At 59.5% G+C, this 57,007-nt stretch carries 57 protein-coding genes and 1 tRNA gene (2 of these 58 only partly in view); 36 read left to right on the forward strand and 22 right to left on the reverse strand.

The window, feature by feature from the left end:
* A protein-coding gene (locus CFB10_RS21260) for a bile acid:sodium symporter family protein (RefSeq protein ID WP_020009196.1) crosses the window boundary here: on the forward strand, positions 1-182 show its end. It extends 838 nt beyond the left edge of the window; 182 of the gene's 1,020 nt are visible here — the last part of the coding sequence; its start codon lies beyond the left edge, outside the window; it ends in the stop codon at positions 180-182.
* Positions 183-245: 63 nt separating this feature from the next.
* On the opposite strand, the gene hspL is transcribed toward CFB10_RS21260, so the two are convergent.
* Positions 246-728, reverse strand: coding sequence for a heat shock protein HspL (gene hspL / locus CFB10_RS21265; RefSeq protein ID WP_020009195.1), 483 nt, complete (start codon positions 726-728; stop codon positions 246-248).
* Positions 729-961: 233 nt separating this feature from the next.
* On the opposite strand from hspL, the gene CFB10_RS21270 reads away from it, so the two are divergent.
* Positions 962-1,135, forward strand: coding sequence for a hypothetical protein (locus tag CFB10_RS21270; protein WP_003505907.1), 174 nt, complete (start codon positions 962-964; stop codon positions 1,133-1,135).
* A complete protein-coding gene (locus CFB10_RS21275; RefSeq protein ID WP_020009194.1) occupies positions 1,107-2,048 on the forward strand; it encodes an alpha/beta fold hydrolase in 942 nt (313 codons plus the stop codon). Before CFB10_RS21270 ends, CFB10_RS21275 begins: the two co-directional genes overlap by 29 nt.
* A 20-nt stretch (positions 2,049-2,068) precedes the next feature.
* Here the strand turns inward: CFB10_RS21275 and hisN are convergent, their stop codons facing one another.
* Positions 2,069-2,845: a histidinol-phosphatase gene (hisN, locus tag CFB10_RS21280; protein ID WP_020009193.1), complete on the reverse strand. Its 777-nt coding sequence runs from the start codon at positions 2,843-2,845 to the stop codon at positions 2,069-2,071.
* 320 nt (positions 2,846-3,165) lie between these two features.
* Positions 3,166-4,050: an N-formylglutamate amidohydrolase gene (locus CFB10_RS21285; protein WP_020009192.1), complete on the reverse strand. Its 885-nt coding sequence runs from the start codon at positions 4,048-4,050 to the stop codon at positions 3,166-3,168.
* 181 nt (positions 4,051-4,231) lie between these two features.
* Between CFB10_RS21285 and cpdR the strand changes: the two genes are divergently transcribed.
* The 12 genes from cpdR to CFB10_RS21345 all read left to right on the forward strand — a co-directional run bounded on the left by cpdR (position 4,232) and on the right by CFB10_RS21345 (position 18,381).
* Entirely contained in the window at positions 4,232-4,594 is a 363-nt protein-coding gene (gene cpdR, locus CFB10_RS21290; RefSeq protein WP_003497910.1) for a cell cycle two-component system response regulator CpdR, read from the forward strand.
* Between the two features lie 81 nt (positions 4,595-4,675).
* Positions 4,676-4,750, forward strand: a tRNA-Val gene (locus CFB10_RS21295).
* 316 nt (positions 4,751-5,066) lie between these two features.
* The gene (locus tag CFB10_RS21300; protein ID WP_020009191.1) at positions 5,067-6,080 is read left to right on the forward strand and encodes a substrate-binding domain-containing protein; all 1,014 of its coding nucleotides are present in this window, start codon (positions 5,067-5,069) and stop codon (positions 6,078-6,080) included.
* 70 nt (positions 6,081-6,150) lie between these two features.
* Entirely contained in the window at positions 6,151-7,671 is a 1,521-nt protein-coding gene (locus tag CFB10_RS21305; RefSeq protein WP_020009190.1) for a sugar ABC transporter ATP-binding protein, read from the forward strand.
* Between the two features lie 12 nt (positions 7,672-7,683).
* Positions 7,684-8,685: an ABC transporter permease gene (locus CFB10_RS21310; RefSeq protein ID WP_003505919.1), complete on the forward strand. Its 1,002-nt coding sequence runs from the start codon at positions 7,684-7,686 to the stop codon at positions 8,683-8,685.
* 41 nt (positions 8,686-8,726) lie between these two features.
* Positions 8,727-9,701, forward strand: a complete 975-nt coding sequence (locus tag CFB10_RS21315; protein WP_020009189.1) for a sugar-binding transcriptional regulator — start codon at positions 8,727-8,729, stop codon at positions 9,699-9,701.
* Positions 9,698-10,696, forward strand: coding sequence for an aldo/keto reductase (locus CFB10_RS21320; RefSeq protein WP_020009188.1), 999 nt, complete (start codon positions 9,698-9,700; stop codon positions 10,694-10,696). Before CFB10_RS21315 ends, CFB10_RS21320 begins: the two co-directional genes overlap by 4 nt.
* 119 nt (positions 10,697-10,815) lie before the next feature.
* Positions 10,816-12,540 carry a glycerol-3-phosphate dehydrogenase/oxidase gene (locus tag CFB10_RS21325; RefSeq protein ID WP_020009187.1) on the forward strand — a complete coding sequence of 575 codons (1,725 nt, stop codon included), beginning with the start codon at positions 10,816-10,818 and terminating at the stop codon, positions 12,538-12,540.
* Between the two features lie 2 nt (positions 12,541-12,542).
* Positions 12,543-13,385, forward strand: coding sequence for a class I fructose-bisphosphate aldolase (locus tag CFB10_RS21330; RefSeq protein ID WP_026363399.1), 843 nt, complete (start codon positions 12,543-12,545; stop codon positions 13,383-13,385).
* Positions 13,378-14,877, forward strand: coding sequence for an FGGY-family carbohydrate kinase (locus CFB10_RS21335; protein ID WP_026363398.1), 1,500 nt, complete (start codon positions 13,378-13,380; stop codon positions 14,875-14,877). Before CFB10_RS21330 ends, CFB10_RS21335 begins: the two co-directional genes overlap by 8 nt.
* Positions 14,878-15,156: 279 nt before the next feature.
* A complete protein-coding gene (locus CFB10_RS21340) occupies positions 15,157-17,361 on the forward strand; it encodes a methyl-accepting chemotaxis protein (RefSeq protein WP_020009184.1) in 2,205 nt (734 codons plus the stop codon).
* Between the two features lie 114 nt (positions 17,362-17,475).
* Positions 17,476-18,381: a LysR substrate-binding domain-containing protein gene (locus CFB10_RS21345; protein ID WP_003505935.1), complete on the forward strand. Its 906-nt coding sequence runs from the start codon at positions 17,476-17,478 to the stop codon at positions 18,379-18,381.
* Positions 18,382-18,444: 63 nt separating this feature from the next.
* Here the strand turns inward: CFB10_RS21345 and CFB10_RS21350 are convergent, their stop codons facing one another.
* Positions 18,445-19,137, reverse strand: coding sequence for an SDR family NAD(P)-dependent oxidoreductase (locus CFB10_RS21350; protein WP_026363397.1), 693 nt, complete (start codon positions 19,135-19,137; stop codon positions 18,445-18,447).
* Between the two features lie 10 nt (positions 19,138-19,147).
* Positions 19,148-20,350, reverse strand: a complete 1,203-nt coding sequence (locus tag CFB10_RS21355) for a pyridoxal phosphate-dependent aminotransferase (protein ID WP_020009182.1) — start codon at positions 20,348-20,350, stop codon at positions 19,148-19,150.
* A gap of 426 nt (positions 20,351-20,776) precedes the next feature.
* On the opposite strand from CFB10_RS21355, the gene CFB10_RS21360 reads away from it, so the two are divergent.
* Genes CFB10_RS21360 through CFB10_RS21375 form a run of 4 tightly spaced genes read left to right on the forward strand, consistent with a single transcriptional unit; the run spans position 20,777 to position 24,725 of the window.
* The gene (locus CFB10_RS21360) at positions 20,777-21,709 is read left to right on the forward strand and encodes an ABC transporter permease (RefSeq protein ID WP_020009181.1); all 933 of its coding nucleotides are present in this window, start codon (positions 20,777-20,779) and stop codon (positions 21,707-21,709) included.
* On the forward strand, positions 21,706-22,509 hold the full coding sequence (locus CFB10_RS21365) for an ABC transporter permease (protein ID WP_020009180.1): 804 nt from the start codon (positions 21,706-21,708) through the stop codon (positions 22,507-22,509). The genes CFB10_RS21360 and CFB10_RS21365 overlap by 4 nt, the downstream gene beginning before the upstream one ends.
* Before the next feature lie 25 nt (positions 22,510-22,534).
* Positions 22,535-23,611, forward strand: coding sequence for an ABC transporter substrate-binding protein (locus tag CFB10_RS21370; RefSeq protein WP_020009179.1), 1,077 nt, complete (start codon positions 22,535-22,537; stop codon positions 23,609-23,611).
* Between the two features lie 10 nt (positions 23,612-23,621).
* Positions 23,622-24,725 carry an ABC transporter ATP-binding protein gene (locus CFB10_RS21375; RefSeq protein WP_020009178.1) on the forward strand — a complete coding sequence of 368 codons (1,104 nt, stop codon included), beginning with the start codon at positions 23,622-23,624 and terminating at the stop codon, positions 24,723-24,725.
* A gap of 135 nt (positions 24,726-24,860) precedes the next feature.
* On the opposite strand, the gene CFB10_RS21380 is transcribed toward CFB10_RS21375, so the two are convergent.
* From CFB10_RS21380 to CFB10_RS21405, 6 genes are read right to left on the reverse strand one after another with little or no spacing between them, the layout of a single operon-like run.
* Complete coding sequence (locus CFB10_RS21380) at positions 24,861-25,628, reverse strand: 5-oxoprolinase subunit PxpA (RefSeq protein ID WP_020009177.1); 768 nt, start codon at positions 25,626-25,628, stop codon at positions 24,861-24,863.
* Positions 25,629-25,654: 26 nt separating this feature from the next.
* A complete protein-coding gene (locus tag CFB10_RS21385) occupies positions 25,655-26,653 on the reverse strand; it encodes a biotin-dependent carboxyltransferase family protein (protein ID WP_020009176.1) in 999 nt (332 codons plus the stop codon).
* On the reverse strand, positions 26,650-27,363 hold the full coding sequence (pxpB, locus tag CFB10_RS21390; RefSeq protein WP_020009175.1) for a 5-oxoprolinase subunit PxpB: 714 nt from the start codon (positions 27,361-27,363) through the stop codon (positions 26,650-26,652). The genes CFB10_RS21385 and pxpB overlap by 4 nt, the downstream gene beginning before the upstream one ends.
* Entirely contained in the window at positions 27,360-27,800 is a 441-nt protein-coding gene (locus tag CFB10_RS21395; RefSeq protein ID WP_020009174.1) for a biotin/lipoyl-containing protein, read from the reverse strand. The genes pxpB and CFB10_RS21395 overlap by 4 nt, the downstream gene beginning before the upstream one ends.
* On the reverse strand, positions 27,797-29,194 hold the full coding sequence (gene accC, locus CFB10_RS21400) for an acetyl-CoA carboxylase biotin carboxylase subunit (protein WP_020009173.1): 1,398 nt from the start codon (positions 29,192-29,194) through the stop codon (positions 27,797-27,799). Before accC ends, CFB10_RS21395 begins: the two co-directional genes overlap by 4 nt.
* Entirely contained in the window at positions 29,191-29,655 is a 465-nt protein-coding gene (locus CFB10_RS21405; RefSeq protein WP_026363396.1) for a biotin/lipoyl-containing protein, read from the reverse strand. The genes accC and CFB10_RS21405 overlap by 4 nt, the downstream gene beginning before the upstream one ends.
* Before the next feature lie 194 nt (positions 29,656-29,849).
* Here CFB10_RS21405 and CFB10_RS21410 point away from each other — a divergent pair, with 194 nt between their 5' ends.
* The gene (locus tag CFB10_RS21410) at positions 29,850-30,776 is read left to right on the forward strand and encodes a DMT family transporter (protein WP_026363395.1); all 927 of its coding nucleotides are present in this window, start codon (positions 29,850-29,852) and stop codon (positions 30,774-30,776) included.
* Here CFB10_RS21410 and CFB10_RS21415 read toward each other — a convergent pair.
* Positions 30,757-31,674, reverse strand: coding sequence for a DMT family transporter (locus CFB10_RS21415; RefSeq protein WP_020009170.1), 918 nt, complete (start codon positions 31,672-31,674; stop codon positions 30,757-30,759). The genes CFB10_RS21410 and CFB10_RS21415 overlap by 20 nt on opposite strands.
* Positions 31,675-31,883: 209 nt before the next feature.
* On the opposite strand from CFB10_RS21415, the gene CFB10_RS21420 reads away from it, so the two are divergent.
* The 15 genes from CFB10_RS21420 (at position 31,884) to CFB10_RS21490 (ending at position 45,267) form a co-directional block, all read left to right on the forward strand.
* Complete coding sequence (locus CFB10_RS21420) at positions 31,884-32,771, forward strand: LysR family transcriptional regulator (protein WP_020009169.1); 888 nt, start codon at positions 31,884-31,886, stop codon at positions 32,769-32,771.
* A gap of 94 nt (positions 32,772-32,865) precedes the next feature.
* Positions 32,866-33,819: a tripartite tricarboxylate transporter substrate binding protein gene (locus CFB10_RS21425; protein WP_020009168.1), complete on the forward strand. Its 954-nt coding sequence runs from the start codon at positions 32,866-32,868 to the stop codon at positions 33,817-33,819.
* Positions 33,820-33,916: 97 nt separating this feature from the next.
* Positions 33,917-34,585, forward strand: coding sequence for a 4-carboxy-4-hydroxy-2-oxoadipate aldolase/oxaloacetate decarboxylase (locus CFB10_RS21430; protein ID WP_020009167.1), 669 nt, complete (start codon positions 33,917-33,919; stop codon positions 34,583-34,585).
* Positions 34,586-34,658: 73 nt separating this feature from the next.
* Positions 34,659-35,117 carry a tripartite tricarboxylate transporter TctB family protein gene (locus tag CFB10_RS21435; protein WP_003497849.1) on the forward strand — a complete coding sequence of 153 codons (459 nt, stop codon included), beginning with the start codon at positions 34,659-34,661 and terminating at the stop codon, positions 35,115-35,117.
* The gene (locus tag CFB10_RS21440; protein ID WP_020009166.1) at positions 35,114-36,625 is read left to right on the forward strand and encodes a tripartite tricarboxylate transporter permease; all 1,512 of its coding nucleotides are present in this window, start codon (positions 35,114-35,116) and stop codon (positions 36,623-36,625) included. Before CFB10_RS21435 ends, CFB10_RS21440 begins: the two co-directional genes overlap by 4 nt.
* A gap of 43 nt (positions 36,626-36,668) precedes the next feature.
* Entirely contained in the window at positions 36,669-37,655 is a 987-nt protein-coding gene (gene denD / locus CFB10_RS21445; RefSeq protein WP_020009165.1) for a D-erythronate dehydrogenase, read from the forward strand.
* A complete protein-coding gene (locus tag CFB10_RS21450) occupies positions 37,652-38,407 on the forward strand; it encodes an SDR family oxidoreductase (protein ID WP_020009164.1) in 756 nt (251 codons plus the stop codon). Before denD ends, CFB10_RS21450 begins: the two co-directional genes overlap by 4 nt.
* Positions 38,408-38,416: 9 nt before the next feature.
* The gene (locus tag CFB10_RS21455) at positions 38,417-39,352 is read left to right on the forward strand and encodes a 2-hydroxyacid dehydrogenase (RefSeq protein ID WP_020009163.1); all 936 of its coding nucleotides are present in this window, start codon (positions 38,417-38,419) and stop codon (positions 39,350-39,352) included.
* 169 nt (positions 39,353-39,521) lie between these two features.
* Entirely contained in the window at positions 39,522-40,310 is a 789-nt protein-coding gene (locus CFB10_RS21460) for an SDR family oxidoreductase (RefSeq protein WP_020009162.1), read from the forward strand.
* Positions 40,307-41,014 (forward strand): amino acid ABC transporter permease, encoded by a 708-nt coding sequence (locus tag CFB10_RS21465; protein ID WP_026363394.1) that lies wholly within the window; start codon positions 40,307-40,309, stop codon positions 41,012-41,014. The genes CFB10_RS21460 and CFB10_RS21465 overlap by 4 nt, the downstream gene beginning before the upstream one ends.
* On the forward strand, positions 41,011-41,772 hold the full coding sequence (locus CFB10_RS21470; RefSeq protein ID WP_020009160.1) for an amino acid ABC transporter permease: 762 nt from the start codon (positions 41,011-41,013) through the stop codon (positions 41,770-41,772). The genes CFB10_RS21465 and CFB10_RS21470 overlap by 4 nt, the downstream gene beginning before the upstream one ends.
* A complete protein-coding gene (locus CFB10_RS21475; protein WP_020009159.1) occupies positions 41,769-42,533 on the forward strand; it encodes an amino acid ABC transporter ATP-binding protein in 765 nt (254 codons plus the stop codon). The genes CFB10_RS21470 and CFB10_RS21475 overlap by 4 nt, the downstream gene beginning before the upstream one ends.
* 33 nt (positions 42,534-42,566) lie before the next feature.
* Entirely contained in the window at positions 42,567-43,403 is an 837-nt protein-coding gene (locus CFB10_RS21480) for an ABC transporter substrate-binding protein (RefSeq protein WP_026363393.1), read from the forward strand.
* A 94-nt stretch (positions 43,404-43,497) separates the two neighbouring features.
* Positions 43,498-44,172, forward strand: a complete 675-nt coding sequence (locus tag CFB10_RS21485; protein WP_020009157.1) for a 4-carboxy-4-hydroxy-2-oxoadipate aldolase/oxaloacetate decarboxylase — start codon at positions 43,498-43,500, stop codon at positions 44,170-44,172.
* Between the two features lie 63 nt (positions 44,173-44,235).
* Positions 44,236-45,267 (forward strand): L-idonate 5-dehydrogenase, encoded by a 1,032-nt coding sequence (locus tag CFB10_RS21490; RefSeq protein ID WP_020009156.1) that lies wholly within the window; start codon positions 44,236-44,238, stop codon positions 45,265-45,267.
* Positions 45,268-45,340: 73 nt separating this feature from the next.
* Here the strand turns inward: CFB10_RS21490 and CFB10_RS21495 are convergent, their stop codons facing one another.
* Positions 45,341-46,282, reverse strand: coding sequence for a helix-turn-helix domain-containing GNAT family N-acetyltransferase (locus tag CFB10_RS21495; protein ID WP_026363392.1), 942 nt, complete (start codon positions 46,280-46,282; stop codon positions 45,341-45,343).
* 234 nt (positions 46,283-46,516) lie between these two features.
* Here CFB10_RS21495 and CFB10_RS21500 point away from each other — a divergent pair, with 234 nt between their 5' ends.
* Positions 46,517-46,861, forward strand: coding sequence for a hypothetical protein (locus CFB10_RS21500; protein WP_026363391.1), 345 nt, complete (start codon positions 46,517-46,519; stop codon positions 46,859-46,861).
* Positions 46,862-46,901: 40 nt separating this feature from the next.
* Here CFB10_RS21500 and CFB10_RS21505 read toward each other — a convergent pair whose 3' ends face one another.
* From CFB10_RS21505 to CFB10_RS21545, 9 genes are all read right to left on the reverse strand, one after another.
* Positions 46,902-48,047 carry an alpha-hydroxy acid oxidase gene (locus CFB10_RS21505; protein ID WP_003519654.1) on the reverse strand — a complete coding sequence of 382 codons (1,146 nt, stop codon included), beginning with the start codon at positions 48,045-48,047 and terminating at the stop codon, positions 46,902-46,904.
* A gap of 50 nt (positions 48,048-48,097) precedes the next feature.
* Complete coding sequence (locus tag CFB10_RS21510; protein WP_034500930.1) at positions 48,098-49,765, reverse strand: acyltransferase; 1,668 nt, start codon at positions 49,763-49,765, stop codon at positions 48,098-48,100.
* A gap of 5 nt (positions 49,766-49,770) precedes the next feature.
* Entirely contained in the window at positions 49,771-51,636 is a 1,866-nt protein-coding gene (locus CFB10_RS21515; protein WP_020009152.1) for a DUF2264 domain-containing protein, read from the reverse strand.
* Between the two features lie 70 nt (positions 51,637-51,706).
* A complete protein-coding gene (locus tag CFB10_RS21520; protein ID WP_020009151.1) occupies positions 51,707-52,987 on the reverse strand; it encodes a sugar ABC transporter substrate-binding protein in 1,281 nt (426 codons plus the stop codon).
* A gap of 48 nt (positions 52,988-53,035) precedes the next feature.
* Positions 53,036-53,740 carry a DUF624 domain-containing protein gene (locus CFB10_RS21525; protein ID WP_020009150.1) on the reverse strand — a complete coding sequence of 235 codons (705 nt, stop codon included), beginning with the start codon at positions 53,738-53,740 and terminating at the stop codon, positions 53,036-53,038.
* 19 nt (positions 53,741-53,759) lie between these two features.
* The gene (locus CFB10_RS21530; protein WP_020009149.1) at positions 53,760-54,869 is read right to left on the reverse strand and encodes an ABC transporter ATP-binding protein; all 1,110 of its coding nucleotides are present in this window, start codon (positions 54,867-54,869) and stop codon (positions 53,760-53,762) included.
* A gap of 13 nt (positions 54,870-54,882) precedes the next feature.
* Positions 54,883-56,055: a glycoside hydrolase family 88 protein gene (locus CFB10_RS21535; protein ID WP_020009148.1), complete on the reverse strand. Its 1,173-nt coding sequence runs from the start codon at positions 56,053-56,055 to the stop codon at positions 54,883-54,885.
* 4 nt (positions 56,056-56,059) lie between these two features.
* Positions 56,060-56,896 carry a carbohydrate ABC transporter permease gene (locus CFB10_RS21540; protein ID WP_020009147.1) on the reverse strand — a complete coding sequence of 279 codons (837 nt, stop codon included), beginning with the start codon at positions 56,894-56,896 and terminating at the stop codon, positions 56,060-56,062.
* Positions 56,897-56,899: 3 nt separating this feature from the next.
* On the reverse strand, positions 56,900-57,007 hold the 3' portion of the coding sequence (locus CFB10_RS21545; protein WP_020009146.1) for an ABC transporter permease subunit. It continues 822 nt past the right edge of the window; only the last 108 of its 930 coding nucleotides appear in the window; its start codon lies beyond the right edge, outside the window; the stop codon is at positions 56,900-56,902.

Raw genomic sequence — 57,007 nt, forward strand, 5'->3', positions numbered from 1 at the left:
TGGCAGGCGCGATTTTCGCCGGCCAGAGCATAGGCGCGATTGTTCTGCCGATCATGCTCTTCCACCAGATACAGCTGATGGTCTGTGCGGTTCTTGCCCAGCGTTATGCCCGCAAGGCGCATGAAAAGGCAGCGATCGCGGAAACCGCTGCCGCAGAGGGTGCGGCGGCCTCCGCTCGCTGACAGGATTTCCGCAAACAAAAACGGCCCCGTAAAGGGGCCGTTCTTTTTGCATGTCAGAAAAGCTCAGTTGACCTGAGCCGGGGAAATCTGGGCTTCGATCGTCTTCGGCGCATCGGCGCTGTCGGACGAGATCGCGATGCGGCGCGGCTTCATTGCTTCCGGAATATTGCGGACGAGGTCGATGTGAAGCAGGCCGTTCTTCAAGGAAGCGGTCTGGACTTCGACGTGGTCGGCAAGCTGGAAGCGGCGTTCGAAAGCGCGTGTGGCGATGCCGCGATACAGGAATTCTCCCTCGGCCGTTTTTTCGTCCGTGGCCTTCTCGGCCTTCACCGTCAGCGTATTGGCGCGGGATTCGATGCTGAGTTCGTTCTCATCGAAACCGGCAACGGCCATGGTGATGCGATAGGTGTTTTCACCGGTCCGCTCAATATTGTAGGGCGGATAGGACTGGGCCTGTTCGGGCTGGCCGAGGCCGTCAAGCATCGAAAAAAGACGGTCGAAGCCGACGGTGGAACGATAGAGGGGGGAAAAATCAACGTGACGCATGGTGTCCTCCTTAAGAAGCGACTGTTTGCGGTTAAGTCCGGCGTCCCGTTCTGGCTACGGCCGGACATCTGGCGCGGTCCCGTTCTGGCGACCGCATGAATGAGATGGGAATGGCTTGCCGCCGCGTCAAGGGGCGTAAAAAGGTGAAAGCAACATGAACCATGGCTGAACGTCAGGTTCCGGCATCGTTCAGTTTGAGAGCCATAGAACATCGGTCATCGGAGACATTCTCCGTGGACAGAAGCAATAACGTCCCTTCTTCTTCTGTCTTATTCGCCGGAACCGCGACTGCTTTAACCGACGGTTCCGGCAATTTTTTCTTTGACCTTCCCGCGCCGCCGACCTATCCCGAAAAGGCACAAAAGCCGGAAAAGACCGATGATCGAAGCCACATTGCGCGCCAGTGAAGACAACCCGGTTCCCGGCAGCCATACCGTCGGATATTTTGCCGGCCATGGCGGCAAACAGCTTCGATATGCGATCTTCCGCGCCAGCCGCCAGATTGCCCGCGGAACCGTGGTTCTGCTGCATGGCAGGAATGAATGTATCGAGAAATATTTCGAAACGGTTGGCGATCTTACTGCCATGGGTTTCTGGGTTGCGACCTTCGATACACGCGGGCAGGGCGGTTCCGAGAGGCTGCTGAAGAAGCCGGGCGCCGGGCATGTGCGGCGGTTCTCCGACTACCAGCATGACATCAGCCTTTTTCTCGAACAGGTGGTGCTGCCGGATACGCGGCTGCCATTCTTCATGATCGCGCATTCCACCGGCGCGCTTGCAGCACTTGCGGCTGCTCCCGGCCTGTCGAACCGCATCGACCGTCTGGCGCTTTGTTCGCCCTTCATCGAGCTGGATAGCCAGCAATCGGTTCCCTCACCCGTGATCCGCATTGTTGCGACGGCGTTGAGTCTTGTCGGTCTCGGCAGGGTTCAGCTCGGCAGGGACCAGCGCGAGCGGGATTTCGACGGCAACCCGCTGACCTCGGACGCCAGGCGTTTTGCCAGAAATCTGACCCTGCACCGGCAATTTCCGGAACTTTTCATCGGCGCGCCGACGGCGCGCTGGGTCTATGAGGCGCTGAAGACCATGGGCCGCGTGACCCGCCAGGATCACCTGACGAACATTACCGTACCGACGCTTATTCTGGCCCCGATGCTGGATACGATCACGCCCTATAAGGCGCAGGAAGAGCTCTCACGCAATTTCCGGGCGGCGCAGCTTCTTCCGATAACCGGCGCGCGCCATGAATTGCTGCATGAGCGCGACGTTTTCCGCAAACAGGCGCTGGCGGCCATCGACGCGTTTTTCGCGCCGGAGTGACGGTCGCTTAAGCGGGCTGCCTAGAGTTTGGAGAGAATGGCGAGCGCCTGTTCGTGCACCGCTTTTGAGCCGGCTGCGAGAATGCGGCCACCATTTTCAGGACGCCCGCCATCCCAGGTGGTCATGATGCCGCCGGCCTGTTCGATGACGGGGATCAATGCGCCGACATCATAGGGCTTCAGGCCGGATTCGATCACCAGATCGACGTGGCCGGCCGCAAGCAGGCAATAGGCGTAACAATCCACGCCGTAGCGGAAAAGACGGACCTGATCCTGCACTTCTTCGTAAAGGGGCTTTTCTTCCGCAGTGAAGATGTGGGGAGTCGTGGTGAACAGCACGGCGTCCGATAGCGAAGCGCAGTCGCGTGTGCGGATCTTCCGCTCGCCATCCGGCCCGAAATACCACGCCGCCTCGCCATCGGCGAAATAACGCTCTTTGGTGAAGGGCTGGTCCATGATGCCCATCGTGGCGCGGCCGGCCGACTGGAAGCCGATCAGTGTGCCCCACACGGGCACGCCCGAAATGAAGGCGCGGGTGCCGTCGATCGGGTCGATGACCCAGATATGGTCGCGGTCGAGGCCGACATTGCCGTGTTCTTCGCCGAGAATACCATGCTGCGGAAAATTTGCCTCAATCAGGGTGCGAATGGCGGTTTCCGCTGCCTGATCGCCTTCCGTCACCGGGTCGTAGCCACCATCCTGCTTATTGGTGACCGCAATGCCCGTGCGGAAGCGGGGAAGCGTCTCAGCGCTGGCGGCATCGGCAAGTTTGAAGAAGAAATCCCGGTCGGGCAGCATTGCGAAACCTCATCGCCTGAATATTGGGTCTGAATTCTGTGGCGCAATGCATAGACCGGAATCACATCCGCCGTCCACTCATACGGATGACGGGACGGGTGTTTCCATATTTTCAGCATAAGCCTAAAAAATATGCATAAAATAAAATGATTGACAATTGTGCATATACTGCGTAGCGTGACCCTGCAGTCTTTGACTGTAAATACCCTCCTTGGGTGTTTCCTCCCTAGACTTGACCGCGCCAAGGCGCGGTTTTTTTTGCCCGGCAGGCCGCCAGGTGATCCGGGATAAAAGATTGAATTAGCGGGTGATTAGAGCTGCTACTCGGCAGCGAGCGACGTTTCTATCGCGTATTCGGAAACGAAGACGCCGAGCTGGCGCATGAAGATTTCAAGCGATGCCTGGATGGCCGGAAAATCGGTTTTTTTCAAAAGCGTCTTTTCATCGACGTAAAGTGCGCGATTGACTTCAATCTGCAGCGCATGCAGCGAGCGGATCGGCCGGCCATAATGTTCGGTGATGAAGCCGCCGGCATAGGGTTTGTTACAGACCGCGACAAAACCCAGTTCCTCGAGAAAATGCAGCGCGGCGCGGGAGACTTCCTGGGATGCGCTGGTGCCGTAGCGATCGCCGATGATCACATCCGGCCTGAGATTCGAGCCGGCGACGCGGATATTGCCCGGCATGGAATGGCAATCGATCAGTACCGCCATTCCGAAATTGGCGTGGGTGCGTGACAGCAGGCGGCGCAGGCAGGCATGGTAGGGCTTGTAGATCGTCTCGATACGCGAGAGCGCCTCGTCGACCGGCAGGCGGTGGGCATAGATATCCATATTCTCGGCGACGATGCGCGGCACGGTTCCGAGACCGCCGGCAACCCGCATGGAGCCGATATTGGCATAAGGCGGCAACGTGCCCTCGAACATGCGGGGATCGAGTTCGTAGGGTTCGCGATTGACGTCCAGATAGGCGCGCGGAAAATTCGCCTTCAGAAGCGGTGCGCCGATCTCCGGTGCTGCCGCGAACAGCTCGTCGACGAAGTGATCTTCGGAGCGGCGTATCTCGTGCGAATCGAGCCGTGCCGATTCCAGGAAGGAAATGGGGTAGCAGCGGCCGCTATGGGGGGAATTATAGACAAATGGCAGGGTTTGAACGGCAGGTTCCGTTACCTCAAAAAGCTCATATTCACCCGTTACCCAGTCCATTCAGTGCCATTTACCATGTCGCAAACAATCGGGATGTTCATGTTGCCAGTTACGGTGCGGCAAGTCCATACTGTCGCCCAAGCAGCGCTATACCGATTCACGCGTTCACAGGATATTTACCGTGAAAATCCTATAATCGGGCTAGGGTATTCCAAACATTGAGTAGTTACGGTCACTTATGATGAATCAGAAAATTCTTCTCGCTGAAGACGACAACGATATGCGCCGCTTTCTCGTCAAGGCGCTGGAAAAAGCCGGTTACAAGGTTTCTTCCTTCGACAATGGCGCCAGCGCCTATGACCGGCTTCGCGAAGAGCCCTTTTCGCTCCTGCTGACCGATATCGTCATGCCCGAAATGGATGGCATCGAGCTCGCACGGCGCGCGACCGAACTCGACCCGGATCTCAAAGTCATGTTCATCACCGGCTTTGCAGCCGTTGCACTGAACGCCGATTCGAAGGCTCCGAAGGACGCCAAGGTGCTTTCCAAGCCGTTCCATCTGCGCGATCTGGTGGATGAGGTCAACAAACTCCTTGTGGCGTAAGGCCTCTCAAAAAACCTTCACAAAACCGAAAAAAAGCAGTTGACGCATCAACCGGTTTTGTGGTCTATCCGCCGCCACGGAGGGCGTGTAGCTCAGCGGGAGAGCACTACGTTGACATCGTAGGGGTCACAGGTTCAATCCCTGTCACGCCCACCATCCGAATTCATGAGAAGGGTTTCTGAGCGATCAGAAACCCTTTTCTCGTTTCTGGCCTGCGCTTACGGCTGCCTCTTTTCTCAAGCCCGAGAGTTTCCTTGCGACCTGGCCAACTTCAGGAAATCGACAAAGCGGGAATCGGTTGCGCTGATTTCAATCTTGGCCGCACTCGCGCTTCGCAATAAATTTCACTGCACAAAATAAAATTCAAACTACGTTGACGTGACCTGGGTTTCCAGCTATCTCAAGTGACATGCAATAAATTACAGCAGATAAAATTTATTGCGGACTAGGTCATTGTCCTTGGGAGGGGAATATGTTGGCTTTTCTGAAATCGACCGCTGCCGCGGGTGTTATAGCCGTGGCAATTTCCGCTAGTGCCGGTTCTCAGGCCGTCGCTGCGGGCAAATTCGCCTGCGAGCCGGGCGAGACCTATGTGATGAACGTCATGGTTTCCAGCCACCCCTATTGGGTACCGGTCTTCGAGGGCTTCAAGCAGGCTGCGAAGGCACTCGGCTGCGAGGCCGTTTTTACCGGTACGCCGGAATATGACATCACCAAGCAGATCGCGTCCTTCGAGCAGGAGCTTGTGAAAAAGCCGAAAGGCATCCTGCTGCACCCGATGCAGGCCGATCCATTTATCGAACCCATCAACAAGGCGATTGGCTCCGGCGTTTCGGTGACGACGTTTGCGGCGGATTCTCCGAAGTCGAAGCGCACCGCCTACATCACCTCTGATAATGTTGCCGAGGCGAAATTCGCGGCTGACGAAATCGTCAAGAAGCTTGGCGAGAAAGGCGAATATGCCGTTCTGGAAAATCCGGGACAAAGCAACCACGATCTGCGCGTCACCGCCCTCATCGACTATATGGGGCGCACCTATCCGGAAATGAAGCTGGTCGGCCGCCAGGCGACCAACCAGGATGCGAATGTCGCCTATCAGGCGGTTGGCGCCCTGCTGCAGGCCAATCCAAATCTCGGCGCATTATGGATCCCCGAGGCCGGTTCGGCTGAAGGCGCGACCACCGCTGTTCTCGAGGCAAAAAAGAAGGTCCTGATCCTGCATGCGGATATCACGCCCGCGACGCTGGAGCACATCAAGCAGGGCAATATCTACATGTCCATCAATCCCAATCAGGGCGTTCAGGGTTTCATGGGTTTCATGAACACCTTTCTCGGCGCCCATTCGGATCTGATCGACCCGTTCAACGACTACAAGGTTTCCGGCTTCAACCCGATGCAGGTTCCTTCGATGGACAATGGCTTCGCCGTCATCACCAAGGCTAACGCCGCTTCCTTCGATCTCAACGACTACATGAAGGGGCGCTGACGCGTCGCTCTGGACCCGGCGAGGTTTGCGCCTCGCCGGCCATAAGGGGAAGCAGGTTCGGGAGGGCGTTATGGGTGAGGTCATCCTCAGCATGACGAATATTCACAAGGCGTTCGGCCCCGTGCGGGCGCTGCGCAATGCGGCATTTGAGCTGCGGCGCGGCGAAATCCACGCGCTGGCGGGTGAAAACGGCGCCGGCAAGTCGACGCTGATGCATATCATCGACGGCATTTTGCAGCCGGATGGCGGGGAAATCCTGCTGGATGGCAAACCGGTCAAGATATCCTCGCCCAATGCGGCGAACCGGCTTGGCATCGGCTTCGTGCATCAGGAGATCGCGCTCTGCCCGGAGATTTCGGTTGCCGAAAACATGTTCATGTCGCAGACCGGCCAAAGCCGTTCCTGGTTCATGAACTATCGCGACCTCGAAAGGCAGGCGGCAATCGTGCTGCGGGAAATCGGCGATATCGATCCCACCCGCCGCGCCGGCGACCTTTCGATTTCGCAACAGCAGATCGTCGAGATCGCCAAGGCGCTGACGCTGGATTGCCGTATCCTCATCCTTGACGAGCCAACGGCGGCTTTGACCGAGACCGAAGCCCAGACGCTTTTCAGGATCATGCACCGGCTGGCCGAACGGGGCATTGCCATCATCTATATCTCGCATCGTATGGCGGAGATTTTCGACCATTGCGACCGCATCACCGTCATGCGCGACGGCTGCCATATCAGGACGGAGAATATTGCCGATATTTCCCCCGAGGAAGTCGTCAACAGCATGGTGGGACGTGTGCTCGACAAGCTCTATCCGCCAAAGCTTTCGGACGACGAGAAATCCGATGACGTTATTCTTTCAGTCCGTGCCTTGAATGAAGGAAAGCGCGTTTTCGATGTCAATTTCGATCTGCGTCGGGGCGAAATCCTGGGGTTGGCGGGGCTGATCGGTGCGGGAAGAAGCGAGATCGCCCGGGCGGTCTGCCGGCTGGAGGGGAAACCGCGAGGCGAGGTTACGCTGCGTGGCCGGCCGCTGAGGCTGAAAGACTACCGCGACAGCATCCGCGAGGGGTTGGTCTATCTTTCCGAGGACCGCAAAGGGGACGGGCTGTTCCTCAATATGTCCATCGCCTCGAATGTCTCCGCGCTCGATATCGGCAGGGTATCGAACGGCATGGGATTCATCGAACGGCGCAAGGAAATGAAGCGGGCAGATGAGCTGGGGCGCCGGCTGAAATTGCGGGCGAACAGTGTCGGCGATGCGGTGTCTACCTTGAGCGGCGGCAACCAGCAGAAAGTAGCGCTGGCGAAGATGCTGTCGGTGGAGCCCGAGGTCATCTTTCTGGATGAGCCGACACGCGGGGTGGATGTGGGTGCGAAAGCCGAAATCCACCGCCAGATCCGGGAGTTGGCGCGCGAAGGTGTCGGCGTGGTCGTCATATCCTCGGAGCTGCCGGAACTCATCGGCGTCAGCGATCGCGTGCTGGTGGTGCGCGAGGGGCGGATCACGGGTGAGGTCGAGGGCGAAGACATGACGGAGGAAAAGATCATGCAGCTTGCATCGATCAATATTGTGCATAGCCCGGAAAGGGCCTGAGGGAGCGGGAAAATGGCAACATCGGAAACACCTTCAAGCCTTGCCGAAACGGCGGTTCGCCGCACCGCCTGGTGGGAGCCGGCGCTCAAGGCGCGGGAAACCGGGCTGATCGTCATCATCCTCGCGCTTTTCGCGGTGATGTCCTTCATATCCCCGTATTTCCTGACCGTGGATAATCTGCGGGCCATGGCGATGGTCTTCGCCATCGAAAGCATCGTCGTGGTGGGCATGACGATCCTGTTGATCTCGGGCGGCATCGATCTTTCCGTCGGCTCCGTCACCGCACTTGCGATGGTGGCGGCCGGTTGGCTGTTCCTCAACGGCGTCGACCCTTGGGTGGCGGCGGGGCTGGCCATCTGCCTGACGACATTGGTCGGCATGGCCATGGGATTCCTGACCACGGTCATCGGCCTGCATCATTTCATCGTGTCGCTGGGCGTCATGGTGATTGCGCGCGGTGTGTGCCTGCTGGCAACCGGCGGGCGGCCACTGGGGCTCTATTCCCTGCCGCCCGAATTCAAGTTCATCGGTCAGGGTGTGATTGGCGGCATTCCGCTGGTGCTGATCATATTTGCGGTGGTGGTCGTCTCTTTCGATCTGCTGCTGCGGCGCACGACCGCCTTCCGTAAGGTGTTCTATACCGGCAGCAATCCCAAGGCCGCAGCCTATTCCGGCATCCGCGTCGGCCGGGTCGTGTTTGCCACCACCACGCTTTGTTCGATGCTGTGCGGTGTTGCAGGCGTTATCTACATGGCCCGCTTCGGTTCTGCCCAGCCGAGCTTTGGCGTCGGCATGGAACTCAACGTTATTGCGGCGGCGGTTATCGGCGGCGCGAGCCTTTCGGGCGGCTCGGGCACCATTCTCGGTGCAATCCTTGGGGCGATCCTTCTCTCGGTCGTTTCCAGTTCGCTTGCCTTGCTCAATGTGTCTGTCTACTGGCAGGACATCATCAGGGGAAGCATATTGCTGACTGCGGTTCTGTTCGACCACTATCTGGTCAGGCGTCGCCGCTGAGCGCCCATTGAACGCCCATGGGTAACTGGAGAAAGACGATTATGCTGGATATCAAGGACGATTTCGATCAACAGAGACAGATGTATTCCGTCCTGGTGCTGCATTTCATCGAGGGGGTGAAGCAGTCAGAGATCGCCGAGCGGCTCAATCTTTCCCATACCAAGGTGAACCGCATGATTGCGGCCGGCCGTAAGGCGGGCATGGTGAAGATCACCATCGCCAGCCCCTATCAGAGGCTGGTGGATCTTGAGAGCGAGATCACCCGCCGTTTCGGCCTCAGGCAGTCGGTGGTCACGCCAACGGTATCCGATAATCCGGAAACCGCCTTGCAGATGGTGGGTCGGGTGGCCGCCAACCATTTGCTGGAGACGATCCGTGACGGCGACGTGATTGCGATTACGGGCGGCAAGGCGGTGAGCGCGGTTGTCGACAATCTGCAGGCGGAGCGCCGTTTCGATGTGCGGGTGGTGCCTTTGACGGGCGGCGTCCAGGGCAAGCACTATACGGATGTCAATCATCTCGCCACGCAACTGGCGGAAAAGCTGGGCGGCAGCGCCTCGCTCGTGCATGCGCCGCTGTTTGCCGAGGATGAGGAGCAGCGCGATCTGCTGATGAATGTCGCATCGATCCGCGAGGTCTTCGATCTGGCGCGTCAGGCGCAGGTGGCGCTGGTCGGCATCGGCTCGGTGGAAGCGCCGGGCTCCGGTTATTACGATCTTCTGCCGGATGCCGCCCGCGGCGGGCAGGCGCTGGTTGATGCGGGCATTGCCGGGGAGTTTCTCGCCCACCTCACCATGGCGGACGGGCAGCTGGCGCGGATCGATCTCAACTCGCGCGTCGTGGCGCTGGACCCCGGGCAGCTTGCCCGGTGCCCGAATATCATCGGCGTGGCGGCGGGCGCAATCAAGGCCGGCCCGGTGGCTGCCACGCTTGCCGGCCGCTATCTGACCTCGCTCGTCGTCGACGAGGCGATAGCCGGCTATTTACTGGATCATGAAGAAGGGGAAACCTCGTGACGGACGATGCAATATTGACCCGGACGATCGGCGGCAGCGCCATCAGCGCATCCGCCGTGGGGCTTGGCACCTGGGCCATCGGCGGCTGGATGTGGGGCGGCACCGACGAACGGCAGTCCATCGCCGCTATCCAGGCCTCCATCGATGCAGGCATTTCCCTCATCGACACCGCGCCGGCCTATGGCATGGGGCTTGCAGAAACCATCGTTGGCAAGGCAATTGCCGGCAGGCGCGACAAGGTCGTGCTGGTCACCAAATGCGGGCTTGTCTGGCATGTGAATGAGGGCTCTTATTTCTTCCATCAGGATGGCAAGCCGGTTCACCGCTATCTCGGTGCAGCATCCATAAGGCACGAGGTCGAAGAGAGCCTGAAACGGCTCGGAACCGACTATATCGACCATTACGTCACCCATTGGCAGGACGCCACGACACCGATTGCCGAGACAGTCGGGGCTTTGGTGCGGCTGAAGGAGGAGGGAAAGATCCGTTCCATCGGGGCAAGCAACGTCTCGCAGGACGATCTCGAAGCCTATATCGCAACCGGCGCGCTGGATGCCATTCAGGAAGAATATTCCATGGTGAAGCGCGGTATCGAGACGACGCTCCTGCCGCTTTGCCTGGAGAATGCCGTCTCGGTTCTCAGCTATTCGTCCTTGGCGCTCGGTCTCCTCTCGGGCAAGGTCGGGCCGGAGCGGGTTTTTGCGGAAGACGACCAGCGTCACGGAAATCCGCGCTTCAGCCAGGCGAACCGCCAGAAAATCGCACGGTTGATGGGGGTGCTGGAACCGGTGGCGGCCAACCATGAGGCTTCGGTCGCGCAGGTGGTGATTGCCTGGACGATTGCGCAGCCCGGCATAACATTTTCGCTGTGTGGCGCGCGCGATCCGGCTCAGGCGGTTGAAAACGCCGCGGCGGCGCGTCTTCGCCTCACGGAGAGTGAACTGGCGCTTATCAGCGCCGGCGTCGCGGAGCATCTTGTGGGGCTCGATACCTGATTATGTAAGCTGAGACGGGGCTTCAGGCGACAGCGCATCATTTTCGTCCCGTCTCTCATGTCGCTTTAAACGGTCAACAACATTGGGACGCTGGTCATCAGCCAGCGAACGGTATTTCTATGCCCAGTTTTCGCGAGGACGCTCTGCGCCGCATCCGGCACGATGGTGATTTTGATGCCGTCGTTATCGGCGGCGGCATCAACGGAATTGCCGCCTACCGCGATCTCGCCTTGCAGGGGCTGCGGGTGCTGCTGGTCGAGCGGAACGATTTTTCCTCAGGCTGCAGCGCCGCACCCTCGCGCATGATCCATGGCGGCCTGCGTTATCTCGAAAACGGCGAATTCGGCCTTGTGGCAGAGTCCTTGCGGGAGCGGGATGCACTTCTGAGGCTCGCGCCGCATATGGTTCGTCCGCTGCCGACAACGATCCCGATTTTTTCGACTTTCAGCGGCCTCTTCAACGCAGCGGCAACCTTTGCCGGCTCCGGCGGAAAACCTGCAAGCCGGGGCGCTCTCGCCATCAAGACGGGCCTTATGCTCTATGATTTCGTCACCCGTAAAAACCGCATCCTGCCCCGTCACACGTTTCGTGGTGCGCCCGGAACTTTGCAGCATTGGCCGGATCTGACACCGGACATCAGATATTCCGCCACCTATTATGATGCGTGGATAAGCCAGCCCGAACGGCTTGCGCTGGAGCTTCTGATCGACACCTGTGCCGATGCACCGCAAAGCATTGCGCTCAACTATGCCGAACTTGTTCGTCTAGGCGATGAGTACCGTCTTCGGCTGGAGGGCGCGGATGAAACCCTGCCCGTCCGCCCAAGGATCATCGTCAATGCGACCGGCGCATGGATCGACGAGACGATAGGAGCGCTGGCCGCCGGACCAGTGGCGGAGAAAGCAAAACCGACCGTCTCTGGAACCAAGGGATCGCATCTGATCATCGCCAACGAAGCGCTTCTCAAGGCCCTGAATGGCCATATGATCTTTTTTGAGAATGCCGATAATCGCGTCTGTATCCTCTTTCCCTATCTCGGCCGGGTTCTCGCGGGGTCGACCGATATCAAGGTGGATCGTCCCGAACGGGTGCGCTGCGAGCCCGAGGAACGGGATTATATTCTGGACGCGATCCGGCAGGTCTTTCCGCAGATTGACATCGACCATTCCGACATCGTCTTCAGTTTCAGCGGCATACGCCCGCTGCCGCGCAGCGACGCCGCCTTTACCGGAAAAATATCCCGCAGCCATTTCATCCACCGCGTTGCGGGCGATCCGCCGCAGCTCTGCATGATCGGCGGCAAGTGGACCACCTTCAGAGCCTTTGGGGAGCAGGTAACCGACGAGGTTCTGGCCTTTCTTGGGCGCCGACGGCTGACTGGCACCATGGATCGCCCAATCGGCGGCGGCAGGAATTTTCCTGCCGGTGCAGGCAGCCTGCCGGCCTTGCTGTCCGAGGAGTTTTCGATCGCCGGAGACCGGGCGGCGCATCTGGCTCTGGCTTACGGCTCCCGCGCCTTCGATCTGATGGGCTTTTGCCGGGACCGTGCGGATGATGCGCCGCTTTCAGAAAAATCGCCGATCACCGCCGCAGAGGTGATCTGGCTGATCCGCTGCGAACACGTGCGACACCTGACCGATCTCGTGTTGCGGCGCACGACGCTCGCCATCACCGGCGTCATCGATGCCGATCTGATCGACGCGATCTTGGACGTCGTGGCACGCGAGCTGGGCTGGCCGGCCGCCCAGACGGCGGCGGAACGGCAACGGCTTACCCATGAGCTGGAGACTTTTTACGGCGTCACGCCGGCAATGCTTCAACACAGATGCAAGGAGAATGCATGATGATGCGGATTTCGAAAAAGGCGCGCATGAACCGGCTGTTTCGCAATGGCGGCTGCCTTGATGTGGCCATCGATCACGGGGTTTGCAACGAGCCGAGCTTCCTCGTCGGACTGGAGGATATGGCGCAGACCGTGGACAGGCTGGTCGAGGCTGGTCCCGATGCGATCCAGATGGCCTATGGGCAGGCCGATCTGCTGCAGCAGCGGCCGGAGCGCGACAAGCCGGCTCTCGTCATGCGTATCGATATGGGCAATCCCTATAATTCCACCCGCCACAGAAACATGTGGTCGCAGCTCCAGAACCATCACGATCCGATCATCGGTGCGCTGGAGATGGATGCCGCCTGCGTCGTCGTGAACCTGTTCATGCTGCCGGACGAGCCGGACCTGTTTCGTCAATGCGTCGAAAACATCAGCCGCGTGCGGGCGGATTGCCACCGTTTCGGCATGCCGCTGATGATCGAACCTTTGGTGATGCTGCCCAATGATGTGCGCGGCGGTTATCAGGTGGATGGCGATGCCGAAAAGATCGTCACGCTGGTGCGTCTTGCCTCGGAAATGGGAGCCGATATCATCAAGGCCGATCCGACCAGCGATCCACGCGATTTTCACAAGGTGATCGAAGCCGCGCGGTGCCCGGTGCTGGTGCGGGGCGGGGGGCGTGAGGACTTGCGCAATGTACTGGCAAAATCGGCGGCTCTGGTGGCCGAGGGTGCGAACGGCATGGTCTATGGCCGCAATATCTACCAGCACGACAATCCCAAGGCCGTCGTTGCAGCGCTGATGGCCATCATCCATCAGGGTGCGGGTGGCGAGGAAGCATGGGATATCTATAATCGTGGCTGACAAAAATCACATATTGGGTCTCGATGTCGGCAACACGGTCATCAAGGCCGTGCTGTTCGACACGGCGGGCCGGCAGATCGCGCAACACGCCATCGACGGACAGTCGACATTCCCTCAGCCCGGCTATGTCGAGCGCGATCTTGAGGAATTATGGCAGAACGGCTGCGAGGCGATCCGCCAGCTGCTGGTAAAATCCTCTGTCGATCCCTCCAGCATTCTGGCGGTGGGCTGCGCCGGCCACGGCAATGGTCTTTACCTTCTGGACAAGAACCAGCAGCCCCTGATCGGCATCCAGTCGCTCGACAGCCGCGCCGCCGATGTGGCGGCCGAGCTTGACCGGAAAAGCGGAGCGCAGTTGCAGGCTCGCTGCCTGCAGCGGCCATGGCCTGCGCAAACACCCAGCCTGCTTGCCTGGGTCAAACGGCATGCGCCCGATCTATACGGGCAGATCGGCACGGTCCTGTTCTGCAAGGATTTCGTCAATTTCCGCCTGACGGATTGCCTTGCCAACGATATTTCGGACCTCAGTGGTGCGGGGCTGCTGGCCTTGCCGGAAGCGCGGCTCGACCGCGAGCTCCTGTCACTTTACGATCTTGAGGACGGGTTCGCGTTCTTCCCCCGTCTCGTGGAATCGGCTGATATTGTCGGCCATGTGACAAGCGGGGCTGCTGACATCACGGGGCTGCCCGAAGGCATACCCGTCATTGGCGGTTTCTTTGATGTGGTCTCCAGCGCCATGGGGTCGGGCGTCATCAATGCCGGGGAAGCGTCCATCATCGCTGGCACCTGGAGCATCAATCAGGTTTTCGCAGACAAACCGGTCATCAGTCCCGATGTCTTCATGGTCACGACCTTTGGCCGTGACCGCTATGTCAATATCGAATCCAGCGCCACCTCCGCCGCCAATCTTGAATGGTACGTGCATCGTGTTCGCGGCGACCATGGCGACCATGCCTTCGAGCGCTGCAACGAATTGGTCGGCTCCGTCACGCCGCGCGCCGACGATCCTTTCTTCCATCCGTTCATTTTCGGATCGCGGCTGGGTGCGGAATTTCGGGGCGGCTTTTACGGCCTCGCGGGGTGGCATGGCGAGGGCCACATGTTGCGCGCCCTGTTCGAAGGGGTGTGTTTCGAACATCGCCGTCATATCGGTGTCCTGCGCGAAGCGGGATTGCCGGTGGAAAGCGCCGTGATGTCCGGCGGCGGTTCCCGCAGCCAGCATTGGCCGCAGATCATGGCTGATGTTCTGGAAATTCCGCTGCGTGTCGCGGAGGCCCGCGAGACGGGCGCGCTCGGTGCGGCCATTGGCGCGGCCGTGGCGATTGGGCTTTATCCTGATTATGAGGAGGCGGTTGCGGCGATGACACGGGTTGCGAATACTTACCAGCCGAATGCTGCGCAAATCTCGCACTATGGGCGGCGTTATGGTCTCTATGCGGAATTGACCGCACAGTTGCGTGGCTTCTGGAGCGCCTTGAGGTTACCGCAATAGTTCCCGGCTTCGGCAGAGCGTAATTGCGCACTGCATCAAGCAGAGCCCCTGCGCAGAGGAAGTATCTATGCAGGGGTAAAATATCGCGTAATAGTTTGTATATACTTCAATATTACAACTTTATAAAGTATTGGTGTTCTTTAATTGCACGTGAAAAATAGATCTTAAAGTAAATCTTAAACATAAATTCTTAAGCTCACTCTCCAGCCCGGTCGCCAACAGTTGCGCACACACCCGTAACTCCCGCCACCGTCGCAGCATAGTTTTGGGGGATGGGACATGCTTTTTAAATCGACGACGGGTCGGAATATTTTTGCGGTCGCCGCGTGCGGTGTCCTTGCGACGATCACGGCCTCGGCCGTGCTGTTTTATCGGTCCATGGAGGATACGAGGGCCAACAATCTCGAGCGTATACGGCAGATCGCCCATGCCGAAGCGCTAGCGACCGAAAAGACTATCGGCGGCACCATTCATATCGTCAACAGCCTCGCCTCGGTTCTGGAGGCGATGAAACAGTCAGGTGATGCGGACCGGGGCAAGGCCGATCAGATCATTCACCAGATGCTGGCCAATAACCCTGATATCCTTGGTCTCTGGACCGGATGGGAGCCAAATGCGTTTGACGGCAAGGACGCGGATTTCGCTAACAGGCAAGGCCATGATGCGACCGGCCGGTACATACCCTATTGGGTGCGCAGCGGCGACAAAATAGGTAATACCGCTTTGACCGACTATGCCACCGCAGGCCCGGGCGATTATTATCAATTGCCCTTCACCCTGAAGAAAACGGTCGTCGTCGAACCCTATTTTTATGCAATCGACGGCAAGGAGGTTCTTATTACCTCGATCGCCAAGCCGGTTATGGTTGATGGCAAACCGCTGGGGGTTGCCGGCCTCGACCTGTCGCTTGATGAAACAAGCAAGGCGCTTTCGACCGTGCGGCCCATGGGAACGGGTTTCGTCAGTCTCGTCAGCGGCGGCGGCAAGATCATCAGCCATCCGGATGCGGCGATCATGGGAAAAAGCCTTGCGGATGGCGGTGCGCAGACCGCCGGCTGGGACCAGCTGATTGCAAACCCCGGTGCGGAGCGGGAGATCACTGCACAGGACGGAACGGCGTCCTTCGCCATCGCCTTGCCGGTCATGCTGACACAGGACATGAAATGGTACGCAATCATCTCGGTGCCGGAAGAAACGGTGTTTGCGCAGCTGCATGCAATGATGCGTGACGCCGCCGTGACGATCGTGACGGCCACCGTGCTGCTGGCGCTGGCGGGATGGTTCATTGCGCGGCGGTTCATCGGGCGCATCGCCAATATCATCGGTGAGACCGCCCAGATCGCACAGGGAAATCTTCAGCTGACCCTGAAGGATATCGAGACAAGGGACGAGATCGGCGATCTTGCCCGCTCACTTGACGTTTTGCGCGAAAACAATCGACAAAAGGCTGCGCTGGAACAGCAGGCGGAAAGCAACCGCACGCTTGGCGAAGAAGAGCGCGCGGTTCGGGAACGCACGGCCGCTGATGAGGCGAGCAGCATTCGCTTTGCCGTCGACAGTCTGGCCTATGCGCTGGCGAAGCTCGCCGATGGCGATGTGTCCTGCCGCATCGACGATCCCTTTGTCGAGCAGCTCGATGCGGTGCGGAGCGACTTCAACGGCTCGGCCGGGAAATTGCAGGATGCGCTTCTGCGGGTATCGGAAAATGCCTCCGGCATCGATGCCGGCGCCAATGAAATCAAGGCGGCGTCCGATGATCTGGCGCGGCGAACCGAGCAGCAGGCGGCATCCGTTGAAGAAACCGCTGCCGCCCTTGAGGAGATCACGATAACGGTAAAGGATGCCGCGAACCGTGCACATGAGGCGGGCCGGCTCGTTTCCCGCACGCGCGTCGGCGCGGAACGGTCGGGTGAGGTCGTTCGGCAGGCCGTGCTGGCGATGGAGCGGATAGAGAAATCGTCCAACGAGATTTCCAGCATCATCGGCGTGATCGACGAGATCGCCTTCCAGACGAATTTGCTGGCGCTGAATGCCGGGGTGGAAGCGGCGCGTGCCGGCGAGGCGGGCAAGGGTTTTGCCGTGGTGGCGCAGGAAGTGCGTGAGCTTGCCCAACGCTCCGCCGGTGCTGCGAAAGAAATCAAGTCGCTGATCAGCAAGTCGAACCAGCAGGTCGAAGAGGGCGTGCATCTTGTCGGCGATACCGGCAAGGCGCTCGATGTCATCGTTGCCGAAGTGCAGGAGATCAACCAGCACGTCGCCGCGATCGTGGAATCCGCGCAGGAACAGTCGTCCGGCCTTCAGCAGATCAACGTTGCCGTCAACCAGATGGATCAGGACACGCAGAAAAATGCCGCGATGGTCGAGGAGATGACCGCCGCAAGCCATACGCTTGCGACGGAGGTCGATGCGCTGAACCGGCTGCTCGGCCAGTTCGAACTCGGTCAGGGAACAGGTGCCCATCGGGGTTCTCTCAGGGCGGCCTGATCGGACGCCTTCGCCATCGGCGCTGTTGGGGCCGACGGGGAAATGGAAGATGGACTTTGTCTGCAAATTGAGCATCTTATTCCTGCAAGCAAGTAATGGGATGATCAACAGCAGATGGATATCAGGCGCCTGAAATCGTTTATCACGATTGTCGACATGGGTAGCATAACCAGGGCGGCCGATGTGCTGCATATCGCCCAGCCGGCGCTTAGCCAGCAACTGGCAAGCATCGAGGAGCATTTCCGCCAGAAACTGCTGACCCGAAGCCAGCAGGGCGTGGTCATGACCGATGCCGGCAAGGTCGTCTACAGGCATGCGCAGGTCATTCTGCGACAGATGGAGCAGGCGCAGGCGGAGGCTCTGGAAGCCGGCGCTGTGCTTTCCGGCAAGGTATCGGTGGGGCTTGCGCCCTTCAGCAGCGCCGCCACGCTCTCGCTGCGTCTGATGGAAGAAACCAAGCGGCTTCATCCCGGCATTCTGCTGCACATCACGGAAAGCGTCAGCCAGCCCTATAGCCAGATGATCATGAATGGGCGTTTGGAAATGGGCCTGATTCACGGAACCGGGCCGATCCGGGGCGTCAAGTTCACGCCGCTATTGCGTGAGGAATTTGTGCTGGTCGTGCATCGCAGCTTCGGCGTGGAACCGGGCGATGCGCCGATCACGGTTGCTGATCTGGCGTTTCTCCCTTTCCTTCTACCGCCGACCTATAATTTCGTACGCCGCGCCATCAATCTCGCTTTCACCCGCAGCCGCAAGGATTTGATCGTCATGGCGGAGCTGGAATCGGTAAGGACCATCGCGCGCGGCGTGGATGCCGGGCTTGGCGCGACCATAACGCCCAAGGCCATCGCTGACCGTATCGTGGCGGAATCCAATGAAGAAATCGTCGTCAGGCAGATCGCCAGCCCGATGATCGAGGAAACGCTGTCCTTCTGCGTATCGGACAATACGCCGCTCTCCGAGCCGGCGCTGGCCGTCAAGGAGATATTGTTGCAACTGGCGGAGACCCTGAAATAAAAGGGTCAGGCCGGTTTTAAAGCTGCGCGCGGCATGGTCTTTCCGTACCGCGCGCAAAAAAGCTTAAAGCATTGATTCTTTGCGGCAATTCACTAGCAGTTCGGCCACTGAAAGATTGTTCGGCAGGCGAAGCAGGGTTTCCACCATTTCGGCGAGATCGTCCGGCTGGGTCATATCCTCGCGGCTGACTTCCGTTTCGCCTGCTGTCATATCGGTTGCGATATAACCGGGGCAGAGGGCGGTGGCGCGCACGCCGCTGTCCCACAACTCCTGGCGGATTCCGTGGGTGAGGGCGACGACGGCGAATTTCGTCATTGCATAACCGACATTGGAGCCAACGCGGCGACCAGCCAGCGAGGCGACGTTGATGACCCTGCCCTGTCCGGACCTGACGAGATGGGGAATGGCGGCGCGCGTTACTCTCAACGGCCCCTTGACGTTGATGCGCCACATCTGGTCGAGGCTTTCTTCGCCCGCATCCATGACCCGGACCTTGGGGTTGATGCCGGCGCAATTTACCAGACCATCGATCCGGCCATATCTTGTTGCGACGGCTTCAACCCAGGCCTCGGCCGAGCCCGTCTCTTCCGCATCGTATCGATCAGCTGAAAGCCGGTCCTTTACCGCAACAGCGGCCGGACTTCGCGCTCCCGCCGCGACGGTGAAACCGGCTTCGTGAAGCCTCTTGGCGATCGCAAGGCCAAGGCCCCGCGATGCGCCGGAAACCATGATGACACGGCCACTTCCTCCCAACATATTGCTCTCCCTATTTCATTCCATTGCAGAATTCGGCGATGCGGGCGCAGCCTTCGGCCAGGTTCTCCATGCTGGTGGCATAAGAGAGCCGGAAGAAGGGGCTCATGCCATAGGCCGCGCCCTGCACGGTCGCAACGTGATGCTCGGCGAGAAGCGCCATGACGAAATCGGTGTCGTTCTCGATCTTCGTGCCGCCCTTCGTCGTCTTGCCGATCAGCGCCCCGATGTTCGGGAAGATGTAAAAGGCGCCTTCCGGCTTGTGGCAGCGGATGCCGTCGATCTCGGCGAGCTTGCCGAGCACGAAGTCGCGGCGCGTCTTGTAGATATCGGCGCGCTCCTTCAGCAGATCCTGCGGACCGTCGAGAACCGCGACGGCGGCAGCCTGCACGATGGTTGCGACACCACCGCTGTTTTGGGTGTTGACGTTGCTGATGGCCTTGATGAGATCCTTCGGCCCACCGCAGTAACCAAGACGCCAGCCGGTCATGGCATAGGCTTTCGATGCGCCGTTGACGGTCAGAACCCGATCATAGAGCCGCGGTTCGACTTCGGCGATGGTGCAGAATTCGAAGTCGTCATAGATCAGATGCTCATACATGTCGTCGGTCATGATCCAGACATGCGGATGCCGCAGCATGACTTCGGCGATCTCTTTCATTTCCGCTCGCGAGCAGGCGGCGCCGGTGGGGTTGTTGGGAAAGTTGAAAAGCAGCCATTTGGTTTTCGGGGTGATGGCGGCTTCGAGATCTTCGGCCCGCAGGCGGAAACCGTTATTTTCGGGGCAAACCACCGGCACCGGCACGGCGCCCGAAAACTTGACGATATCGGCATAGCTGATCCACGACGGTGCGGGGATGACGACTTCGTCGCCCGGGTCGCAGGTGGCCATGATGGCATTGAAGATGATCTGCTTGCCGCCGCCCGCCACCAGAATCTGGCTCGGATCGTAATCCAGATTGTTATCACGTTTGAACTTCCGCTGGATGGCGGCGCGCAGGGCAGGCGTTCCGTCAGCGGGCGGATATTTCGTATCGCCGGCAAGGGCTGCCGCATGCGCCGCTTCCACCGCGTGGACAGGGGTCGGGAAATCCGGCTCGCCGGAAGACAGGCTGATGACCTTGATACCCTTCGCCGCGAGGTCGCGGGCTTTCTGGGTCATGGCAAGCGAGGCTGAAACGGTGACGTTGTTAAGGCGTTGGGCAATAGCGGGCATGGATCATTTCCGATTGTAACGGTGAAGGCAGGCATCTTCGTGGTGCCAGTGCATGACAAAGAGGTTACGGGAAATTTCCGCCGTTTCCCCAATACGACTTCGATGTGAGGTCATACGGGATTTTGATGCATCGCCTTCACAGGACCCAAGTCCATACTCGTATGCGATGACCTAAGAGCAATAAACTATTATGCAGCGCGTCGGCTTAGCCCCTAAGCTCCTGACAACAACAAGGGAACGACGCATCGGGCGATATTACCCAAAGAGGTAACCGGCGCGAAAATGCAGAAACATGCGACAGGGGCCGGCAAAAGACCGGATACCTCGACAGGGAGCACACCCAGCAAATTCTAGTCATAGGGCTTGGACGATTTCGTTCGGCACAACGCGATGCCTCGTGCCGTATTCAACGCGACGGGAGTATAGATGTCGGATATTGCGATCATGGAACCACATGCCCCGCCACGCCGTGGAGTTTCCGGCTGGAAAGCCATCGAGCGCCGGCTGTTTTCGCCCGGCATACTCATCCTGCCGCTCCTGATCTTTCTCACGATCTTTTTCTTCTGGCCGGCAATTCGGTTGATGACCTTCAGCGTCATGACGCAGAATTCGCAGGGGTTGATCGGTGCCCCCTTCACGCTTGCCCACTATGCGAGGTTTTTCGAGGTCGATCTCTACCAGAAAGTGCTCTGGGCGACCATCCGCATCAGCCTGATCACTTCGGTTCTCGCGGCCATACTCGCCTATCCGGTCGCGACCGTTCTCGTGCGCGGCAATATCGTCACAACCCGTATCATCACGCTGATCGTCATCGCACCGCTGGCCGTCAGCGTCGTGGTTCGCGCTTACGGCTGGCAGCTCATTCTCGGCAACGGCCCGACCGGTCTCTTGAATTACGTGCTGATGAATCTGGGCGTCATAGATAGCCCGCTGACGCTGCTTTTTTCGGATGCGGCCGTCATCATCGGCTCTCTCCACATCTTCTTCCCGATGATGGTGCTGCCGCTGTCTTCCGCTCTTGGCAAGATCGATCCCAATCTGCAGCAGGCCGCTCGCACGCTCGGAGCACCCGCCTGGAAGGTGTTCCTGCGGATCACCTTCCCGCTCAGCCTTCCCGGCCTTGTGGCGGGCTTCACACTGGTGTTTTCGCTCGCCTCTGCATCCTACGTCATTCCCGCGTTGATCGGCGGTCCCGGTTCGCAAATGCTTGGCAACATGGTCGAGCAGCAGGTTCTCGCGGTCTATGACTGGCCGTTCGGCGCGACCATCGCCACCATTCTCGTCCTCATCGTCATTCTGATTAACGCCGTCTCGATGAGGCTGCTCGGCGGGCGTCGTATCAAGGCAAGTGCATCATGAACAACAAGCTGACAGGCACTCCCGCCATCGTCCTTTACGCGATCACCGCTGCTATGATGGTCTTCATTCTGGCTCCGATCGTCCTCGTCGTCGCCATCTCGTTTTCCGACAGCTATTTCGTTACCTTCCCGCCGCAGGGTTTCACCTTCCGCTGGTATGCGGCGGTAATGCAGAACGAGGAATTCACGGCCGGGCTCACCTTCAGTGCGGCGCTTGCGGTGGCGACCACCGTGCTTTCGCTGGCACTTGGCGTTCCCGCAGCCTTCGCGCTCTCCCGGGGTAAATTCATCGGCCGCTCGCTGATGAAAGGGCTGCTGCTTTCGCCGCTGATCTTCCCCGTGCTGGTGACCGGCCTTGCGCTGTTGCAGCTCTTTTCCGGCTATGGCTGGATGGACACCAAGCTGAAGCTTTTGATCGCTCACACAGTGGTGACATCGCCCTATGTGATCCGCACGGTTCTGACCAGCCTCCAGCTCGTCAATACGAGCCTTGAGGAAGCGGCGCGCACGCTTGGCGCTACCCGCTGGAAAACCTTCACGCGGGTGATCTTTCCGCAGATCGCGCCCGGCGTCGCCTCCGGCTCGATCTTCTGCTTCATGGTTTCTTTCGACAATTATCCCGTTTCGATGTGGCTGGCCGATTCCGCGAACCTGCCCGTGCCCATCGTTCTCTATCGCCAGATCGGCACGGTTTTCGATCCTTCGGTCGCGACCATGTCCACCATCATCATCGCTCTGGCGGTTACCGTCGTGCTCGTCCTCGACAGGCTGGTGGGTCTGCGTCGGGCAATGGCTATGTAAATCAACAACAAGAGGGGTACCGGAAATGACAGACAAGTCCATCATCATGAAACGGCGCAGTTTTCTGACAGTCACCGCTGCTACGCTCGCCACACCCTATTTTTATACCGCGGCTTCCGCACAGGACCGCACCATGTATGTAGGCGTCTATAATTCGGCGCAGGGCGGGCTGATCAAGAAGGAAGTGATCCCGGCCTTTGAAAAAGAATATAAGTGCCGGGTCCTGACAACAGAAGGCGCAACGCTTGCTAACATCGCCACGCTGCGCGCCACCCGCGAAAATCCGCAATATAGCGTGATGTCGATGGACGATGTCGGCGTTCCCCAGGCCAAAGAAGAAGGCCTGATCGAGCAATTGCCGGCGGACGAAATTCCGAACCTCAAGAACGTCTATTCCCGCTATCTTTTCGAAGACAATTTCGGCGTCGGTTTTGCGATTTCGATTGCCGGCCTGTTCTATAATCCGACAACGGGCAAGCCGTTCGAAAGCTACGAACAGATGTTCGACAAGAAATATGCCCGCCGTATGCTTTTGAATACGCCGAAGAACACCCAGAGCGTTCTGATGCTGATGGTGGCGGCCGCACTTGCGACCGGCAAGCCGCTGAAAGAAGCGCAATACGATACGGATGCCGGCTGGGCGAAACTTGCCGATCTGAAGCCGAATGTCCTGTCGATCTACGATGCGGAAGCGCAGACCATGATGGTCGCGCAGGGCCAGGCGGATTTCGGCGGCATCGAATATTCCAAGGCCGTTTATCCGCACACTAAAAAGGGCGTGCCGCTGGACATGACCTTCCCGAAGGAGGGCGCATTCACCGGCATCAATTCCATCGCGCTCGTAAAGGGCGGGCCGCACCGCGATCTTGCGCTTGCCTATATCAACCGCATCCTCGATCCGGGCGTGCAGAAGATGCTGTCGGAAGCGACGCTCAGCGCCCCCTCGGTCAAGGGCATCGAGTTCAGCGAAGAGACGGCGAAGTTCCTTGCCTATCCGGAAGCGAAGATGGAATCGCTCAACCTCTTCACGCCGGACTGGAAATACATCATTCCGCGCCGCGCCCAATGGCTTGAAAAATATAACCAGACCTTTAACGGCTGAGGAAACGCAGATGAAATCCGTAGAAGTTCGCCTGGAAAGACTGACCAAGCACTACAGCGGTCAGGTCGTTGCCGTCGATGATGTTTCGCTTACCGTCAAAGCAGGGGAAATCCTGGCGCTTCTCGGTCCGAGCGGATGCGGGAAAACGACGTGCCTTCGCATGATTGCTGGGCTCGTCGATCCCACCTCGGGTGAAATCGTGGTCGGCGGCAAGCCGACCACGCGCACCCCGGTTCATCGCCGCAATGTCGGTATGCTCTTCCAGAACTACGCCCTCTTTCCCCATATGACCGTTGCCGAAAATGTGGCTTTCGGCCTCGAGATGCGGGGCGTTTCCAAGGCGGATCGGCAAGGGCGCGTGAAGCAGGCGCTCGATCTCGTTCAGCTGCACGCCTTCGGCGACCGGCTGCCGGCGCAGCTTTCCGGCGGCCAGCAGCAGCGCGTGGCGCTGGCGCGTGCGCTGGTGATCGAACCTTCGATGCTGCTTCTGGACGAGCCGCTTGGCGCACTTGACAAGGGCCTGAGGGAAAGCATGCAGGTTGAAATCCGCAGCCTGCAGCAGCGGCTTGGCCTCACCACCATCATGGTGACGCATGACCAGGATGAGGCCCTGACCATGGCGGACCAGATCGCCGTGATGCGGGACGGTAATCTCGAGCAGATCGCACCGGCAGGCGAAATCTACCAGAAGCCGCTGACGCGCTTCGTCGCCGGTTTCATCGGCGCCTCGAACTTCTTCGAGGCGAATGTCAAGGAACGCAACGGCCGCGCCGCACGGCTTGTGACCGGTACCGGTGTACGACTGGATGTGGATGACATGGGAGCAGTTCAGGGCGACAAGGTTGTTGTCACCGTTCGTCCCGAAGCCATCTCCGTCGCACCGCTTGCTGCCGATGTGGGTGAAAACGCCAGCAATTCCACCACGGCGCGGGTGGAGCAGGTGGTCTATCGCGGTTTCATGCTGCACTACTACCTGCGTCTGGACAATGGCGAGCCGATGATCGCCTACCGGCAGACCCAAACGGAAGGGTTCACCAATGCCGTCAGCGCTGCCGGCGACCGGGTGAAGCTGAGCTGGACAAACGACAGCAATCACGTGATCCAGCTGAATTGATAGGCCGTTGGCCGGATCGGTTCACTGGTTCGGCCGACGAACAAGACCTGAAAATTTAACGGCACCGTGCTCCAGAAATAATGCACGGTGCCGTAATTGTTTGCGTGTCTATGATAAGGGGAAAGCGGGCAGCCCTCAGGCGACCACTTCGCGGGCCGGCACGACGCTGCCGCCGCAGGCTTCCACTTCGCTGCGCACCGTGCGTGCAAGCTCCAGCGAGCCGGGCGTATCGCTGTGGACGAGGATCGATCTGGCGCGAACGGGGATGATTTCACCTTCGATCGTCGTGACCGTGCCTTTTTCGAGAAACTGGCGCACCCGTGCGCGAACTTTTCCCTCTTCCTTGATGACGGAATTTGGCAGCTTGCGCGGCACAAGTTGACCTTTCACATCATAGGCCCGGTCAGCGAGAAAGAGGTTGAGCACTTTCAGCCCGCAGTCCAGCGCGGCCTTTTCGATCAGCATGTCCGGCATCGAAAACACGATGAGATTGGGATCGACCGCTTTGATCTTTTTCATGATCCGCTTGGCAAGGGCCGGGTCGCGGTTGATCATGTTGCCCATGGCGGCATGGAAGCTGATGTGAGAAAGCGCGACATCCTGCGCCTTCGCAATCGCCGAAAGCGCGCCGAGCTGGTAGAGAACCTGCTGTTCCATTTCCTCCGCATCGACGGGAATTTCGCGGCGGCCGAAGCCGAGACGGTCGGCAAGGCCCGGATGTGCGCCTACACCAACGCCGTTCTGCTTGGCCAGACGCACCATGCGCGCCATCATTTCCGGATCGCCCGCATGGAATCCGCAGGCGATATTTGCCGAAGAGACGACTTCCATAAGTTTCTCGTCGTCGCAGACCTTATAGACGCCGAAACCTTCGCCCATATCGGAATTAACATCGATCTTCATGGTTCCCTCTCCCTTGTTTTTCAGGATTATCGTTTTGTGAACGTGCCGAGTGCGGCGCTGACCATCGGCAGGGTCTTGCGGATATCTGCGAAATAGGCGTCGATCGCCTGTTCGACGTCCAGCGCCTCACGCACCGTCGCCTGCACGAAGCGGATGCGGCTGCCGATGCGCGCCTGTCCGAGCCGCCACAGATCGCTGTCGATTATACCGGCCATCTTGGGATAACCGCCGGCCGTATTGGCGTCGCTCATCTGGATGATAGGCTCGCCGCTTGGCGGCACCTGCACCACGCCGGGAATGACGCCGTAAGAACGCAGCTCCACCGGGGCGGAAAGTGTCATCGGCGTGCCGGCAAGCCGGTAGCCGGTGCGGTCGCTCTGCGAGGTGATTTTCCAGGCTTCCGACCAGAAACGTTCAGCACCTTCGCCGAAAAGATCGTGTTCGGCCGCTGGAATGGCGCGCAGCAGCAATTCGCCATTGTCGGACACCGGAAACATATCTGGCATCGCATCGGCAAGCGGCATGACGCCAAGGCCGTTTGCGGGCAGTGGCGAGGCCTCGGATGGCAGAAGCGCAAGCCTGTCGCCGGTGGCGAGATGTCGTCCTTCGTGGCCACCAAAGGAGCCGCGAAGCGAAGTGCTGCGCGATCCCATCACCACGGGAACATCGATGCCGCCCTGAAGGCAGAGACAGGCACGCGCATTCTTCAGCGGCGTCGAAAGCTCGAGTATTTGACCTTTTTCAGCCCGAGTACACCAGTAGGGTGGCAGGTCCGCACCATCGAGCCGCGCGGCGCAATCCGCGCCGGTCACGGCGAAGGTCAAGGCCTCTTCGAATTCGATGCGGAAAGGGAAGGTCTGGATTTCAATCGCGGCGGCGTCTTCGCCGTTGCCGACAAGAATATTGCCGACCCTGAGCGCGATGGGGTCCATCGCGCCCGTGGCGGTGATGCCGATATTGCGGTAACCCGCGCGGCCGAGATCCTGGACGGTGTTCAGTGGTCCGCAGGCAAGAATATGGATCATAGTTCGATCCTTTCGGGAAGGAAGCGAACGCGGTCACCGGGCGCCAGCACCGCCGGCTGCTCGGCGGTGGCGTCGAACATGGTGATTTCGGTGAAACCCAGCGAATTCCAGCCATTCGGTCCGGTCAGAACCGAGATGCCGGACTGCATGCCGCCAATCGTCACCATGCCCTTCAACATGCGAAGCGACGGGACTTTCTTGCGCGGCATGAAAATGCGCGGATCGAGACCGCCGAGATAACCGAAGCCCGGCGCGCTGCCGACGGCGAAAACCGTATAGGTCCGCTCGAAATGCAGGCGCACGACTTCCTTGTCCGGCAGGTCCGAATAATCGCAGATCGCGGCAAGGTCGATGGCGTGCTCGCCGCCATAGGTGGTCGGCACCTCGATGGTCTTGCCCAGAAGATCAAGTTCGCTGGTGCGTTGCCAGATGTCGAGAAGCTCGTCCTGCAAACGCCCGGCATCTTCAGGCGTGCGACGTAGCACGATCAGGAGGTTGGTCATGCCGGGTATGAGTTCCAGCACCTCGGGGCGGTCCTTCAGCGCGCGCGCCAGCGCCCAGATGCGCCGCTGCGCGGGCAAGTCCAGCTCGCCGGGCGCTTCGATCAGAAACGTTTTGTTGCCGATCATCGAGATTTTTGGCAGGCCCAGATGGGCGGGGGAAAGGTGGGGCGTTTTCAGCGAGGTATTGCTCATCGACGTCACCATCATGCTTCGGTCTTGAGAAGGGGAGAGCCATATCCAACAAGCGCACCGGCTTCTGCCGCCACTTCGGTGACGGTGCCGGCCTTGTCGGCGATCACCGGAACGATCGCGGGTCCGACTGTCACGAATGCGACGATTTCGCCCTTCGCTACCGATTTTCCTGTCTGGATCGGACGGTCGGGGCGTTGCGGATGGGCGGGCGTGAAGATGCCGGCAATCGGCGCGCGGGCAAGGATGTCCCCCGTCTTTGCCGGCGCCCTGGCCGTCTCAGCGGGCCGCGGCGCGGCTGGGGCCTGGCCTCCTGCCATGGCAACGATCTTCAGTGACCCATCCGGCGTCTCTATTTCGATGGCGGACACGTTGTTGCGCTCAAGGTGAGCGGCAAGATCGGCAATGATGCCGGGCTCGCTATAGCGGGATATCGAAACAGACTGTCGCTTCATTTTGAACTCCGCGCTGCAAGCCAATGTTCGAGATAGTGGATATCCGTGCCGCCTTCGGAGAAGGCCGGGTCTTCGAATATTTCCCGATGCAGCGGCAGGTTGGTGGAGACGCCTTCGATGCGCATTTCGCCAAGCGCGCGCCGCATGCGCGTGATCGCCTGCTCGCGCGTCGGCGCGTGGACGATCAGCTTGGCGATCAGGGAATCGTAATGCGCCGAAATGCGATAACCCGCCGTCACATGCGTATCGACCCGCACACCGGGCCCACCCGGCAGGTGAAGTGCCGTGACCAGGCCGGGGCAGGGAACGAAGCTGTAGGGGTCTTCGGCATTGATGCGGCACTCGATCGAATGCCCCTCGCAGACAATGTCTTCCTGCGAGATTTCAAGCGGATGACCGAGAGCGACGAGAAGCTGCTGGCGCACCAGATCCACCCCCGAGGTCATTTCCGTCACCGGATGTTCGACCTGCAGGCGGGTATTCATTTCGATGAAGTAAAATTCGCCGTTTTCATAGAGAAACTCGAAGGTGCCGACGCCGCGATAACCGATCTGGCGGCAGGCCTCGACGCAGCGATTGCCGACAAAGGCGGCAACATCAGGCGGGATGCCGATGGCCGGGCCTTCCTCGACGACCTTCTGGTGTCGCCGCTGCATGGAGCAATCGCGCAGACCCACCCAGACGCCGCCGCCCTGTCCATCGCAGAGAACCTGAATTTCGACATGGCGCGGATGTTCGAGGAATTTCTCGATATAGAGTTCCGGCGTTCCGAATGCGCGGCTCGCCTCTTCGCGCGTGACGAGGACGGCGTCCTGAAGGGTGGAGGCGTCACGAACGACGCGCATGCCGCGCCCACCCCCGCCGCCGGCTGCCTTGACGATGACGGGATAACCGATTTCGGCGGCGATTTTCGAAACCTCCGCCATGTCGTCCGGCAGCGCGGAATCGGGGCCGGGAACGCAGGGCACGCCGGCCTCCATCATCGCCCGCTTGGCCGCGATCTTGTCACCCATGGTGCGGATGGCGTCGGCGCGCGGGCCGATGAAAACTGCACCCGCTTCCTCCACCGCTTGCGAAAAGGATGCCCTTTCGGACAGAAAACCATAACCGGGATGAACTGCACCGGCGCCCGTCAGTTTCATGGCAAGCAGGATAGCAGGCACGTTGAGATAGCTCTGGCCGGGAGAGGCCGGGCCGATGCAGATGGCGGTATCGGCCGCTTTCAGATAGTCGGCGTCCTTGTCAGCTTCCGAATAGACCATGATGGTTTTCAGGCCGAGTTCACGGCAGGCGCGCTGCACGCGGAGTGCGATCTCGCCGCGATTGGCGATGAGGACGCTGTCGAATGCTCTTTGATCGGCCGTTCCAGCCTTTGGCAGGGAAGCATCCATCATGCAAACTCCAGCACCGGCTGTCCAAGCTCGACGTCTTCACCGTCATTGACCAGAAACCTTGCGATCTTGCCGCTGCGCTCCGCCCTGACGGTACTGAAGACTTTCATGGCTTCGATGATGAAGAGTTCCTGTCCTTCCGCGACCTCATCGCCGGCTTCGGCGAAAGGCGGCGTGCCGGGGCTTGGGGCGCGATGGAAAAGACCGAATGAGGGTGCCGTTACGATGCAGGATGGTCCCGCAGCCGCTGCGGCGGATGCCGGGGCCTGTTCTTCGGCGCGGGGTGTCTCAGGTGCCGCTTCCGTCACCGGAAAAGCCTTGGGCTGCGGCGATGGCGATTGCGGTGAAACGGCGCTGTTTTCGCGAATGATCCGGACCGTGGTTCCCTCCTGGCTCACGGTCAATTCGGACACTCGCGAAGAGCCGACAAACTCGATCAGTTTCTTGATCTTTTCCAGATCCATATTGGTTTCCAACGTCTTTTTTGTCCCCACGGCGGCGGGTAAGCGGAGCGGAATCCGCACCCTGTCCATCAGCAACAGCTACCATGGAGGCGGGATTGATGGGGTCAGACGAAGTTTCTATGGACGTTGCTTTGCGGTTTGATATCCGGCCGCCGCGTGGTGAAACGGTTCGAAGACGTCCGAAGGAACGAACCATGGATTCCCGCAAAGGCATTCTCCTCAAAATCTCTGCAGCGCTCGCTCTTGTGCTGATGGGCGCGTGTATCAGCGGTCTCAGGGGCGAAATACCCATCGGGCAGGTCGTGTTCTTCAGATCGGCGGTGGCCATGCTGCCGCTCTGTCTGTGGATGGCCGTTCAGGGCGGATTTCGAGAACAGGTCGCCACCAGTCACATTGGCGGGCATCTGGTGAGAAGTTTTTCCGGCACCGGCGGCATGGTCTTCAGCTATCTGGCGCTTTCTTACATTCCGCTCGCCGATGCGACGGCCATCAGCTATGCCACGCCGCTCTTCACCGTCATTCTGGCGGTCTTTCTTTTGAAGGAGGTCGTCAGGATTTATCGCTGGACGGCGGTGGTCTTCGGTCTGTGCGGCATCGTGCTTATCCTGTCGCCGCATTTTTCCTTCGATGTTGCCGATATTACTTCGGACACTGGCGTTGCCATGCTCGGCGGTCTTTTTGGTCTGGCCGCCGCTTTTTTCTCGGCCATATCGATGATCCAGATCCGGCATTTGACACAGACGGAAAATACCGGCGCGATCATCTTCTATTTCACTCTCCTCACAACGGTGATCGGTTTTGCCAGCATCGGCATGGGCTGGACAATGCCGAACGCCTGGCAATGGACCCTGCTGATCGGCACCGGTCTCATTGGTGGGATCGCGCAGATACTGGTGACGCTGAGCCTGCGTTATGCCGAGGCTTCACTGCTGGCGCCGTTTGACTATACGACGATGATCTGGGCGCTGTTGATCGGTTACACCTTCATGGATCAGGTTCCGGCCCTGACAACCATTCTCGGAGCCTCGATCGTGGTTGCCGCCGGCTTGTTCACCTTGTGGCGGGAAAGGCTGATGCACAAAAAGCGCGCCACGGAACAGCTTACGCTGTCGGCTCCCTGACGGCCTGCTTCATCAGCCGGTTTTCGCGCCACATGGCAAAAAGCCCGGCGGCGATGACCGTCAAAGCGCCAATGATGGTCGCACCTGTCGGCACTTCGGCCATGAACAGATAACCGAGGGCGATCGCCCAGATCATCGTGGTGTAATCGAACGGCGCCAGCAGCGAGGCCTGGGCATGGCGCAGGCTGAGAGTCATGGTGATCTGGCCGATGCCGCCGGCAAGACCGCCGCCGGCGAGCAGCAGGAACTGGTTGAAATCCGGCATCTTCCATCCAAATCCAAGCGTGGCGAAGCCGGCGACGACACCCGTCAATGTATAGATGAGTACGATGCGCGACGGCTTTTCGACACTGTTCAGGTGGCGGACGGCGATGGAGGAAAAGGCAGCGCAAAGCGCGCCGGTCAGCGCCAGCGCCGTTCCGATCATCGCAATGCTGTCGATCCGGGCGGAGCCCGGCGCGGCGTCAAACACAAGGTTCGGCGAGAGCGTGATGAAGACGCCGATGAAGCCCGTCAGTACGGCGGACCAGCGATATATCCGCACTTTTTCGCGCAAAAGCAGCGCGGCCAGCATGATGGTGAAAAGCGGTGTCGTGTAGCTCAGCACCGTGACATTCACCAGCGGCAGATAGGCGAGCGCCAGAAAACCGAAGAACATGCCGCCCAATCCAGCCGAGCTGCCCGCAAGCAGGCGGCCGATATTTTTCGCGGCCGGCACGGCTATTCGCTCGGAGGAGGCGATGAACCAGAGACAGAGGGGAATGAGGGCAAAAAATCCCCGGCAGAAGACGACTTCGCCGACCGGAATCGCCCCCTCCAAACCCTTCACGCAGGCGGACATGACTGTGAATGCCAGCATGGCCGCCAGCTTGAGCAAAATACCGGTCTTAGGATCCATCCCGCTCCCCATCGCAGCAAAAACCGTGTCATGGGGAAGAGGCGGAGAAAAGCCATGGTCGCTGGCCATAAGAATCTTGTCTTACCCCATCATGCGCAGTTGGGTCCTTTGAAAACCGGTGGAACCACTTGACGGTGCTTTTGCTCTAGGCCCCGGCGGCGATTTGGTGTCATGATCGCATCTCGAACCGGTGGGAGGTTTAAGCCGACATGTTGGATTTGCGCAGGCTGCGATATCTGGTCGCGATTGCTGATTGCGGCTCCATGTCGGCGGCGGCGCGGCAATTGGGGATCGCCCAGCCGGCGCTCAGTCACCATATTACGGAACTGGAACGGCTGGTGGGTTTTCCTGTGCTGCACAGGCTGGCGCGCGGCGTGAAGGCGACGGAGAAGGGTGAAATACTCCTTATCCATGCCCGGGAGATTACCGAGAAGGTCCGGCAGGCGGAGGCGGAAATCCGGGCCATGGCCTATCTGGATGAACGGGTGATCCGGCTGAGCCTTATTCCGTCCTGGGCCACGGCTTTTGCGCCGAACATCATCAGTGAGGTTGCCGCTTCTATGCCCAAGGTTTCGCTGCGGCTGATAGAGGCGCGCAATGACGAATCTCTGCGCCTCATTCGTCTCGGCAAGGTGGATATGGCTGTCGCGCTGGTCGGCGCGGAAGACAAGGCCGATGATCTTATCATCAAGGAGAGCCTTTTTGCGGTGTCTTCCCGACCCATCGGCCAATCAATGCCGCTCGAGGCTGTGGCGGGGCTCAACCTGATCCTGCCGCCGAAGGACAACCCGCTGCGCGTATCGATCGATGAGGCCGCCGCCCGCGCCGGCATCACGCTGAACGTGACCATGGAAATCGACGGGCAGGATACGATCAAACGCGCCGTCAGCGCCGGTATTGGCGCGACGATCCTGTCGTGGAATTCGGTGCAGCAGGAGCAGGAGGCCGGTCAGCTTCAGGCCGCTCATATTATCGCTCCCGTCATTTATCGCTCCATCCATCTGCTGAGGAACAGGGAGGTGGACGAGCGGACGTTCAGGCTGTTCCGAGACCTGTTGCGGGCCGTCGCAAGGCGCGAGTCAGCATTCAACCCATAAACGATTTGTATGGGTAAGTTGAAAACTCGGTATTTGTATTGTTGATGGCTTCTTCCTAGCCTCCCCGGTGAAAGTATATCGGGGAGGAAAAGATATGCGTTTGAAGACATCTCTGTTCGGCATGCTGGCGGCTGCGGGAGTTCTGGCTGCCGGATGGGCGGCGGCGGAATATCCGGAGCGGCCGGTGACGCTCGTCATTGGTTATCCGGCCGGCGGCGGCACCGATATACAGTCGCGGGCGCTGGTGCCCTATCTCGAAAAATACCTCGGCACATCCGTCGTGGTGGAAAACCGCGAAGGTGCTGGCGGGCTGATCGGCGCGACCTATATCGCCAATGCGAAACCTGACGGATACACGATCGGGGCGTTGAATTTCCCGTCCATGTACTCGCCGATCGTGCAGGGCAATGCCAGCTACAAGCAGGACGCCTTCACGCCGCTTGCCAACCAGATCGGCGGCGATCTGGCGCTGACGGTCAACAAGGTATCGCCGATCAAGACAGCCAAGGAATTCGTTGAAGCGGCCAAGGCGAACCCGGTCGTCGTTGGCGTGACGGGTATCGGCCATCCAAGCCAGATCACCGCCCTGCTGTTCGAAGAAGCGGCGGGCGTGAAGCTCAATTTTGTCCCCTTCAATGGTGGCGGACCGGCGCGGCTCGCCATGCTCGGCAACCACGTCACACTCGGTTTCATGAACTTGAACGAGGTTTTTGCCGACAATCGTTCGGGCGCGCTTCGTGTTCTGGCGACATCAGGTACTGAGCGTTCGCCGCTTTCGCCAGATGTGCCGACCTTCAAGGAAGCCGGCTATAACGTTCAGTTCAGCCTGCTTGCGGGTTTTGGCGCACCGAAGGGCCTGCCGGCGGATGTCGAGACCAAGCTGGTCGATGCATTCCAGAAGGCGCTTAAGGACCCGGATTATCTTGCCGAGGCCAAAAAGCGCGAACTGACCATGCTGCCGCTGACACAGGCGGAATTTGCCGAGGCGCTCAAGAAGGGCAACGCCAATCTGGCCGAGCTCTGGAAAAGCAAGCCCTGGACGAAATAAGCGGCGGTCAACGACCGCATCTCTCACCACTAACCAAAATGACGCTTGGGCCCGCGCGTGGCCCGGGCATGACCCACTGTTGAAAGGAATCCGGCCAATGGCCCATGTCATCCGCAATTTCCAGCGCCCCTCCAAGGCAGATATCGAAGCGATCAGCAAATTCAGCCCCGCCACCATTCACGAGGCGCAGGGCAAGCTCGGCGCGCTCGATTACCGCATCAAGCCGATCAAGCCCGGCCTGAAAATCTGCGGGCCGGCCATTACTGCGAAATGCCATATTGGCGACAATCTGATGATTTTCGAAGCCATTAATCTGGCAAAGCCCGGCGACGTGCTGGTCATCGATGGCGGTGACAATCCCAACCAGGGCGGCTTTGGCGATGTGCTGGCCGCCGCCTGCATCGGCAAGGGCATTGTCGGCTTCGTGGTCAGCGCCGCCGTGCGGGACGGCAAGGGGCTGCGCGAAATCGGTTTTCCGGTTTTCTCGCTCGGGCTTTGCATGAAGGGCACGTCCAAGGACACACTCGGCACCATTAACCACCCGGTCGTGGTGGGTGGTGAACTGATCAGCCCCGGCGATATCGTCTGCGGTGATGACGACGGCGTCGTCGTCGTTCGTGAAAAGGATATCGCAAAGCTCGTCAAATCGTGCCGGGAGCGCGACGACCACGAGAACCACATGATGGAACTGCACCGCCAGGGCAAGATGGATATCGAGGATCGTTACGACATGATGCGTTCGAAGGGATGCGTCTGGGCGGATTGATCCGACTGGCTGACGTTTGAATACGCGGTGTCGCAAGGCATGGCGTATTCCTCAATGAGGGGAGGAGAAAATCATGGCCGAACATAAGACCGGCTCGAAACTGACGGCGAATATTCTGTCCGGAGCCTTTTTTCTGGTCGTCGCCGCCGGGCTCTATTACGGCGCGCGGCCGCTGAGTATGGGCACCAATTTCCAGCCCGGACCCGGCTATATGCCGACGGTCATCGCGGCATTGATGTTCGCGCTCGGCATTGCGCTGATTTTGCAGGATCTGCTGGGCAAGACCCGATCCGAGGTGTGGGAGGCGCCGAAACTTCGCCCTTTCCTGGCTGTCGCCGGAATTGTCGGCTTTGCGCTGCTCATCGAGCCATTAGGCTTCGTTGCGGCCGCCTTCGTGCTGATCGTGCTCGCCTGCATCGCTTACGGAAGAATTCGCCCGGTTGAGGTCCTTCTGCTTTCTGCGGTGCTCATCATTGCCTGCATCCTCATTTTTGTTGTGGGCCTCGGACAGAGGATTGCCCTGCTGCCATGACCGATCTTCTTGCCAATATCGCCCTCGGTTTCGGTGTTGCTGTCACGCCGGTCAACCTTTTTTACTGCCTGCTGGGCGTTACGCTCGGCACGATGATCGGCATCCTGCCGGGCATCGGTCCTTCGGCCACCGTCGCGCTGCTTTTGCCCATCACCTACACGATGCCGGACACGGCAGCGCTGATCATGCTCGCGGGCATTTTCTACGGCGCGCAATATGGCGGCTCGACAACGGCGATCCTCGTCAATCTGCCGGGCGAATCCTCCTCCGTCGTCACCTGCATCGATGGATACGCCATGGCCCGGCAGGGCAGGGCGGGTGTGGCGCTGGCCACGGCAGCACTTGGATCATTCGTCGCCGGTACGGTGGCGACCGTACTGATAGTCGTCGTCGCAAAGCCGCTTTCCGCGGTCGCGCTCGCCTTTGGACCTGCCGATTATTTCAGTCTGGTGATCTTCGGGCTTCTGTTTGCCGTGTTCCTGTCGAGCGGTTCGCCGGTCAAGGCGGTCGGCATGGTCGCCTTTGGTATTGCGCTGAGCCTCGTCGGCATCGATCCGACATCGGGTGAACAGCGTTTCACCTTCGGCATGGCGGAACTGTTCGACGGCATCGATTTCGTCGTGCTGGCCATCGGTCTTCTCGGCGTCAGTGAAATCCTTTTCAACCTGCAGCAGGGTGTGGAGCGCGATGCAGGTGCGGCAAAGACCGGATCGCTGATGCCGACCCGGCAGGATTTCAAACAGGCTTTCCCCGCCGTGCTGCGTGGCACGGCGCTCGGCTCTTTCCTCGGCGTACTGCCCGGCGGCGGTGCGATCATGAGTTCTTTCGCCAGCTATGCGCTGGAGCGCAAGATCGCCAAGGATCCATCCCGGTTTGGCAAGGGCGCAATCGAAGGGCTGGCGGGGCCGGAAAGCGCCAATAATGCCGGTGCGCAGACCTCCTTCATCCCGCTTCTGACACTCGGCATTCCCGCCAACGGCCTGATGGCGCTGATGGTCGGCGCAATGATGATCCAGGGTATCACCCCGGGACCTGAGGTCATGCAGTCGCGGCCCGATCTCTTCTGGGGGCTGATCGCCAGCATGTGGGTTGGAAATCTGCTGCTTCTGGTCCTGAACCTGCCGCTGATCGGCATCTGGGTTCGGCTTCTCGGCATTCCCTACCGCTTCTTGTGCCCCGCCATTCTGATGTTCTGCGCCATCGGGGCCTATGGGCTTTCCTACAGCGTTGTAGACGTTCTGTTCTGCGCGGTCTTCGGTATCGTCGGTTTCTTTCTGCGCAAGATCGGCTGCGAGCCGGCGCCCCTGGTTTTGGGCTTCGTTCTCGGTCCGCTTCTGGAGCAGAACATGCGCCTCGGGTTGCTGATTTCGCAGGGCAGTTTCTCAACATTCGTCACCCATCCGATCAGCGCCACGCTGCTCGCGCTGTCCGGCATGGTCGTCATCATGATGGCGATGCCGGCGATCATGCGTCGCCGCGAGGTGGTGTTTCAGGGTGATGACGACTGACAATCAATCGAGCCGGTCTCGCCGGCCAAGCAAAGGTGAAACAATGCATATTCTGATAATCGGTGCGGCCGGAATGATCGGCCGCAAATTGACGCAACGCCTCGCCTCCGACGGAACGCTGGGCGATGCAAAGATTACCGAAATGACGCTGACGGATGTTTTCGAACCGGCCGCGCCGAAAGGCTTCGGCGGTGCACTGACCATCGAGCGAAGTGATCTGTCGAATGCCGGCGTGGCCGAAAAGCTGATCGCAAAACGACCGGATGTGGTCTTCAACCTCGCTGCCGTGGTTTCGGGCGAGGCGGAAGCGGATTTCGAGAAAGGTTATCGCATCAATCTCGATGGCGGGCGCTCGTTGTTCGAAGCCATTCGTCTGGAGCACCAGAAGGACGGATATCGCCCGCGCATGGTCTTCTGCTCATCGCTTGCCGTGTTCGGTTCACCTTTCCCGAAGGTAATAGGCGACGAGTTCCTGACGGCGCCGCTAACCAGCTACGGCACGCAGAAGGCGATCGTGGAGCTGTTGCTTTCGGACTATAGTCGCCGCGGTTTCTTCGATGGCGTCAGCATCCGTCTGCCCACCATCTGCATCCGCCCCGGTAAACCGAATGCGGCCGCTTCCGGTTTCTTCTCTAATATCCTGCGCGAACCGCTGGTGGGTCAGGAAGCGGTGCTGCCCGTTGCCGATACCGTCCGCCACTGGTTCGCCAGCCCGCGCTCGGCCGTCGCCTTCCTGCTGCGTGCCGCAACCGTCGATCTCGCCGGGCTCGGTGTTCGCCGCAATCTCATCATGCCGGGGCTTTCAGCCACGGTAGCCGATGAAATCGAGGCGCTGCGCGCCTTTGCCGGGGAAAAGGCTGTAGCGCTTATCAAACGCGTTCCCGACGAGCGGATCATCCAAATCGTCGACGGTTGGGCCGAGGATTACGATCCGCAACTGGCGCTGTCGCTCGGCTTCAGGGCGGAAACCTCCTTTGCCGAAATCATTCAGGCGCATGTGGAAGATGAACTGGAGGGGAAAGCAGCATGAGTGATGCAAAGATCGCGCTCGTTACGGGTGGAGGAACAGGGGTCGGCAAGGCGATTGCCAAAGCGCTTCTGGAAGATGGTTACAAGGTCGCGATAACGGGCCGGCGGCGGGAGGTTCTCGACACCACCGCCGCCGAATGGAGCGAACATAAAGACCGTGTTCTGGCCGTCGCGGCTGATATTTCCGTTCCGGCCGATGTCGAGCGACTGTTTGCAAAAATCATCGGACGTTTTAGTCGCCTCGATCTTCTGGTCAATAATGCCGGCATGTCCGCACCGGCGGTGCATATCGAAGATGTGCCGTTCGAAACCTGGAATGCCGTGGTCGGGGCTAACCTCACAGGGGCCTTTCTGTGCACCCAGGCGGCGTTTCGCCAGATGAAGACGCAGTCGCCGAAGGGTGGCCGCATCATCAACAATGGCTCGATTTCCGCCACCACGCCGCGGCCGCGGTCTGCGCCATATACCGCGACCAAACATGCGATCACCGGACTTACGAAATCGGCCGCGCTGGATGGCCGGCCGTTCAACATTGCCTGCGGACAGATCGATATCGGCAATGCCAGCACCGAAATGACGCGGGCGATGGCAACCGGTGTGCTGCAGGCCGATGGCAGCACCGCCATCGAACCGACCATCGATGCCGGCATCGTTGCCAAGGCCGTGGTGCATATGGCCTCGCTGCCGCTCGAGGCGAATGTACTGACCATGACGGTGATGGCGAGCGACATGCCTTTCGTCGGTCGCGGGTAAGGAGCGCGCATGAAGCCCGATCTTCTGCAAACCTATCCGCTTCAGCCGCAGATCGAAGCCGAACTGCAAAAGCGCTTCAGGGTCCATCGCTGGCACGAAATATCCGACAAGCAGGCGTTTCTCCAGGCGGAGGCAGCGTCGATAAAGGCTGTCGTCACCGGCGGCCATATCGGGGTTGCTCCTGAACTCGCTGCCGGTCTGCCCGCTCTCGAAATCGTCGCCATCAACGGCGTCGGCTTCGACAAGGTCGATCTCGATCAGGCCCGCGCGCGGGGTTTCAGGGTGACGAACACGCCTGACGTGCTGACCGAGGATGTGGCCGATCTTGCCGTCGGTCTCTCCGTCATGCTGCTGCGCCAGCTTGTGCGAGCGGATCATCATGTCCGCTCCGGGGAGTGGAAAAGAGGCGAAATGCCGCTGGGAAACAAGGCCTCGCGGCGGCGTTACGGCATTTACGGGCTTGGCCGCATAGGCCGCGCCATCGCGGTGCGGCTGGAAGCTTTCAATGCGGAGATTTCCTATTTCAGCCGGCAGAAACAGGACGTGGCCTATGAGTATCATTCGACGGCCATGTCGCTCGCGAGGGATTGCGACGTCCTGATTGTCGCGGCGGCGGCAACGCCGGAGACCAAACACGCGATCAACCGCGAAGTGCTGGAGGCGCTGGGACCGGACGGTGTTCTCGTCAACGTCGCCAGAGGGTCTCTGGTGGATGAAAAGGCGCTGGTTGATGTTCTTGTGGCAGGCGGGCTGAAGGGTGCAGCGCTCGATGTCTTCGAGAATGAACCGCATGTTCCCGAGGCGCTGATCGGCATGCGCAATGTCGTTCTCGCTCCGCATATCGGCGCTGCGACGCATGAGACGCGGCTTGAGATGGGCGCTCTGGTTCTCGCCAATCTGGATGCACATTTCGCGGGACGGGACCTGCCGACGGCAGTGGTCTAGAATGTGCTTGTGGCCGGCATCGGCGACGCACGCCCTATCGGCCGGGTTGCGGCATCGCCGAATGTGGCGCATTCGCCATCCATACAAGTTGCTTATTACTCCAAAAAAAATCGGTCTTAGGCAAGCGATGAAAGCTTCACTACTGTTTGCTCAACGATAGGGGACAAACATGCCATTCTCAGACTACAAGACCGCACTCGTAACCGGCGCATCTTCCGGAATTGGCGCTGCCGTCGTCGAGCGACTTTGCCGTGAAGGGCTGGAAGTGCATGCGGTTGCCAGAAGTGCGGATGCTCTCAACCAGCTGGCGAAGCGCACGGGCTGCTTCGCACATGCCATAGATGTGACGGACCGGCCGGCGCTTGCGAAGCTCACCAGTGAGGTGGCGTTCGATGTCCTCGTGAACAATGCCGGTGTCGACCGCCCGAAGAAATTTCTGGAAGCGGATGAGAGCGACATCGATCTCCTGATCGACGTCAACCTGCGCGCCGTGCTGCATCTCTGCCGTATGGTGGTGCCAGGCATGGTGGCGCGCGATCGCGGCCATGTCATCAACATCTCCTCAATTGCCGGCAATTATAATTTCGGCGGCAATTCCACCTATCACGCCAGCAAGGCAGGCGTGGCGATGCTGTCCAACCAGCTGCGCATCGATGCTTTCGGCAAACGCGTGCGGGTGACGGAAATCTGCCCCGGCCGCGTCGCAACCGATATTTTCAACCATGTTCATGGCGATGATCCGAGCATTCGTGAACGTTTTATCGATGGTTTCGAATTGCCGCAGGCTTCCGATATCGCCGATGCGATTGCGTTTGCCATCGCCGCACCCGTGGCCATGAATATCGGTCATATGGAAATTACCCCGACGCTTCAGGTCATGGGCGGGCTGCAGACGGCCAAACCCCAGATGGCTGAAAATAAGGCTGCGGCGGGCGGAGCCGGAGGAAAAGTCGCGTGAGCGGTTTTGACCTCTGGGCAATTCTGAACAATGCGGACTACGTCTCGATGCTTTTGCATGGCATCCAGATGACGTTCATCATCTATGCCGGCTCGTGGCTGCTCGCCATGTCGCTCGCCATCGTGCTGCTTGCCATCCGCCTCTCGCCTTTCCGCTTTGGTGATCCGCTCGTGGCGGCCTATGTGTCCTATCACCGCAACGTGCCGACGCTGGTGCAGCTGATGCTCTGGTATTTCGGCGTCTTCACGCTGCTGCCGAGCGGGCTGGCCAGCTGGCTTTCGAGCCATAATGCCGAAGCGATCTTCGCCATTATCGGTCTTGGCCTCTGTCAGGCGGCCTATTTCAGCGAGGATCTGCGCTCCGGTGTTCGTTCGATCAATCCCGGCCAGATGGAGGCTGCCCGTGCGCTCGGTCATAGCTATGTCTCGGCCATGCGTTTCGTCATCATGCCGCAGGGCGTTCGCAATGCGCTGCCGCCGCTGATCAATCACAGCACGTCCCTCTTCAAGAACAGCAGTCTCGGCGTTCTGATCGGCGCACCGGAACTGACCCATGCGGTCAAGGAAGTTGAGAATCTGAGTTTCCGGACGTTTGAGGTCTATCTGGTCGCCACCGTGCTTTATCTGTTCTTCTCGCTGCTGATCATGGGTCTTGGAGCCTATATCTCCATGCGTGTCGATCCTCTCCGGAGGGCACGGGCATGATCCACGACATGATCGCAATCATCCAGGATTACTGGCTGCTGCTCCTCATCGGCCAATATCCTAACGGGCCGCTCGGCGGGCTTGCCAACACGCTCATCCTGTCGGCGCTCAGCATCGCGCTCGCCTTTCCCGTCAGCATCCTGATGGCGCTGGCGCGGCTGTCGAAATGGCGGCTCCTGCGCTGGCCGGTCACCGCCTTGGTCTATTTCACCCGCGGCGTGCCGCTGTTGATGCTCATTCTCTGGAGCTATTTTCTCGTTCCGCTCTGGACCGGCGCCGACGTGCCCAGCTTCGTGACGATGTTGACCACGCTTGTCATCTATCAGGGCGCTTTCATGAGCGAAGTCGTCCGCGCCGGCATCGTATCGCTGGGTACGGGGCAGATGGATGCGGCACGGGCGCTCGGTCACGGTTATTTCAGCGCGATGCGTTACATCATCCTGCCGCAGGCGCTCTACAACATGATCCCGAGCCTGATCTCGACCTTCGTATCCACCATCAAGGATACGACCCTCGGCTACGTTATCAATGTGCCTGACCTGACCTTTGCAGCGAACCAGGTGAACAACCAGCTCCTGACCCAGCCCTTCCAGGTCTTCCTCATTCTGGCGCTGGTTTATTACATCATCTGCTGGTCGCTCACCCAAGTCGCCAATCTTCTCGAGCGCCGCATCGCCCGCCGGCGCGCCGGCCCGCGCGGCAAGCTTGCCGTTGACACCGCATCGGCCCCCGCCAATATCGTTACGGAGCAGCTATGACCGCGCCAGTTTCCGCCACTCAGGACTACACCATCACGCTTTCGCAGGTCTGCAAAAGCTATGGCGATTATCAGGTGCTCAAGGATGTCAACGAAAACGTCACCCGTGGCGAAGTCGTGGTCATCTGTGGGCCATCGGGTTCCGGCAAGTCCACCCTCATCCGCACGATCAACCGGCTGGAAGAGATCAGCAGTGGTTCGATCATGCTGGATGGCAAGAACATCCATGCCCAGATGCGCGCCAGGGAACTGAACGCGCTGCGCAGCCGAGTGGGTTTCGTCTTCCAGAGCTTCAACCTCTTCCCGCATCTTTCGGTGGTGGAGAATGTCTCCATGTCGCCGATCCGCGTGAAGGGTGTTTCCCCGGCGGTTGCGCATGACAAGGCGCTGAAACTTCTTGATCGCGTCGGCCTTGCCGACAAGGCCAATTCTTATCCGGCCCAGCTTTCCGGCGGCCAGCAGCAGCGCGTGGCGATTGCGCGAGCGCTTGCCATGGAGCCGCCCGTCATGCTGTTCGACGAGCCGACCTCCGCCCTTGACCCCGAAATGGTCGGTGAGGTGCTCGCCGTCATGAAAAGTCTCGCCGCTGAAGGCATGACCATGCTCTGCGTCACCCATGAAATGGGTTTTGCCCGCGAAGTGGCCGACCGCATCTGGTTCATCGATGCCGGGCGCATTCTCGAAACGGCAAAACCGGACGAGTTTTTCAAAAATCCGCAACATCCGCGTGCCCAGCGGTTTCTTGCCGATCTGAGACACTAGGATCCAACCTCTATAATAACAGGGAGAACTGAAATGAACTGGAAGTGCATTACTCTTACCGCCATATTGGCGACCTCGGCTGCGGTCATTCCGGCCAAGGCGGATCAACTCGATACGATCATTGCAAACAAGACGCTGCGTTGCGCGACATTCGCCGATGTGCCGCCTTTCGCCTCGCCGGACCCGAAGACGCGTGAAATGGCAGGCTTTGACGTCGATCTGTGCGGCGCCATCGCCAAGGAACTGGGCGTCAAGGCCGAGATCAAGCCGGTGTCGGTCGAAGCGCGCGTTCCCGAAGTCAAGCTCGGCCGCGTCGATCTCTCAGTTGCAAACCTCGCTTACACCCAGAGCCGCGCCGAACAGATCCAGTTCAGCGATCCATATTATCTGGCTAAGGAAATGCTGATCGTTCCCGTTGATGACCCCGGCACCAAGAAGTCCGATTTCGTCGGTCAGCGCATCGCGTCCAGCAAGGGTTCGACATCGGAACTCTCCGTCAAGCTTAACAAGTCCGAGCCGCTGACCTTCCAGGATACGGCGTCCGCCTATCTCGCCGTACAGCAGGGCAAGGCGCGCGGCATCGTTGGCAACACCATGACGATGACCAAGTTCGTCAACGAATCCAAGACCAAGGGCAAGCAGATGCGGATGATCGAAGAGCCGATGCTCTTCCAGCCCATCGGCATTGGCATGGCCAAGGACAATCCGGCGCTGACCGCCAAGATCAACGAAATCCTCCGCAAGCTTGATGCGGATGGCGAAATCAATCGCATCTGGGACAAGTGGCTTGGCCCGAACACCGAATACAAGATGACGCGCACCGACAAAGTCGTGCCTCTGTCCGAACTGAAGTTCGATCCGATCCCCTGAGCTTCGGCTCAGCCTCGGCCATCATTCCATCCATTCAACACCATCATCGGTCGGCGAGACGTTCTCGCCGACGGTTTCAACGTGGGAGGTTTTCATGATCCACATTAAAGATATCGCGCAGCGTCCGGCCAAGGCGGATGTCGAAGCCCTAGCCAAATTCTCTCCTGCCACGATCCACGAGGCGCAGGGACGCCGCGGCGCATTGTCGTCGCGGCTGAAACCGGTCGATTATCGCATGAAGCTCTGCGGTCCGGCCTTCACGGTCAAATGTGCGCCGCGCGACAACATCATGCTGCAGCTTGCCATCAACTATGCCAAGCCGGGTGATATCATCGTCGTTTCCGCCGGCGAATATGAAGAAGCCGGTTCTTTCGGCGACGTTCTCGCCAATGCCTGCCTCGCAAAGGGTATCGGCGGTCTGGTGACCGATACCGGCGTGCGTGACACGCTGCAACTGCGAGACCTCGGTTTTCCGGTCTTTTCGCTCAGCGTCTGCATCAAGGGCACGGTCAAGGAGACCATTGCCGCGGTCAATGATCAGGTGATCATTGGTGGCGAGATCATCTATCCGGGCGATATTATCGTCGGTGATGCCGACGGGCTGGTGGTTGTCAGACGCGATGAAGCGCAGGAAGCGGCCAAGCTTTCGCAGGCGCGCGAAGATGCGGAGGCGGGCTACATCGAAGCCTACAAGCAGGGCAAGTCAGTGATCGAGGTCAGCAAGCTTGAGGCTGTTCTGAAAGCCAAGGGCCTCGTGGTCGATATCTGAGAAGTCCGGGGAATGGCCTGGCGGCATTAGCCGCCATGCCGAACCCTCATGGGAGGAGAGACTATGAAAGCGGTTGTCATCCACGCGGCGAAGGATCTGCGGATCGAGGAACGGCCGGACGAACAGCCCGGCCCGGGACAGGTCGAGGTCGCCATCGAGGCGGGCGGCATCTGCGGCTCCGACCTGCATTATTACAATCACGGCGGTTTCGGCACCGTGCGCGTGCGTGAGCCGATGATCCTTGGCCATGAGGTGGCCGGTACCATCAAGGCTTTGGGAGAGGGGGTTTCCGGTCTGGCTGTTGGCGACCGTGTTGCCGTATCGCCAAGCCGGCCCTGCAACCATTGCGAATTCTGCCTGAAGGGTCAGCAGAACCAGTGCCTGAACATGCGCTTTTATGGCTCCGCCATGCCCATGCCGCATATTCAGGGTGCATTCCGCCAGCGCCTCGTCGCCGAAGCATACCAGTGCCACAAGGTGCGGGAGGGCGTCTCCATCCATGAAGCGGCCATGGCCGAACCCTTCGCGGTAACGCTGCACGGCGTCAACCGCGCCGGCGCATTGACCGACAAACGTGTTCTGGTCACCGGCTGTGGGCCGATCGGTGCGTTGGCGATCATTGCCGCCCGTGCTCATGGGGCTCGGGAAATCGTCGCGACCGACATCATGGATGCGGTTCTGCAAAAGGCGCTCGCCATCGGCGCCGACCGCGTCATCAATGTGGCGAGCGACCCGGATGCGCTCTCCGCCTATTCGGCAAACAAGGGTTATTTCGACGTTCAGTTCGAGGCGTCCGGAAATGAAAGAGCCGTCCGTTCGGGTCTCGAAGCGCTGAAACCCCGCTCTACCGTGGTTCAGCTCGGCCTTGGCGGCGATGTGTCCATTCCGCAGAATATGGTGGTTGCCAAGGAAATCGAGATGAAGGGCACGTTCCGGTTCCATGAGGAATTCGGACTTGCCGTCGATTTCATCAACCAGCGCCGCGTCGACCTGAAGCCCCTGCTGACTGGAACCTTTCCATTGGAAGAAGCGGTTGCCGCATTTGAAGCCGCCGGTGACAGAAGCAGGTCGATGAAGGTTCAGCTCGCCTTTTAACGGGCGCCGTTCCCTGATTTCGAAACGGCCGCAGGAAGATTTCGATTGCGGCCGTTTACGCGCGGTTGAAAGATCATTCGGGCTGTGGCCGGACAAAGCGCTGTTCCAGCACCTCGCTTCCCCATTGGCTGCCCGGATGTTCCTCGACACATGCGAAACCATGGGCTTCGTAAAGGTGTCGCGCGGCCAAAAGGCCGTTGAATGTCCAGAGGTGGGTCTCGGCAAACCCTCTTTCATCAACGAAGGCCAACGCAGTCTCCAGCAGCCTGCGTCCCACACCGCCACCGCGTACGCCGTCATCAACGATGAACCAGCGCAGATGCGCAATATCCGCTCCGAGATCTTCACCATCGATAGCGACGGAGCCGATGACCTCCTGTCCACGCATTGCGACCCAGATCGCATTCTTCGGGCTTTCGAGCCGGTTGCAGAAAGCCGCGAGGCCTTCGGCCACGACGGATTCGAAACGCTGGCCGAAACCGGATGTCCGGGCGTAATAAAGCGCATGCATCTGCGTGATACGGGCAATGATACCCGGCCTGTACCCCTCCTGGATCTCTATGGAGGGAGCAACGGTATCGGTCCGGTCTCCCAGCGCATCGGCGTAAAGACGGAGCCCTTGGAGGATCGTGTGGGCATCCGCCGACGTAAGCTGCGTCAGGGCGTCAGAGACCTGCCGGTTCGCAAAGCCGTGAATGGCGCCCACCTTCTCCTGCCCTTTCCCCGTCAGACGCAACCGCTTGATACGGCTATCCTCCTCATCCGTTTCTTCGCGAACATCGCCGGAAAGCACGAGCTTGCGCAGCATGCGGCTGACACTCGATTTTTCAAGCCGCAGCAGCTTTCCCAGATCCCGCGCCGTGATGTTGGGGCATGTCTCGATCTCGATCAGTGCATGCACGGCGGAGGGCGGCAGATCGGTGCCGGCAAAATCTCCGCCCATGAAGCCGAGTTCGCGGACGAGCCGGCGCGAGGTGGAGCGGATATCGCTTACGGGGACAGGTTGCTGGGACACGGTTGATCCATTATGGTTGCATCATGCAACCATAATCACATTCTGCTTCGCTTGCCAAGATTGCTGCCAACGTAAAAGGCTGGCTTTCTCAGCAAAAGCGGGCAATCTGCTCTCCCGGTCGCCGACAATGGTGGCTAAACCGATATCATCGGCAAGATGGATGGTCGCTGAGACCGTACGGTGGAATTTCCCGGCCGCGTTCGCGGCAGTTGATTATCCGGCTATGGAGCAGGCATGCCCGACACGCCCCGATTTTTCCGTTATGCGGTTTTAGCCGCCATGTTTCCCGTGGCCGTCCTCGGCCTGGTGGCGACTCCGAACGAATATCGCGCCATCGGCATGAAGGCTGTCGATTGCGATGGCCCCATATCCGTTCTGATTGCCACCGTGCCGGCGCTTGCGGTCTATGCAATTATCGGCTGGATGTTTCTCTCCGGAGCCAAACGCCATCGGTCGCTGATTTCAGCCTGTTTTTGTGGACTTGTGTGCCTGGCGCTCGTCTGGAATATCGGCATGGCGCTTCAGGAGCAGCGACGAAACGCGGCTGAAATGGCATGCGGTTTCAGTGGTCGATTGTGACCGCGCTCCGCGCAAGTCCTTCTGTAACCGTCCTGCCTGCTCAACGGAACCGAAGGTTTCGGCGTGTAAGCTGATCGACGGAGGTGCAGCCCATCAGCTTCATGCCGCGCTCGATTTCGATACGCATCAGCTCAAGCGCCCGTTCCACGCCCGGTTGCCCGGCGGCGGCAAGGGGGAAAAGGTAATAGCGGCCGAGCCCCACGGCTTTCGCGCCGAGAGACAGTGCTTTCAGAACATGGGTGCCGCGCTGCACGCCGCCATCCATCATCACGTCGATCCGGTCGCCGACCGCATCGACGATCTCGGCCAGTTGATCGAAGGCGCTGCGGGAGCCATCGAGCTGGCGCCCGCCGTGATTGGAAAGCACAATGCCGCTGCAGCCGATTTCCACGGCGCGTCTGGCGTCATCCACCGACATGATGCCTTTAAGGCAGAACGGCCCGCCCCATTCGCGCACCATCTGCGCCACATCGTCCCAGTTCATCGAAGGGTCGAGCATGTCGGTGAAGTAGCGGCTGATGGAAAGAGCGCCGCCGTCCATTTTAATGTGGTCGTCGAGCTGCGGCAGGCTGAAGCGCTCATGCGTCAGGTAATTGATGCCCCAGGCCGGTTTGATGGCGAATTGCGCGATACCGGAAAGATTGAGCTTGAACGGAATGGCAAAGCCGGTGCGTTTGTCGCGCTCACGGTTGCCGCCGGTGATGCTGTCCACCGTCAGCATCATCGTCTCGACACCGGCGCTCTTGGCGCGCGCCATCATATCGCGATTGAGGCCGCGGTCCTTGTGGAAATAGAACTGATAGACCTGCGGGCCGCCGCTGATCCGGCGCGCTTCTTCCAGGCTCGTGGTGCCGAGCGAAGAAACGCCGAACATCGTGCCGTATTTCCCCGCCGCGGCCGCAACAGCCCGTTCCCCTTGATGATGGAAGAGGCGTTGCAGCGCCGTCGGGGAACAATAGACCGGCATGGACAGCTTCTGCCCCATGACGGTGACCGACATATCCACATCGGCCACACCCCGCAGCACATCGGGAACGAGATCGCATTTCTCGAAGGCGGCCGTGTTTCGCCGATACGTCACTTCGTCATCGGCAGCACCGTCTATGTAATTGAAGATCGGTCCGGGAAGACGCTGTTTGGCCATGCGGCGAAAATCGTGGAAATTATAGCAGTCTTTGAGTTGCATCTGTTACCCGACCGGTCCGGTTTGAAGGCTTTCAAAAGAGTGTCGGAAACCTATACCGGAGATTTGGGGCGGGCAATCATGCTGTGGACGATTTCCGCAGGCTCAAAGCGATGGATGCCGCGAGGTCGAAACGGCAGGAGCTGTTCCGCATTAAGAAGCCTCGCGGAAAGCCAGAGAACCGACATCCACATTTCCGTGCCCTGCAGCCCGGCCGGGTGCCCCTCTGCGAAGGCAAAGCCCTTGGTTCTTTGCCAGCGCCCCTCATTTCGGCTCAGAATTTCGCGGGCGATCTCCTTTGCTTCGTCCTGCCGGTGATCCGTCTGTTGCAGGCACAGAAGAAGTGGATGGATCGTATCGAGCAGGTTGCAGGCATTAAAATTCTCGCCGTGAAAACCGCCATAGGCCCGATAGTTGTCGATGACGGAGTCTATTGCTGCTTCCGGATAAGGAACGGGCAGGCCGAACTGGGCATGGGAGCCGCGGGTAAGCCTGTAAAAGCCGTTGACCGGTTGCAGTAAGCCCTGCGTGGACGTCGGCTCCCCCCAAAGGCCGGTGGTTTTATCGGCGTTCATCGCCAGCCAGCCGAAGAGAACGGTGAGATTGTCGCCGGATGTGAAATAGCGCCTGTTGAAATAAAGCGCGGTGGCGATGGCGTCTATCGTGGCGCCGCAATGCCATGCCCGGCTTTGCCACGGCAATTCTTCGAGCAGTAAGATGAGTTCGTCGGCGCGAAGATGCTCCACGAAAGCGACCGGCTGTTTCGGCGCGGCGCCGAAACATTCAAGCGCATATCCGACCGCCAGAATATTGTAGAGGACGGCAGGGTCCTTCTCGGGCGGCGTTAAGGGGCGGCGGTCACCGGCGAAAAACAGTCCGGTTTCCTGATCCTGCAGGGCCTGAAGGCTGGCCACGGTTTTTCCGGCATCGAAAGCGATGCCTTCCTGTCCGAAGGCCGCCGCGATCTCTATGGCATCGCACAGATGCCTGACGCTTTCGACCTCATGTCCGGATGCATCGGTGGAACGATAGACGCCATCCGCGCCATAGGAGCGGATGGCGGCAAGCCAGTCGCCGGCAATCTCCTGGCCGAGTTTTTGCAGCAGGTGATCGGGTTCCGTCAGCTTCGGTGCGGCCGCTTTTCCTCCTCGGTATCGCAGAACCCGGGCGGGAACGCCGCCCGCAATGGCCATGGCGGGAATGTCCTTCGCCACCACCGCGCCTGCGGCGATAACAGCGCCGCGTCCTATCTTCACGCCATCAAGCACAACCGCATTGGCGCCGATCCAGACGTCGTCACCGATCTCTATTCCGAGCGAGGTCAGCGGTTGGCGATAGATCGGAGTTTCAATGTCGTCGAAACCATGGTTGAAGCCGACGATGCTGACATGTGAGGCGATGCGCACGCCGTTGCCGATCGTCACCTTGCCGGAAAGACAGGCATAGGGATTGATCGAGACATTTTCACCCAGTTCGATATTGCCGCGCACGATCGCATAACCTGCGACCCACGACTGCGCACCCATCAATAGCCTGTCCGTATGCACTCCGGCCTTGTCGGCAATGTAAACGCCCTGCCCGAAAACGGCGTTGGCAGAGCGCTCAAGGCCGCGCAGCCGTGCCTGATGGTCGGGGCTATCGATATCCTCCTGTCTCCGCTCCCAGGTCAGGATATTTAGCCGATCCGACCTTTGGAAAACACCCGGTGAGTCGTCGGTCATCGCCATCAGCCTGCGCGGTTTTCATCGAGAGCATGGGCGGGAACACGCCGTCCCTCCCGCTTGAATATCTTTTCCAGCCCGGCGAGATCAGGAATAACGGGAAGGGTAGCCAATGCGGCCTCTGCCTCTTTACTGACCGGCAGTGCCATGGCCGCCGTCACCAGCAGCGTTTCGCCGGAGGCGACGGTGGCGCGCAATTGCGGAACAAGGGTTCTGGCGTGGATAAGGTTGGTATTGGCGATTGCCTGATGGCATAGGCCTTCGCGCCGAATGCCAGCCGAAAGATCGGCGATGAGGCTGGTGTCAGTCTGTCCGTAACAGACAGCGCGACCTTCACCCGCCTCCGTGCGGTCGCGATTGAAATCGGCCCGCTCTATGGCAAATCCGCCTTCCGATGTTTGCAAGGGGCGCGGGGTGCGGATGCGGTGCAGCCTTATGTGCCAGGGGTTTTGTGGCACGAGCCAGGTCTCGATCTCGACATCCGCCCATGGCCGCCAGCGGGAATAGAGGCAGTCTTTGGCAATCAACGCCTCTTCCATCGTCTCGCGGGTGCGAAAGTGCACCCCATCGTCGGAAAGGCCGAGCATGCCGTCGAAACTCGCGGCGGCAAAATGCCGGTCATCCGCTTCGATATTGAAGGCATAACGGGTGGAATAGACGAATTTCGAGTATTTTTCCTGCGCGCCGCGCATCCTCTCGTGCTGTTGCCCGGAGGACAGGACCACGATATTGCCCGGCGTATGAAAGGCCACCATGCCGGGCTCCGCTAGGGGAACCGGTTCGGCAAACTCCTGCGGTTCGGCCTCTTCCGCAGCCCAGAAGGGGTGATCGGCGGGCAGCGCCAGCGGCAGGAAAAATTTGAGCGCCCAATAGGGCGAACAGGGAGAATTATAGCTCTCGCTCATCAGAAGGTTCGGATAGGCGTATCCAACTGACAGGGCGCCATCGCGATCGGCGATAGGCCGCTTCGACCACCAGCGAATATGGCGCATGTAATAGCCCTTGATTTCCGGCCACGGCAGGGCCTTGAGACCAGAGAAGGCGAGAGCCCCCCAGAAGCCGCCTGTCGCAAACCGGTAGGTCTGGCTTCGCCCGAAGGCGAGCGAGGCTCCGTCCGGCCCGAACCAGTGGCGCATGTCGCGAGCGAAAATGCGCGAGCGTTCGAGGAACCGCGCTTTTCGTGCCCCGTCCCCTTTCGCCAGCGCCGTATAGATCAGACCGTAAAAATGCATGGCGAAGGGAATATAGTGATCGACCCGGCGCACCGGCCCGTCTCGATACCAGCCATTGCCGATATCGAAAGCCTCGAGCTCATCGAGATAGGCCTGGGTTTTGGTCCGGTCGAATTCCACACCCACCCGCTCCAGCCCGAGATCGATCAGGACGCGGAAGAATTTCCAGTTATTGTCGACGAATTCCCGCTCGCGGGCGGCCAGAAGATAGGCGGCGACAGTCTGTTTGTCCGTTTCGGCGAGCGGCTCCCAGATATGTTCGGGAACCATGGCGAGCGCAAATCCTATGGCCGCCAGTTCGACCAGTCGCTGATGACGGTCGGCGGTGTCGCCCCAATATTCGGGGTGAGCCGGGTTGGCACCATTGGCCAGTCCACGCCTGTAGAGATCCCAGTGCGGAAAATCGTAACCACCGGCGGCAAGCGGGACGATGCCCCACAGTGGCCGGGCAAAACCCTCCAGTTCCGCCGCAGGAAAATCGAAAATTGCCCCCGTTGCACCGAGCCGGACACGCGCGCCGCCGGGTGAAAAACAGCCAAGCAGCGGATTAAAGAGATCGATCACCGCCTTTGCGAGATCGTCCCTGCTGAGCAGCGGATTGTGAAAGAGCGGATTGGCTTTGGCGGTCTCGTGAGGCACGGTTACGAATGTCCGGAATTCATGATCAAGGGAAAGGGCCGCAGGCTAATCGCCCGCGGCCCCGCGATAATTATTTGATGGCTTTGACACCGTCATTCATGTCCTTGATGCCGTCATCGATGGAGATATTGTCGGTCATCAGCGCGTCGTGCACGCGGTTCAGAACGACCTCGATCTTGGCCGCATTCGGGTTGACCGCCATTTCCAGATAGGCCTTGCCCGCCTGCAGCGCGTCCTTGCTGTTCTGATCCTGCGGGAAGCCCGGCAGCGCCGCGATTTTCTCAGCCACATCATCGGTTCTGAGCGCGGGGAAGGTGCCGGTAGAGGCGATGATCGCCGCACCCTCAGGCCCGGTGACGAAGTGGATGAAGTCCAGCGCCGCTTCCCTGTGGCCGGAATTGGCATTGACCGACAATCCCGCAATCTGCGCGGCCGTTGCGCCTGCCGCCACGCCATCCGGGTGGGGAAATTTCACGATGCCCCAGTTGGCGCTTTTCGATTCGCCGGATTTTACCTTGGCGATCTGGGTTCCGACGAACCATGTGCCCATGGGCAACATCCCGATCGTTCCGTTGAAGAACAGGGCGGAATAGTGGGTGTTGGATGTTTTCAGCGAGGCATAGGACGGTATCGCGCCGCTCTTCTGCAGGGCAAGCGCCCGCTCATACCAGGGTTTCAGGAATTCATAATTGCCGTCCACCAGCGTGTGCTTGCCATCCTGAATGCCGGGCAGTTGCACCGTCGAACGCCAGGTGTGCAGCAGCGCGCCATAGGTGCGGTTGGCGCCCATGCCACCCTTCAGCTTGCCGGCGATTTCATCGAATTGCGCCCAGCTCATGTCATTGGTGGGGTAAGGCACGCCCGCCTTGTCGAAAATATCCTTGTTGTAATAGACCACCCAGAAATCCGAGCGGAATGGCAAAGCATAAATCTTGCCGTCGATGGTCAGTTCCTCGATCAGGCCGCCATAGGGGGCCGTCTCGATCTTCTGGTCCTCGATGAAGCCGCTGAGATCGGTGATGTTGCCGGCGCGCACCAGATTGGCGTATCCGGGCACATCCTTGATGGTGACGACGTCGATATCCTTGGAGCCGCCGGTCAGCTGCGTGGATATCATCTGCGTATAGTCCTGCGAGCCGAGGTCCACCACCTCGAACGTCACATTCGGATGCTTCTGCTTGTAGGCCTCCATCAATGGCTTGAAATAAGCGCCCTTGTCCAGATCCCACAACGCCCATTTAAGCGTGACGGGTGCATCACCCGCAGCAAGCGCGGTTCCTCCCATGCTGATCGCAATGCCGAGACCGGCGGTTGCGAGAGCGAATGCACGTCTGGTTGTCTTAAACTCCATAGCCCGTTTCTCCTTCCCTGACTGATGTCGTTTTGATTCTGGTCTGCCTTAAGCGCCGCTCCCCGCCGGTTCGGGCATCCGCACGCGCGTTTTCGCGGCGGCGTTTCTCGCCGCGAAACACAGGGCGAACATGCCGAGCGAAAAATTGATGGTGGCCGGCATGAACACCGACACCGGATAAAAGAGGATATGCGCTATCCAGAGCGCTGCGACGAAGCCGAGCGCCGCAAGCATCGGCAATGGCCTGGTAAGCGCCAGAAACGCCGCCTGCCGCAGGGTTTCCGAAAGCGGCAGGTCCCGCTTGGCCAGAACAACGCTGGCATAGGCGCTGAGGAGGATGAGGAATAGCGTTACCGCAAGGCTGATCGCAAAAGGCAGGCTGTAAGCGAGCTGAAGCCGCGCGGCCCCGGCATAGCTGACAGTCGCATAAGTACCGGCGCTCACCAGCAATGCGCTCAAGACAACAAGCGCGGTGCCGCGCAGGGCGAATTTTGGCAGGGCTTCGAGAAAGTCGCGCAGCAGATAGGTATTTTTGTCGTCCGCAAAGGAAACACAGATGCGGGCCATGGCGAACATCGCCGCCGGCATCGTCACCACCGGCAGACTGGCGATGAGGAACAGGAGATTGAGCTTCACCATCTCCCACCATTCGCGTTTGAGGATATCCAGGAAGAGCGCAAGGCCGGTCAGCGGCGGGGCGTTCTTGTCGATCCCGGCTCCTTCCTTCGTCCATAACCCTTCCAGCCATTGCATCGCGTTTCTCCCGGCCGCGTCAGTAAAGGATCGATCGTTCGGTCACAGGATCGAAAAGCTGCGCATTCGTCAGATCGGCCACCAGTTCGACAGGATCGCCGATCTTGGCCCTGAAGCGCGGTGAGACGCGCGCAATGAGGTTTCTGCCGCCGGAGACGAGATTGAGATGCACTTCCGATCCCATTGGCTCCGCCAGTTCCACGGCGGCCGCGAAGGGAGAAACATTGCCGGCATCGATATCCGCGGGGGCGAATTCGTGGAAATTCTCCGGTCGGATGCCGAGAATGATGTCCTTTCCCTCGTAAGGTCGCAGACGTCCGGTGTCGATATCGGCTGGCAGCGGCAGGGGAGTGCCGTCGAACAGGGCGGTGAAACGGTCGCCGTCACGGCGCAGCGTCACGGGAAGCATGTTCATCTGCGGCGCGCCGATGAAACCCGCGACGAACATGTTGATCGGCCGGTCGTAGAGGTTTTGCGGCGTATCCACCTGCTGGATATGGCCGTCCTTCATCACCACGATGCGATCCGCCATGGTCATGGCTTCTACCTGATCATGGGTCACGTAAATGAAGGTGGCGTCGAGCCGCTTGTGCAGCTTGGAGATTTCCGACCGCATGGTGCCGCGCAGCTTGGCGTCCAGATTGGAAAGCGGCTCATCGAGCAGGAAGACTTCCGGATTGCGCACCATGGCGCGGCCGAGTGCAACACGCTGTCGCTGGCCGCCGGACAGCGCCTTCGGCTTGCGGTTCAGCAGATGGGTGATGTCGAGAATTTTCGCGGCTTCCTGTACCTTGGTGTCGATGAGGTCGCGCGGGGCCTTTCTGAGTTCCAGACCGAAGGCCATGTTCTTGTAGACGGTCATATGCGGATAAAGCGCATAATTCTGGAACACCATGGCGATGTCGCGGTCCTTGGAGGGCACGTCATTCATCACGTCTTCGCCGATGCGCAATTCGCCACCGGAGATTTCCTCCAGCCCGGCAATCATCCTGAGCGTCGTGGATTTGCCGCATCCGGAAGGGCCGACCAGAATGATGAATTCCTTGTCGGCAATATCCAGATCGATATCGTGAACGACCTTGAGCGCACCAAAGGTCTTGTTGAGTTTTTTCAGTGAAATGCTTGCCATCTGTTCCTCGCGCTCACCAATAGGAAGACCAGTTGCGCGAAAGCCGGATCAGCGCTTCCAGATAATAATAATCGCCCCAGGAGACGCACTCATCGACGCCTTCGCCCCGGCAGGTATTATGGGGCGTCTTCTTGGAATAGGTGCCGTGCAGAAGCTGCCCGTTGGAGATCGCGGGATCGCGAACTGAATAGATATCGGCCAGGCTTTTCACCATGCGCCTCGCCAGATCGCGATATTCCTCCGCCTTTTCCGGCGTTTCCAGTTCCGCCATCTCCAACAGGCCGCAGGCGAGAATAGCCGCTGCCGAACTGTCGCGCGGTTCGCCGTCGCCATCGGCAAAGATCAGGTCCCAATAGGGCACGAGATCGTCGGGCAGGCGTTTGAGATAGAAGCCTAGAAGCCGCTCGAAAGTGTCACGATAGGCAGGCAGCCGCTCATAGCGATAGGAGATGGCCATGCCGGCTATGCCCCAGGCCTGTCCACGGGCCCAGTAGCTCTCATCGCTGTAACCCTGCTTGGTCACACCGCGCACCGGCGCGCCGGTCTCCGGGTCCATGTAAAATGTATGATAAGTGGAATCGTCAGGCCGGACGGAATGGGCAAGTGTGGTGCGGGCATGGGCGAGTGCGACGGTGCGGTAATCTTCACGGCCCGTTTCGCGGCTTGCCCAATAAAGCAGCGGCAGGTTCAAAAGACAGTCGATGATATAGCGATATTCATTGGGGTTGTCCCTGCGGCCCCAGGCCTGGATGAATTGCCCGACCGGCTGGAACCGCTCCATCAGCTGGTCTGCCGCCATCAGCGCCGCGCGCCTTCCATCCTCGTCTCCCACCAGTTTCCACGCTGCGATGCAGGAGGGCGAATAGAGAAAACCCATATCGTGATGGTCGGTCTCGATGCGGTTTTCGATACGGTGCAGGAAGCTCTGCACCTGTATTTGCGCCGCATGCTGAAAGGTCCTGTCGCCGGTATGTTCAAAGGCGAGCCATATCTGGCCGGGCCAGAAACCGGCGGTCCACTGGTCGTTCGCCACTGCGGGGTAAAAATTCTTCACGCTCGAATGGTTCTGCGCGGCATAGGTGAACTCAGGCAGATTGCGCCTGACCTGCGCGACGGCGGCCGTCAGCGCTGCGTCGATTTCCGATGCGGTGATCGGGGGTGGAAGGGACGTGGTCAAATCGAGCATGAAATCAACCCTTGAGGCCAGTGGAGGCGACGCCTTCGACGAAGAAGCGCTGCAATGCCAGGAAAACGACGAGAACCGGGATGAGCGCCACGACCGAGGCGGCCATGATCAACCCGTATTCGGCCGAATATTGCGAAATGAACATGCGAAGACCGATCTGGATGGTCTTCAGCTCGGTCTTGGTGAGATAGATCATCGGCCCGAGAAAGTCGTTCCAGGTCGTGACGAAGGTGAAGATCGTCAATGTGGAAAGCGCCGGTTTGGAGAGCGGCAGCATGATCTTTGCCCAGATCTGGTACTCGTTCATGCCGTCGATGCGGGCCGCTTCGCAGAGTTCGTTCGGGATAGACATGTAGAACTGCCGCATCAGGAAAACGCCGAAGGCGGTGAAGGCCTGCAGGAAAATCAAAGCGAGATGGGTATTGTTGAGGCCGAATTCGCGCATGAGCAGGAATTGCGGCACCATATAGACCTGCCAGGGCATGGCGATGGTGGCGATATAACCGAGAAACAGCGTATTCTTGTAGGGAAAATGCAGCTTTGCGAAGGCATAGGCCGCAAAGCTCGATGTCAGCAATTGCAGCACCGTGACGATGATCGTCAGCTTCGACGTATTGTAGATGAAGAGCGCCAGCGGGATTTTCGTCCAGATTTCAACGTAGTTCTCCCAGCGCGGCTGAGAGGGTATCCATTCGATCGGGAACGCGAAGACATCGCGGCTGAGCTTCAGCGAGGCCGACAGCATCCATGCGAAGGGCAAAAGCATGACGATGGTGACGACGATGACCGTCAGATAGATGCCGATCGTGGCGGCGGGGATTTTCCGGCCCATGATGCGCATGGATCAATCCTCCCGCTGCCGTTTGAACTGGACGATGGTGACAGCAAGAACGAGGAAGAACAGGACGAGCGCGATCATGCTGGAATAGCCGAGATCCCAGGAAATGAACGC

The organism is Agrobacterium sp. 719_389 (genome assembly GCF_900188475.1).
GTDB lineage: Bacteria > Pseudomonadota > Alphaproteobacteria > Rhizobiales > Rhizobiaceae > Agrobacterium > Agrobacterium radiobacter.

Coding starts and splice junctions, on each gene's coding strand:
- CFB10_RS21435 (WP_003497849.1), top strand. CDS start 34,659: ATGGCCGAACATAAGACCGGCTCGAAACTGACGGCGAATATTCTGTCC.
- CFB10_RS21500 (WP_026363391.1), top strand. CDS start 46,517: ATGCCCGACACGCCCCGATTTTTCCGTTATGCGGTTTTAGCCGCCATG.
- CFB10_RS21510 (WP_034500930.1), bottom strand. CDS start 49,765: ATGACCGACGACTCACCGGGTGTTTTCCAAAGGTCGGATCGGCTAAAT.
- CFB10_RS21395 (WP_020009174.1), bottom strand. CDS start 27,800: ATGAAGCGACAGTCTGTTTCGATATCCCGCTATAGCGAGCCCGGCATC.
- CFB10_RS21345 (WP_003505935.1), top strand. CDS start 17,476: ATGGATATCAGGCGCCTGAAATCGTTTATCACGATTGTCGACATGGGT.
- CFB10_RS21405 (WP_026363396.1), bottom strand. CDS start 29,655: ATGGATCTGGAAAAGATCAAGAAACTGATCGAGTTTGTCGGCTCTTCG.
- CFB10_RS21340 (WP_020009184.1), top strand. CDS start 15,157: ATGCTTTTTAAATCGACGACGGGTCGGAATATTTTTGCGGTCGCCGCG.
- CFB10_RS21355 (WP_020009182.1), bottom strand. CDS start 20,350: ATGCCCGCTATTGCCCAACGCCTTAACAACGTCACCGTTTCAGCCTCG.
- CFB10_RS21350 (WP_026363397.1), bottom strand. CDS start 19,137: ATGTTGGGAGGAAGTGGCCGTGTCATCATGGTTTCCGGCGCATCGCGG.
- CFB10_RS21440 (WP_020009166.1), top strand. CDS start 35,114: ATGACCGATCTTCTTGCCAATATCGCCCTCGGTTTCGGTGTTGCTGTC.
- CFB10_RS21430 (WP_020009167.1), top strand. CDS start 33,917: ATGGCCCATGTCATCCGCAATTTCCAGCGCCCCTCCAAGGCAGATATC.
- cpdR (WP_003497910.1), top strand. CDS start 4,232: ATGAATCAGAAAATTCTTCTCGCTGAAGACGACAACGATATGCGCCGC.
- CFB10_RS21360 (WP_020009181.1), top strand. CDS start 20,777: ATGTCGGATATTGCGATCATGGAACCACATGCCCCGCCACGCCGTGGA.
- CFB10_RS21315 (WP_020009189.1), top strand. CDS start 8,727: ATGCTGGATATCAAGGACGATTTCGATCAACAGAGACAGATGTATTCC.
- CFB10_RS21540 (WP_020009147.1), bottom strand. CDS start 56,896: ATGCGCATCATGGGCCGGAAAATCCCCGCCGCCACGATCGGCATCTAT.
- CFB10_RS21370 (WP_020009179.1), top strand. CDS start 22,535: ATGACAGACAAGTCCATCATCATGAAACGGCGCAGTTTTCTGACAGTC.
- CFB10_RS21385 (WP_020009176.1), bottom strand. CDS start 26,653: ATGATCCATATTCTTGCCTGCGGACCACTGAACACCGTCCAGGATCTC.
- CFB10_RS21425 (WP_020009168.1), top strand. CDS start 32,866: ATGCGTTTGAAGACATCTCTGTTCGGCATGCTGGCGGCTGCGGGAGTT.
- CFB10_RS21420 (WP_020009169.1), top strand. CDS start 31,884: ATGTTGGATTTGCGCAGGCTGCGATATCTGGTCGCGATTGCTGATTGC.
- pxpB (WP_020009175.1), bottom strand. CDS start 27,363: ATGATGGTGACGTCGATGAGCAATACCTCGCTGAAAACGCCCCACCTT.
- hspL (WP_020009195.1), bottom strand. CDS start 728: ATGCGTCACGTTGATTTTTCCCCCCTCTATCGTTCCACCGTCGGCTTC.
- denD (WP_020009165.1), top strand. CDS start 36,669: ATGCATATTCTGATAATCGGTGCGGCCGGAATGATCGGCCGCAAATTG.
- CFB10_RS21415 (WP_020009170.1), bottom strand. CDS start 31,674: ATGGATCCTAAGACCGGTATTTTGCTCAAGCTGGCGGCCATGCTGGCA.
- CFB10_RS21285 (WP_020009192.1), bottom strand. CDS start 4,050: ATGGACTGGGTAACGGGTGAATATGAGCTTTTTGAGGTAACGGAACCT.
- CFB10_RS21485 (WP_020009157.1), top strand. CDS start 43,498: ATGATCCACATTAAAGATATCGCGCAGCGTCCGGCCAAGGCGGATGTC.
- accC (WP_020009173.1), bottom strand. CDS start 29,194: ATGATGGATGCTTCCCTGCCAAAGGCTGGAACGGCCGATCAAAGAGCA.
- CFB10_RS21530 (WP_020009149.1), bottom strand. CDS start 54,869: ATGGCAAGCATTTCACTGAAAAAACTCAACAAGACCTTTGGTGCGCTC.
- CFB10_RS21455 (WP_020009163.1), top strand. CDS start 38,417: ATGAAGCCCGATCTTCTGCAAACCTATCCGCTTCAGCCGCAGATCGAA.
- CFB10_RS21310 (WP_003505919.1), top strand. CDS start 7,684: ATGGCAACATCGGAAACACCTTCAAGCCTTGCCGAAACGGCGGTTCGC.
- CFB10_RS21380 (WP_020009177.1), bottom strand. CDS start 25,628: ATGAAGATCGATGTTAATTCCGATATGGGCGAAGGTTTCGGCGTCTAT.
- CFB10_RS21525 (WP_020009150.1), bottom strand. CDS start 53,740: ATGCAATGGCTGGAAGGGTTATGGACGAAGGAAGGAGCCGGGATCGAC.
- CFB10_RS21325 (WP_020009187.1), top strand. CDS start 10,816: ATGCCCAGTTTTCGCGAGGACGCTCTGCGCCGCATCCGGCACGATGGT.
- CFB10_RS21535 (WP_020009148.1), bottom strand. CDS start 56,055: ATGCTCGATTTGACCACGTCCCTTCCACCCCCGATCACCGCATCGGAA.
- CFB10_RS21520 (WP_020009151.1), bottom strand. CDS start 52,987: ATGGAGTTTAAGACAACCAGACGTGCATTCGCTCTCGCAACCGCCGGT.
- CFB10_RS21375 (WP_020009178.1), top strand. CDS start 23,622: ATGAAATCCGTAGAAGTTCGCCTGGAAAGACTGACCAAGCACTACAGC.
- CFB10_RS21450 (WP_020009164.1), top strand. CDS start 37,652: ATGAGTGATGCAAAGATCGCGCTCGTTACGGGTGGAGGAACAGGGGTC.
- hisN (WP_020009193.1), bottom strand. CDS start 2,845: ATGCTGCCCGACCGGGATTTCTTCTTCAAACTTGCCGATGCCGCCAGC.
- CFB10_RS21480 (WP_026363393.1), top strand. CDS start 42,567: ATGAACTGGAAGTGCATTACTCTTACCGCCATATTGGCGACCTCGGCT.
- CFB10_RS21490 (WP_020009156.1), top strand. CDS start 44,236: ATGAAAGCGGTTGTCATCCACGCGGCGAAGGATCTGCGGATCGAGGAA.
- CFB10_RS21460 (WP_020009162.1), top strand. CDS start 39,522: ATGCCATTCTCAGACTACAAGACCGCACTCGTAACCGGCGCATCTTCC.
- CFB10_RS21300 (WP_020009191.1), top strand. CDS start 5,067: ATGTTGGCTTTTCTGAAATCGACCGCTGCCGCGGGTGTTATAGCCGTG.
- CFB10_RS21475 (WP_020009159.1), top strand. CDS start 41,769: ATGACCGCGCCAGTTTCCGCCACTCAGGACTACACCATCACGCTTTCG.
- CFB10_RS21505 (WP_003519654.1), bottom strand. CDS start 48,047: ATGCAACTCAAAGACTGCTATAATTTCCACGATTTTCGCCGCATGGCC.
- CFB10_RS21365 (WP_020009180.1), top strand. CDS start 21,706: ATGAACAACAAGCTGACAGGCACTCCCGCCATCGTCCTTTACGCGATC.
- CFB10_RS21305 (WP_020009190.1), top strand. CDS start 6,151: ATGGGTGAGGTCATCCTCAGCATGACGAATATTCACAAGGCGTTCGGC.
- CFB10_RS21330 (WP_026363399.1), top strand. CDS start 12,543: ATGCGGATTTCGAAAAAGGCGCGCATGAACCGGCTGTTTCGCAATGGC.
- CFB10_RS21275 (WP_020009194.1), top strand. CDS start 1,107: ATGATCGAAGCCACATTGCGCGCCAGTGAAGACAACCCGGTTCCCGGC.
- CFB10_RS21410 (WP_026363395.1), top strand. CDS start 29,850: ATGGATTCCCGCAAAGGCATTCTCCTCAAAATCTCTGCAGCGCTCGCT.
- CFB10_RS21470 (WP_020009160.1), top strand. CDS start 41,011: ATGATCCACGACATGATCGCAATCATCCAGGATTACTGGCTGCTGCTC.